Raw genomic sequence first — 57,671 nt, 5'->3', positions numbered from 1 at the left:
TCACGTGGCGGATCCAGAAGCCCTTCGCGACCGGCACCTGCGCTTCGTCGATGTCGGCGGCCAGGTCGATGCGCGGACGCGAGCCGTCGCCCTGCCACCACAGCCCGCCGCGCGCGTGCACGCCGAAGCCCTGGCCCTTCACCGCCAGCGAGGACGTGCCGATGCGCCAGCCCTCTCCTTCGCGCCAGCCGCCGACCGAACCCTGCAGCGTCACCGCATGCGACACGCCGAAACCGCGCGGCCAGTCGAAGCGCATCGGCGAGGCGGGATCGAACTGGAGCGCGAAGCCGTCCGCATCGCCGAGGAATTGCCCGGCCAGTCCGCTCAGGCCGGGCGAATTGCCGACCGCATCGAAACCGAACGCATCGATGCGTGCCTGCGCGCGCAGCGCACCGCCGCGCACGCCGGTGACTTCGACCTCCCGCAGCGATGCGCGCGGACGGGTGTTGTGCAGCCACACGCGCAGGCCCGGCGCGAGACGGTCGCTGAGCGAGGCGGCGGTGAGCAGCGGGCCGGCGTCGATGCGGTCGGCCAGCAGCGCGTAGCGCGTGCCGCCGGCAACGACGAGGCCGTCGAGCTTCTGCGCGTCCTTGCCGGTTTCGATGCGCAGGGTCTTCGCGTCCACGCGCCAGCCGCCGTCGATCGTGCGCCAGCGCGCGAGCGCCGCCACGCGCGCGAACTGCACGCGCGGGACCGCGCCGCCGGCGAGCGGCGCGCCGCGCAGGCCGACGCGATCGAGCGCGACGTCGGCGATCACCTGCGTGATGCGGTGGTCGCGCAGGTCGGCCCAGGCTTCGGCGCGGCCTTCGCCGGATTCGCTGCCGACGCCGGCGATCTGCAGCAGCGGCGCCCACGCGGCCAGATCCGCGCGGCGTGCGCCGATATAGGCGCGGCCGTCGCCCTTCACGCGATCGAAGTCGAGCACCGTGTCCAGCGGCGAGGACGCGGCGCCGGGCACGTTCACGCTCGGCCACGCACGCACGCCGGCGCGCACGCGCGGGCCGTCCACGCGCAGGCGCAGGTTGATGCGCGGCACGTGCGCGTCGATGCCCAGGCTCGGCGCGATCACGGTGATCTTGCCGTCGATGACCTGCAGTTCGCCCAGCCCTTCCAGCGCGGCGAACGGATCGGCCTGCTGCGGCTGCGCCTGTCCGGGCAGGCCGCGCACCTGCCAGCGACCGTCGCCGGCGCGTTCGAGGGTCAGGTCGAGCCCGCGCAGGCGCAGTTCGGAAAACGCATGCCCCGGCAGCAGGCCGGCGTAGACGGACACGAGCATTTCCGTGTCGCCGATCGTGAAGGCCCGATCCCCGGCGCCCACGCGCAGGTTGTCCAGGCGCAACAGCGGGCCGCGCCGGGTCCAGGCGGTTTCCACGCGATCGAACGCGACCGGTCGCCCGGCGCGCTCGCTCAGCCAGGCGGCGACGCGCTGCGGATTGCTCTCGGCCAGCGGCAACACCTGGCTGGCCACGGCCAGCACCAGCGCGATGAGCACCAGCGACAGCGCGACCAGATAGCCCAGTCCACGACGGGCCATGCGCATGCGGCGACGCAGCGGGGTGGGCATGGGATCAGCGGCTTTCCAGATGGCGCGGGATGCGGGTGCGAGGGCGGGAACCGGGGAACGCCCCGGCCGCGCGATCCGGCGATGCGGACGCGCACGGGCGGCGGGACATCGCACGGCGGGACGGATGGCGCCCGCCATTGTCCGACCGGCCGCGCCAACGCAGCGTTACTGGACCGTCCTCTCCCGCCTCGCCGTTCCCGTTCCGCTCAGAGCAGCACGACATCGAACTGCTCCTGCGCGTACTGGTCGTCCGCCTGGAAGCGGATCGACTTGCCCAGGAATTCCTCCAGCTCGGCCACCGCCGCCGACTCCTCGTCGGTGATGCGCGCGACCACCTTGGACGACGCGATCACCATCAGCCGCTGCGCGTCGAACTGGCGCACCTGGCGGACGATGTCGCGGAAGATCTCGTACGTCACCGTTTCCGGCGTCTTCAGCGTGCCGCGACCGCCGCATTCGTGGCATGGCTCGCACAGCTGGCGCTCCAGGCTCTCGGTGGTGCGCTTGCGCGTCATCTCCACCAGGCCCAGCGGCGAGAAGTCGTACACCGTGGTCTTGGCGTGGTCGCGCGCGAGCGACTTCTCCAGCTGACGCAGCACCTGCCGCTTGTGCTCGGCGTCGGTCATGTCGATGAAGTCGATGATGATGATGCCGCCGAGGTTGCGCAGGCGCAGCTGGCGCGCGACCGACTGCGCGGCTTCGAGGTTGGTGCGGTACACCGTCTCCTCGAGGTTGCGCTGGCCGAGGAACGAACCGGTGTTGATGTCCACCGTCGTCATCGCCTCGGTCTGGTCGATGACCAGGTAGCCGCCGGATTTCAGCGGCACTTCTTTGTCGAGGGCACGCTGGATTTCGTCCTCGACACCGTACAGGTCGAAGATCGGCCGCGCGCCGGTGTAGTGCTCGATCTTCTCGTCCAGCCCCGGCATGTACTGCGCGGCGAACACGCGCAGGCGCTCGCAGGTCTCGCGCGAATCCACGCGCACCTTCTCCACGTCCTTGCGCATCAGGTCGCGCACCGCGCGCAGCGGGAGGTTGAGATCCTCGTACACGCGCTCGCCGACTTTCGCGCTGCGGGCGCGTTCTTCGATCAGCCCCCACACGCGGCCCAGGTACGCGACGTCCTCGGCGAGCTGCTCCTCCGGCTGGCCCTCGGCGTTGGTGCGCACGATGTAGCCGTGGGTTTCCCCCGAGGGCGAGAGCGAGGTGATGTGGTTCTTCAGGCGCGCGCGCTCGGCTTCGTCCTCGATGCGCGCCGACACGCCGACCACGCGCGTGCGCGGCAGAAGCACAAGGTACCGCGAGGGAATGCTCAGCTGCGTGGTGAGCCGCGCGCCCTTGCTGCCGATGGGGTCCTTCACCACCTGCACGACGATTTCCTGGCCTTCGCGCAGCAGTTCGGCGATGGGCCGCGTCGGCGCGGGCGGCAGCGGGGCTTCCTCGCCGGCGTTCTCGCCTTCGGCGACGGGCACGGGCTTGACGATGTCGGCCGCGTGCAGGAACGCCGCGCGTTCCAGCCCGATGTCGACGAACGCCGCCTGCATGCCGGGCATGACGCGCTGCACCTTGCCCTTGTAGATGTTGCCCACCACGCCGCGACGCCAGCCGCGTTCGATGTGCAGCTCCTGCAGCATGCCGTTCTCGACGACGGCGACGCGCGTCTCGCGCGGGGTGACGTTGACGAGGATCTCTTCGCTCACTCGATGACCCCGAATTCGCGCAGCAGCGTGGCCGTCTCGTACAGCGGCAGGCCCATCACACCCGAATAGCTGCCCGACAGCCGCACGGTGAAGGCTTCGGCCAGGCCCTGGATCGCATACGCGCCGGCACGCCCGTGCGGCTCGCCGCTGGCGACGTAGGCGTCGATCCGTGCCGGCGTGAGTTCGGCGAAGGTGACCTCCGAACGCGACACGGCGTGCAGTTCGCGCGAGGCCGAGACCACGTACACGGCCGAGACGACCTCGTGCGTGCGGCCGGACAACCGGCGCAGCATCGATGCGGCATCGGCGTCGTCGACGGGTTTTCCGAAGACCTCGCCGTCGAGCACGACCTCGGTGTCGGAGCCGAGCACGACGGCCGACGGGTTGGACATCACCCGCAGCAGGCCGGCGCCTGCCTTTTCGCGCGCGACGCGGCGCACGTAGTCCTCGGCGGGCTCGCCGGGCTGCGGATGTTCGGGGATGTCGATGTCGAGCAGGCCGAATTCGGCACCCGGCCGGCCGGACAGGAGCCGGCCCAGCAGTTCACGACGACGAGGGGATTTGGAGGCGAGATACAGCATCGGCGAAGCATAACCCGCGCTGACTGGGGCACAGGGTGGGGCATCATCTGCAACCCCGACGAAGCTCACGAATCGTTCACCGGATCGTCCAGACCCTAGGGTCCGTCACGCAGACGGCCCTTCCAACCCAAGGAGTTGTCATGCCCCAGCTGTCCCGCCTCTCCCTGCGTCCGCTCGTCCTTGCCGCCGTCCTCGCCCTCGGAGCCGTCCCCGCCGTGAGCCCCGCCCAGACCACGCCCTACGTCGCCACCGAAGGCACGCTGCTCAACGTGTCCGCCCAGGCCGAGGCCCGCCGCGCGCCCGACATCGCCACGCTGTCCACCGGCGTGGTCACGCAGGCCGCCGACGCCAACGCCGCCATGCGCGCCAACGCCGAGCAGATGGCGAAGGTCATCGCGGCGATCAAGGCCGCCGGCATCGCCGAGCGCGACGTGCAGACCAGCGGCGTCAACCTCAACCCGCAGTACAAGTACGGCGAGAACCAGCCGCCGACGATCACCGGCTACCAGGCGATCAACAACGTCAACATCACCGTGCGCGACATCGCCAAGCTCGGGAAGATCATGGATGCGCTGGTCGCCACCGGCGCCAACCAGATCAACGGCCCGACCTTCGACCTGGACGACGCCAAGAAGGAAGCCGCCTACGACGAAGCCCGCCGTGCGGCGGTCGAAAAGGCCCAGGCCCGCGCCGAAATGTACGCCAAGACGCTGGGCAGGAAGGTGCGCCGCATCGTCAGCATCAGCGAGGGCGGCAGCTTCGCCCCGCCGCGTCCGATGCCGATGATGGCGATGAAGGCGATGGATCGCGCCGAGTCCACGCCGATCTCACCCGGCGAAAACGTCCTTTCGGTCAATCTCGACGTCGTGTTCGAACTCGGAAACTGACGATGTCCCCGCTGCGAAGAAACGCGTCCGGAAAAAACGCTCCGCCCGCTGCCGATCCGAAATCCGGCCGCAATCCCGGCTACGCCGAGACCGAGCCGCGCGATCGCGACGACGCGCATTACCCGAAGCGTCGCGAGAAGCCGAACCCGGATGAGGGCGGCGGCAACGACGACCTGAGCGAGCGACCGACGCCGGACTGAGCGGCACACATCGCGCCTCACGAATGGACCCGCCTCGGCGGGTCCATTTTTTTTGCGTCGATACACACGCGGAACCCCGACGGACGCCTCCGCGCGTTCGACGCCATGGCACACCCCAGGAGGTTCCGCCATGGCACACGCGATCCACCTTCCTTCCGCTGCCCATGAGTCCATCGACGGCGGACGCATCGCCGCGAACACCGGCACGCTGCTGATCAACGGCGCGTTGCTGCTCGCGCTGCTGGTGCCGCTCTCGCAGCGCGCGCCCGACGCGCCCGCCACACCGCACGAAGCGATCACGATCATCCAGTTGCCGAAGATCCGTCCGGTCGATCCGCCACCGCCGGAACGCGTCGAGATCACGCGCAGGCCACCGACGCCGGTGACGCGCCCCTCGCCGCAGACGCGGCCCGTCGTCGCGCAACTCGAACAACCGGTGGTCGATGCGCAGCCGGGCGACATGGCGATCGAGGCGCCCGCGAACGTTGTCGATGAAGGACCCGCCACGATCGAACCTGCGACGACTTCGCCCATCGCGCAACTGCAGGCATTGCGCGCACCGCCGCCGCCCTATCCCGCCGAAGCGATGCGCGCTGGCCTGAGCGGCACGGTCGAGCTGGAAATCCTCGTCGGCACCGACGGCCGTGCACTCGATGTGCGCATCGTGCGCAGCAGCGGCCATCGCATGCTCGACCAGGCGGCACGTCGCACCGTGTTGTCGAAGTGGACCTTCGTGCCGGCGATGCGGGACGGACGTGCGGTGGAGGCACTGGGGCGGCTGCCGGTGGTGTTCACGCTGTAGAAACTGCATCGGAAAGGCCGCAGAACCGCTGTCAGAAAATCCTTACTCATGAATCTTTCTCGCTGATCTTTTCTTATTTCGCAGCATTCCGACGACTTTCAGACTGCGCGACCGGACGTCGGCACGACGTCCATCGCGCACGCCTGGCTTCCCGTGTTGGGGCGTGCACCTCTCGTCCTAACTCACCAGGAAGTGTCAATGAAGCTTCATCCCCTGAGGCAGCGGCCTCTCGCTCTCGCGTTGCATCTGGCCATCGCTGTCGGCGCACCTTCCGTCGCTTATGCGGAACAACTGATCGTTATTGGCGACCCGGCCGCCAATGCCGACGGCAAGACGTTCGATACCGGGATCGAGGCCGAGGACGCTGGCGTCGCGGTGCTCGCATTGTCCGGCGGCAAGATCACCGGCAGCGATGTCGTCGCGCGCTCCGGTGGCGAGAACACCGCTACCGTCGTGGTGGCAGATGATGGAAGCACCATCGAACTGAGCGACTCCCAAATCGTCGCGAGCGGCCCATCCAGCTTTGGTGCGATCGCTGCAGATGGCGGATCGCTGAAGCTTCGCGACACCAGGGTCACGACCACCAACACCGGTACGGCGTCCATTGTGGCGCTGGGCGGCAGCGTGCTGGTCGAAGGCGGCACGGTACGCAGCTCGCAGGGAACCGCTCTTGTGGCGTCGGGAGCCGGCAGCCTGATCACGACCCAGGACACGACAATCGTGGGCAGCGGCAACGGACAGGCGGTCGTGTCGAGCGTCGACTCAGGCCGCGTCACGATCAACGGGGGCTCCATCGAGTCGAACGGCAGCAACTACGCCGCGGTCCTGCACGCCACAGGCGAAGGCAGCCGCATCGATGCGAACGGCGTCGCCATCGAGGCGTTCGGGAGCGGTACGCTCGAGGCGCCCAACGCCGTCGCCGTCGCCGTCGCCCAGTCCGGTGGACAGGTGGCGCTCGAGGGCGCCAACGCGCACACCTATGGCAGCTACGCGAATGGCCTGTGGTCTGAAGGCGGCGGCAGCCGGATCACGGCGTCCGGAACCACGATCGCGACCGAGGGCGCAAGCGCGGTCGGCGTCCTTGCGCGTGACGAAGGCACCGTCGTACTCGATGACGCGACCCTTTCCACCAGTAACGCCGATGCGGACGGTCTCCGGGCGTTCGAGGGCGGTAGCATCGAGGCTGGCGGAACCACCGTTTCGACCTCGGGAGAAACCGCGTACGGCGTGTATGCCACGCAATCCGGCAAGGTCGACTTCCAGGATGGGAGCATTGCCACCACCGGCGACCATTCCGACGGCGTCCACTCGACGGACTCGGCGCAGGTGACCTTGACCGGGACGAAGATCACGACTTCGGGCGTACTCGCAGACGCCGTGCAGGTCGGCGGGAAGGCGGTCGTGAACGGCACGGACCTGACGCTCGAGACGAGCAAGGACGACGCCTATGGCGTGTACGTTTACGACGCGGGCTCGGCAACCCTCGACAACACCAACATCGCGACGCAGGGTGAGCTCGCATACGGCATCGGTGCTGTCGACCCTGACAGCCGCGTCGCGATCACCGGCGGCAGCATCACTACCGCAGGAAAGACAGCCAACGGCCTGGACGCCTACCTCGGCGCCACGGTGACGGCGAAGGATGTCACCGTCACCACGCATGGCGAGCAATCGATGGCGGTCTCGGCCTTTGGTGCTGGAAGCCGCATCGACGTCGACGGCGCCACCATCGTCACCGATGGCCCGCTGGCAGACGGTGCGACCGCGAACACCGGCGGCGAAGTGCGCATCCGCAACAGCAGTGTGACCACCAACGGCGAAGCGGCGGATGGTCTCAGCGCAGTTCGTCAGAACAGCCTGGTGGAAGGCGATAACGTGAACGTGAAGGTGTCGGGCGCCGATGCGGCCGGCGCCACCGCCGTGTCGGGAGGCACCGTCCGCGTAAGCAATGGTTCGCGCATCGAGAGCACCGGCAGCACGCCCTACAGCCACGCTGCCATGGCCATCACCACCGCGGCCAACGCACCCGGCGCCACGTTCGAAGCAACCGATTCCACGCTCGTCAGTGCCCATGGCGCCGGTGTCGCGATCAACGGCGGCGCCACCGCGCGGCTGACGAACACGACCGTCGAGGCGGGTCGCAACGCCCTCGGCTACGAAGCTCCGCCGGCACCGCTCGATGCCCCCGCCACCATCACCGTCGATGGCGGCCGCCTGCATTCGGCCGAAGCCACGATCGGCGTGGTGTCGGGCAAGGGCTCGGTGACGCTCTCCAACGGCGTGAAGATCACCAGCGACAACGGCGTGCTCGCGCAGGTCAACCCGGATGCGGCCCTCACCCTGAACATGGACAACGTACGGACGGCAGGCGATCTGATCGCCGGTCCGTCCGCAACGCTGGACTTCAATCTGTCGAACGGCTCGGCGCTCACGGGCACGGCGACGAACGCGGGCCACGCCACCATCGATTCGACGAGCCTGTGGACGCTGACCGGCAACTCGGTGGTCGCTTCCATGCGCAATGGCGGCACCATCGGGTTCGCCGCACCGGCAGGCGCCGGCTTCAAGACGCTGGAAGTCACCGGCGATTACGTGGGCGACGGCGGTCGCCTGGTGCTGAACACCGTCCTCGGCGGAGACGCGTCCGCCACCGACAAGCTCATCGTCCACGGCGATACCGAAGGGGCCACTGCCGTCACCGTCAATAACGTGGGCGGCGCCGGCGCGCAGACGTCGAATGGCATCCAGGTCGTGCAGGTCGATGGTGCATCGAACGGCACCTTTGCGCTCGCGAAGCGTGCGACCGCCGGCGCGTACGAGTACCTGCTCTACAAGGGCGGTGTCGCGACGCCGACCGACGGCGACTGGTACCTGCGCTCCGAGGTGCAGGTCGTTCCGACTCCGGTGGTCCCGACGCCGGTAACGCCCGATCCGACCGATACCAACGATCCGGCTCCCGGTCCCGCGCCGGTCGCCCCCGTCGTCCCGACCGCCCCGCTCTACCGCCCCGAATCCGCCGCCTACCTCGCCAACCAGGCCGCGGCCGTGGGCATGTTCGAGCACTCCATGCACGATCGCATGGGCGAGCCGAACCTCGGCGCGCCTGGCGACGACGGGCGCACGTCGGCGGCGTGGGTGCGCGTGGTGCGCAACCAGATGGACGGCGTCACGGGCGAAGGCCAGCTCGATGCCGGCACCGATACCTCGGTGCTGCAGATCGGCGGCGAGATCGCACGCGGGACCGGTGACCGCCGCTTCCATGTCGGCCTGATGGGCGGCACCGGTCGCGCGAACACCGACGTGACGTCGAACCCGCTGCCCTGGCGCGCCAAGGGCAAGGTCGTCGGCTACAACCTGGGCCTGTACGGCACGTGGTTCGCGAACGCGAATACGACCACCGGCTTGTACCTCGACGGCTGGCTGCAGTACGGCCGCTACGACAACAAGGTGCAGGGCGATTACCTCGCGTCGGAGCGTTACGACTCGTCGACCTGGGCGGGCTCGATCGAAGCCGGTTACGCGTTCGCGCTGAACGACGGCGGCAGCACGCGCTTCTTCGTGGAGCCGCAGGCGCAGGCGATCTTCACCGACTACACCATGTCGCAGCACCGCGAGGAGAACGGCACGCTGATCGACGACGTGGATGCCGGTGGCCTGACCACGCGTTTGGGCGTGCGGTTCTACGGGCATGCGGCCAGTGCGCAGCGCAACCTCGTGCAGCCGTTCGTCACGTTGAACTGGTGGCACGACGACGACCGCAACCGCATGGCGTTCAACACCACCACGCTCGAACTGCAACTGCCGCGCGACCGCTACGAAGCCAAGCTCGGCCTGCAGACGCAGCTCGGCAGCGGCTGGACGGGTTGGGGCAACCTCGGCCTCGCGTACGGCGCAGGCGACTACCACGATGTCACCGGCCAGCTTGGGCTGAACTATCGCTGGTAAGCCGTCGCGTCATCGCGGCATCGAAGCCACCCCGAGCGATCGGGGTGGCTTTTTTTGTCGGGCTTCAACGCATCACGCATGCGCTCCCATCGCGAACGTCCGCTTCACTCCGCCATGCAGGCGAAGCCGGAGGCCCGGCGGGATTCGCTTCAGGACCGAAGCGGCATCACGCCCGGTGATACGGATGATTGGCCAGCAACGCCGCCGCGCGATACAGCTGCTCCGCGGCGACCAGCCGCACCAGCATGTGCGGAAGCGTGAGCGGGCCGAGCGACCAGGACTCGTCGCCGCGCGCGATCACGTCCGGTGCGTGGCCTTCGGGTCCGCCGATGAGGAACGCCAGGTCGCGCCCCTGCGCGCGCCAGTGTTCGAGGCGCTGCGCCAGCTGTTCGGACGACCACGGCTTGCCGCGTCCGTCGAGCGTCACCACCAGCGCGTTCTTCGGCAGCGCGGCGATCACGCGCGCGCCTTCGTCCTGCATGGCGCGTGCGGCATCGCGACCCTTTCCGCGCAGGCCGGGTTCGACCTCGACCAGTTCCAGCGGCAGCCAGTGCGACAGGCGCTTCTGGTACTCGCCGAAACCTTCGGCGACCCAGCGCGGCGCGCGTTCGCCCACGGCGATGAGCTTGGCTTTCATCGTTTCGCTTCCATCGGTGAGATGGTAACCGCGCACGGTCACGATCCGGCGCGCTGACGCGCAGGTGTCATCGAACGGCCATGCCGCGCTCCCAGCATTCGGGCTTCCCCCAGCCCCGCAGGAGACGCAGATGGACGCATTCGGTTCCTCCCGCCGCCAGGTCCTCAAAGGCAGTGCCGCCGCGATGGCGGTCGGCGCCATCGGCAGCCTTGGCGCGCTCTACACGCGCCAGGCGCTCGCCGGTGGCGATCCGAACCGCCTGGCCCCGATCCCCAGCCGCTACGGCCCGCTCGCGCCGGTCGCCGATCGCAGCACGGGCCTGCCGCTGCTGCAGTTGCCGCGCGGCTTCAGCTATCGCTCCTTCGGCTGGTCGGGCGACGTGATGAGCGACGGCCAGCCCTGCCCCGACCGCCACGACGGCATGGCCGTGGTCGCCGTGCGCAAGCCCGGCCGCGGCAGGTTCGATCGTCATCCGGGCCGTGGCCACGGGCACGAGCTCGTGCTCATCCGCAATCACGAGCGCGGCGGCGCCACGCCGATCAACGCGCCGGGCATGTACGACACCGGCGACATCGGCGGCGGCCAGCGCGCGGGCGGCGGCACCACCACGCTGATCCATCGCAACGGCGACTGGCACAGCATCGAGGCCAGCCTCGGCGGCACGCTGGTCAACTGCGCCGGCGGCCCGACGCCGTGGGGCACGTGGCTGAGCTGCGAGGAGATCAAGACCGACGACGCGTCCAGCACCGGCCGCAAGCACGGTCACGTGTTCGAAGTGCATGCCGACGCGGAACGCACCAGCGGGCGTCCGCTGGTCGGACTGGGACGCTTCAGCCATGAGGCGGTCGCGGTCGATCCGCGCACCGGCATCGTCTACCTGACCGAGGACGACCGGAACAAGGCCGGCCTGTACCGCTTCATCCCGAACGATCGCGCCGGCCGCTACGGCTCGCTCGAACACGGCGGTCGCCTGCAGGCCGCGCGCGTGCGCGGCAGGCGCAACGCGGACCTCACGGTGGCGAAGATCGGCGACGAATACGCGCTGGAATGGATCGACATCGCCGATCCCGACCTCGACACCATCGCGGCTCCGGCGGGCTTTCCCGACATCTCCGCGGGCGAAACGCTCAGCGGCCCGTTCGCCCAGGCGTGGGCCGATGGCGCGCTGCGCATGAGCCGCGGCGAAGGCATCTGGCACAGCTACGGGAAGATGTTCATCGTCGACACCAGCACCGGCGTGGACGATCAGGGCCGCCGTGGCCGCGGCAACGGCGCGGTGTGGGTGCTCGACCTGCTCACGCAGCGCATCCGCGCGTTGTTCGTCAGCGGCAACCAGTTGGCCGCGCACAATCCCGACAACATCACCGTGAGCGCGCGCGGCGGCGTGCTGCTGTGCGAGGACGGCGGCGAGAGCCCGGACGAATACGGCCCGGGCGCGCGCCTGATCGGGCTGACGCGACGCGGCGAGTCGTTCTACTTCTGCAAGAACAACATCGAGCTGACGTCCACGCAGATCGCCAACGCGGACAAGACGATCGCCGAAGGCGACTACCGCGAAAGCGAGTTCTGCGGCGCGTGCTGGGATCCGTGGAGCCGGACGCTGTTCGTGAACATCCAGACGCCGGGAATCACGTTCGCGATCACGGGGCCGTGGGAGCGTGGGCATCTGTGAGGCGGTTGGAGCGGCCTGCAGGGGCGGGCCGCTCTTCTCCATGCCGGTGACGCGCGCCGCTTTGGCGTTGCGGTCTTCGCCTGCGTGCTGCTTCGAGAAGTGAAGTTGCGCGGGCTGATGGGAGCGCGTGGCGCTACGGGCACTCCGCTCCCGATAAAACAGCCACCATCATTCCAGCGAAAACTGCAAGACAGGTTGTTGTGGTCGTTGCCCTTGTAGCCCGGGTAAGCGAAGCGCACCCGGGAGCGCGGTCGCCTCCCTCCCCGGGTGCGCTTCGCTTACCCGGGCTACAAGAGAGCATCGTCGTCCGAGAACATCGTCGCCGCGACGACACCGTCATCGACGGTGAAATTGGTCACCGATGAGGGAGTGCCCGCGCGTTACTCAAACATCCACCAGAACGCAGACGGCGCCCGAAGGCGCCGTCCAGAATCCGCATCGTTTCAACCGCGACCAAACGCGGCCGACGTAAGAGAGGCAGCGAACTAGAACCGCTCTTCCGCGTCCGTTTCGACCTCATCGTCCTCATCCGCTTCCGGCGGCTGGTCGCCCACCGTCCACAGGCGCTCCAGGGCGTAGAACTCGCGCACGCGCGGCAGCATGACGTGGACGACCACGTCGCCCAGGTCGACCAGCACCCATTCGGCCTCGCGCTCGCCTTCCACGCCCAGCGGCTGGACGTCGAGGTTCTTGGCGAACTTGACGACTTCGTCGGCGATCGACTTCACGTGACGGGTCGAGGTGCCCGAAGCGATGACCATGTAGTCGGTGACGCTGCTCTTGCCGCGTACGTCGATTTCGGTGACGTCGCGCGCCTTGAGTTCCTCCACGGCCGCATGCACGGTTTTCAGCAGGACATCCACCGGCGGCGGCGGGTTGGGCAGGCGGGTCTTGATGACTTGCGCTTCGGTACTCAAGGGGCGGGGACTCTCTGGGGGATTGCGGTGCCCGGGGATTATAACGAAGCCGGCGTGACGCCCCGGACGCCGTACAGGCCGTGGCGGCGGATGTATTCGGCGACGGCCGGTGCGACGCCGTCCTCCCACGATTCTCCGGCGGCGATGCGCCGGCGCAGCTCCGTGGAAGACTCCGGGCGTTCACGCTGCAGCGGGAAAATCGCCAGCCCGCCCGCCGCGCTGCTGTTCAGGTCGGCCGGAGCGCGACGTCGTGGCCCGATCTCCGCCTCCACCTCCGGGGCCAGCGCCGCCACCGCGACCGGCTCCAGGTGCGATCCCGGACGCGCCACCGCCAGTACGTGCGCCAGCTGGAACAGCTCGCGCCACCGGTGCCAGGTGTGCAGTTGCAGCAGCGAATCGCCGCCGATCATCCACACCAGCGGCACGTCGCGGCCGGCTTCGGCGCGCAGTTCGCGCAACGTGTCGACGGTATAGGACGGGCCTGCGCGATGCAGTTCGCGGCGATCGACCTTGAGCCCGGGCTCGCCCGCGATGGCAAGGTCGAGCATGCGCGCACGCGTGTCGGCGTCGGCATGCGTGGCGTCCTTGTGCGGCGGATCGGCGGCCGGCACGAAGAACACCTGCGCCTGCAGCGCATCGCGCACTTCGCGCGCAACCGACAGATGTCCCGCGTGCACCGGGTCGAAGGTGCCGCCGTAATGGATGCGCAGTGCCATGCGCCGCCCGCGCGTCAGCCGGCGAGCAGCCGCGTCGCGCGCGGTTCGGCGACGGCGAGCAGCAGGCGTTCCAGCGCCAGCCACGCGTCCGCCGGTTCTTCGCCGTAGCGCACGCGCCCCTTGGCGATGCGGTCCACGCGCCCGGCTTCGGCGACGAACGCGTCCCAGCGCGGCGACGCATGGCGCGCCAGCGCGCGCTTGTACATCGGCTGCTTGGAATCCCAGATCCGCTGCGCCTTGAACTCGGCCGAAAGATTGCCGCCGCGCGCCTGCACGCGCGCCAGCGAGGCGGCGCGCTGCAGTTCCATCACGATCATGCCGAGCAGGCCCGGCACGGCTTCGCCTTCGGCGCGCAATCCGGCGAGCATGCGCGAGACCTGGGCGCCCTGCCCGTTCATCGCCGCATCGACCAGGCGGAACACGTCGAACCGCGCCGCATCGGCGACGAGTTCGGCCATGCGGTCGCGATCGAGCGATTGCCCATCGGACAGCAAGGCGAGCTTGTCGATTTCCTGCGCGGCGGCGAGCAGGTTGCCTTCCACGCGCTCGGCCAGGCTCTGCACGGCATCGAAGTCCGCACGCAGTCCGCGCGCGCGCAGGCGACGCTCGATCCAGTCGGGCAGTTCATGCGGCTTGATCTGCCACGCGATGGCGATCTGGCCGATCCGGCCGATCGCCTCGCTCCACTTGCCGCCGTGCTGCTTGCTCCACTCGCCGGCGGTGATGAGCAGGGTCACGTCGGACGGCGGGTCGGCGCAGAAATCGGCGATCACCTCGGCGCCTTCCTTGCCCGGCTTGCCGCTGGGCAGGCGCAGCTCGACCAGGCGCCGGCTGGCGAACAGGCTCGGGGCGCGGAAGCTGGCGGACATCGCGTTCCAGTCCGGTTCGCGCTGGTTGCCTTCGGCCTCGAACACTTCGCGTTCGGCGATGCCGGCACGACGCGCCGCGGCGCGCACGGCGTCGGCCGCTTCGAGCACGCGCAGCGGTTCGGGGCCGGCGATCAGGTAGGCCGGATGCAACGATGCGGGCTCGGGCCGATCCAGGCCGAGCTGGGCGACGAGTTGCTCCGGACGCAGTTCCATCAGGGCGTGGTGGTGTCCGAGGTCGGCGGCGGCGTCAGCTCGGCCGGCGTTGCGGTCGGGTCGTCGGGCGCTGCTTCCGCTCCCGGCGCGACAGCCTGATCGGCCTGGGTGGCGGCCTGCTCGGTGGCGCGACGCGCGACCGCGTCGAGGCGGCGCAGCACCGAGGCGACCATCTCGCGGCGCATCTCGCCCTGCAGGATCTCGCGCTCGCCTTCGGTGCCGATGGCCTGCACCGGGTTGGACACGTAATCGCGTGCCAGTTCGATGGTCTGGCGCGGCACGATCGCGCTCCCATCGGGTCGACGCAGTTCGAAGGTGACCGCGTAGCGCAGCGAGTACTCCTGCGCGCGGCCGAGTTCGTCGAGGCTGATCGGGCGGTCGCCCCAGCGCTCGGCGATCAGGTCGAGCACGGTGGCATCGGTCGTTTCCTCGGTGGCCGGCACGGCGCCGGCGCGGGTCAGCGCCTGCGCGAGCGACTCGGCGAGCGGGCTGTAGCGATCGACGGACACGACGCGGACCGGGCCGAGGTCCGGCGGCAGAACGAGCGCGCTGCGCAGATGGAAGCCGCAGGCCGTCAGGGTCAGCGCGAGGGCGACGGGGATGGCGCGCTTGAGCAGGGTGCGAAGGGTCATGCGGGAAGTCTGGAGGACGCCGCCAGCGCGGGCAAGCCGCGGAGGGGCGGTTTCATTCATTCACATGGGCACGACAGACACATGGGTCGGACAGAGCGCACGCGACCCGGCCGATGCGCTGAGCGCATCCCGCGTGGACAGCAACGGCCGCCCTTGTAGCCCGGGTAAGCGAAGCGCACCCGGGTGAGCGTGACAGCCCCCGGGTGCGCTTCGCTTACCCGGGCTACAAAAGCAGCGGTGCACGTGCGGTACGGGCCTGGATCCCGGCCTTCGCCGGGATGACGGTGAGGGGATGACGGTGAGGGGATGACGGTGAGGGGATGACGGTGAGGGGGAGACGGTGAGGGGGAGACGGCGCCTCGCCGCACGCGGTCAGCCCGCGACGACGTTGACGATCTTCCCAGGCACCACGATCACCTTCCGTACCGACAGCCCTTCCATGAACTTGGCGACGTTCGGCTCGGCGAGCGCCAGGCGTTCGATTTCCGCCTTGTCCAGGTTCACCGGCACCTCGATCGTGCCGCGCAGCTTGCCGTTGACCTGCACCGCCAGCGTCACCGCGTCGCGCGTGAGCGCGGCGGGATCGGCAACCGGGAACGGCACGTCCTCCAGCAGCGTTTCCGCGTGACCCAGCGCCTGCCACAACGCGTGGCAGACGTGCGGCGTCACCGGGTTGAGCAGCAGCACCATCGCCTGCAGCGCTTCGTGGCGCACGGCGCGGCCGGCGTCACTCATGTCGTCGAACTTCGACACGTGGTTGAGCAGTTCCATCAGCGCGGCGATTGCGGTGTTGAAGCTGTGGCGACGGCCGTAGTCGTCGCCGACCTTCTGGATCGTCTCGTGCAGCTGGCGGCGCAGCGTCTTCTGCGCGGCATCGAGTTGCGCGCCGCCGGCGAGCAGCGTCGGGACATCGGGATGGTCCGGCTGCGACACGTGCGTGACCACTTCGCGCCAGAAGCGGCGCAGGAAGCGCGCCATGCCTTCGACACCGGCTTCGTTCCACTCCAGCGACTGTTCCGGCGGCGCGGCGAACATCGAGAACAGGCGCACCGTGTCGGCGCCGTACTTGCCGACCATCAGCTGCGGATCGACGCCGTTGTTCTTCGACTTCGACATCTTTTCCGTGCCGCCGATGACGACGGGCTTGCCGTCGGCCTTCAGCGTCGCGCCGGTGATGCGGCCGCGTTCGTCGCGGATCACTTCCACGTCGGCGGGGTTGATCCAGTCCTTCGAGCCGTCTTCGTGATCGCGATAGAAGGTTTCGGCGATGACCATGCCCTGCGTCAGCAGGTTCGTCGCCGGCTCATCGCTGTTCACCAGGCCCTGGTCGCGCATGAGCTTGTGGTAGAAGCGGAAATACAGCAGGTGCAGGATCGCGTGCTCGATGCCGCCGATGTACTGGTCCACCGGGGTCCAGTACTTCGCGCGTTCATCGACCTGCTGCTGTGCGCCCGGCGAGGTGTAGCGCGCGTAGTACCAGCTGGACTCCATGAAGGTGTCGAAGGTGTCGGTTTCGCGCTCGGCCGCGCCGCCGCACTGCGGGCAGGTGGTCTTGCGCCATTCGGGGTCCGACTTGATCGGCGAGGTGACGCCGGAGAATGCGACGTCTTCCGGCAGCACGACCGGCAGCTGGTCTTCCGGCACGGGGACGTCGCCGCACTTGGTGCACAGGATGACGGGAATCGGGCAGCCCCAGTAACGCTGGCGGCTCACGCCCCAGTCGCGCAGGCGGTAGTTCACGCGACGCTGGCCGCGACCGTCGGCTTCGAAACGCGTGGCGAACGCGTCCAGCGCCTGCTGGAAATCCATGCCGTCGAATTCGCCCGAATTCACCAGCCAGCCGCGTTCGGTGTACGCGCCCTCTTCCTGGATGCGACGTTCGAATTCCTTCACGACCTGCACCGCGGCCGTCGTGCCATACACGTCCGCCGAGGCGCCTTCGCCGAGCGCGCTGCTCATCGCGTCCTCGTGCTTGGCGAGGTCGCCGGCGATCTCGTTCACCGCGTCGCGCACTTCCGGCGGCACGATCACCATGCGCACCGGCAGCGAATACTTGCGCGCGAATTCCCAGTCGCGTTCGTCATGGCCCGGCACCGCCATCACCGCGCCGGTGCCGTAGTTCATCAGCACGAAGTTGGCGACGTAGACCGGCATCTTCTCGCCGGTGATCGGGTGGATCGCGCTCAGGCCGGTGTAGCGGCCGCGCTTTTCCTGCGTTTCCAGTTCGGCTTCGGTAACGCCGCCCTTCTTCAGGTCGTCGAGGAACGCGGCGAGTTCGGCATCCTTTTCAGCCGCCAGGCGCGCGAGCGGATGCTCGCCGGCGATGGACACGAACGTCACGCCCATCAGCGTGTCCGGGCGCGTGGTGAACACGTGCAGCGGATCAAACGCGTTGCCGTCGCCATCCACGACATCGAAGCGGATTTTCAGGCCTTCGCTGCGGCCGATCCAGTTGCGCTGCATCGTCTTGACCGCATCCGGCCAGCCGGGCAGCGCGTCCAGGCCGTCGAGCAGTTCCTGCGCGTAGTCGGTGATCTTGAGGAACCACTGCGGGATCTCGCGCTTTTCCACCAGCGCGCCGGTGCGCCAGCCGCGGCCGTCGATCACCTGCTCGTTGGCGAGCACGGTCTGGTCGACCGGATCCCAGTTCACGACCGAATTCTTGCGGTACGCCAGGCCCTGCTTCATCAGGCGCACGAACATGCGCTGCTCGTGCACGTAGTACGACGGCTGGCAGGTGGCGAACTCGCGCGACCAGTCGATCGCGTAGCCCATCTGCTGCAGCTGCGCCTTCATGTGCGCAATGTTCGCGTAGGTCCATTTGGCCGGCGCGGTCCTGTTCTTGATCGCGGCGTTCTCGGCCGGCAGGCCGAAGGCGTCCCAGCCCATCGGCTGCAGGACGTTGTGGCCCGTCATGCGCTTGTAGCGGCTGATGACGTCGCCGATGGTGTAGTTGCGCACGTGGCCCATGTGCAGCGCGCCCGACGGATACGGCAGCATCGAGAGGCAGTAGTACTTGGGCTTGTCCGAGGCCTCGTTCACCTCGAAGGCGCGCGTGCCCTCCCAGAAGCGTTGCGCATCGCCCTCGATGGCCTGCGGGTCGTAGGGGCGGGTTTCGTTTGCGGCTTCGGCGGACACGGCGTTCGGAAGGCGGGGGAAAGAACCGCCAAGCCTACCGCAGCGCAGCAACGCCCGCCACGCGAGGCCCGCGCGGCCTGCGATCCGCGCCGGAAGCTGCGCCGCAGGTCTCCTTCGCGCCCGCGCCCGTGTGCTTCAATCGACGATTCCAGGGGATCGAAACCACACGGGGAGTCGTACGTGCTCAAGCCGCTCAGCCTTGCCTTGCTTGCCGCCATCGCCAGCATTCCAACCCAAGCAGAGGCCCAGACCGCCGCGCCCGTGAAGGACGCCGCGCAGGCGCTCCAGTGCGGCCAGGTCTTCGACGCCCGTTCCGGCAAACTCACCGGGCCGCAGACGCTGCTGGTGCGCAACGGCAAGATCGAACAGGTGATCGGCGGCGCCAGTGCGGACGTCGCCGGCGCCACGCGCGTGGACCTGAGCGGCCACACCTGCATGCCCGGCTGGACCGACCTGCACGTGCACCTGGGCAGCCAGTCGAGCCCACAAAGCTATTCCGAAGGTTTCCGCCTCGACGATGTCGATTACGCCTTCCGTTCGGTCGATTACGCGAAGAAGACGCTGATGGCCGGCTTCACCAGCGTGCGCGACCTCGGCGGCGAAGTCAGCCCGCACCTGCGCGATGCGATCAACCAGGGCCTCGTCTCCGGTCCGCGCATCTGGGCGGCCGGCAAGTCCATCGCCACCACCGGCGGCCACGCCGATCCGACCAATGGCTACAACGACGCGCTCTCGCACCTGATCGGCCCACCCGGCCCGACCGAAGGCGTCATCAACTCCATCGACGACGCGCGCCAGGCCGTGCGCCAGCGCTACAAGGAAGGCAGCGACGTCATCAAGATCACCGCCACCGGCGGCGTGCTGTCATACGCGAAATCCGGCGACGCGCCGCAGTTCACGGTGGAAGAAGTCAAGGCGATCGTCGACACCGCGAAGGACTACGGCTACCGCGTCGCCGCGCACGCGCACGGCGAAGAAGGCATGAAGCGCGCGGTGCTCGGCGGCGTGACGTCGATCGAGCACGGCACCTACATGAGCGACGACGTGATGAAGCTCATGAAGCAGCACGGCACCTGGTACGTGCCGACGATCTATGCCGGCCGCTTCGTCGCCGACAAGGCGAAGATCGACGGCTACTTCCCCGATGTCGTGCGCCCGAAGGCGCAGCGCATCGGCGCGCTGATCCAGGAAACCGCCGGCAAGGCCTACAGGAACGGCGTGAAGATCGCCTTCGGCACCGACATGGGCGTGGGCCCGCACGGCGACAACGCGCGCGAGTTCATCTACATGGTCGAGGCGGGAATCCCCGCTCCGGTGGCCTTCCAGGCCGCGACGATCCGTGCCGCCGAGGTGCTCGGCGCCGACGACCAGGGCGTGATCGAAGCGGGCAAGCGCGCCGACATCGTCGCGGTGCCGGGCAATCCGCTGGAGGACATCCAGCAGGTGATGAAGGTCGATTTCGTGATGAAGGACGGCACGGTGTACCGCGCACCGGAGGCCTGATGCGTCATGCCCTTGTAGCCCGGGCAAGCGAGGCGCACCCGGGAGCCGCCGGCAAGGGCCTCCCGGGTGCGGCTACGCCTTACCCGGGCTACAAAGGCGCCGTGCGGATCGCGATCACGCGATGCGGATGATTCCGCCGCAACGCGAAGCGACCACCACGCACGCCAGCCATGCCAGCAGCACCACGCGCTGCGCGATCGGCCCGGCGATTACCGGGAAGACGTTCAACAACACCGCGATCGCGCCTGCGACGACGAACGCGATCGCCCCATTCCGCCATGCCCGGTCCCGCAGCAGGCCGAGCCCCAGCATCAGCGCACCGGCTGCGAACGCCAGCCACCACAGCAGCCACATCGTGGCGTGACGCTGGCTGATCGGGCCATCCAGGTCCGACGGATCCAGCCGCCACACGCCCTGCGCCGCGAACGCCAGCGCCGAGAGCGCCAGCATCCAGCAGCCGATGCCCGCCCACCGCTCGGCCCCCACCGGCAACCGCCCGCGCACGCGCACGAACACCCACGCCGCCAGCAGCCCCGGCACCACGAAGCCCAGCACGTTGAATGGCGCCGCACCGGGAACGCCGGCCGCTCCCAGCAATCCGAGCGGATGCAGCGCGTGCGAGAACTCCAGCAGCGCCGCGCCGAAACCCAGCGCCGCGAGCACGCAGCATGCGGCGGCCAGCCAGCCGGCATGGCGATCGAACGCGGCGAGGCGCGACGGGAACGGACGGTTCATGCCGGCATGCTAGCGTGACGACCCGCTCCGCGCCCGCTTGGCAGGCGCGCGCGCCGCCCCCATCTCCCCAGCATCGCCGAACAAGCCCCGCGAGCCATCCGAATGACGATTTCCGACGCCACCGCCAACGCCCACGTCTTCGACGCCACGGCCGACAACTTCGAGACCGAAGTCCTGCAGAAATCGCTGCAGACGCCGGTGCTGGTGGACTTCTGGGCCGAATGGTGCGGGCCGTGCAAGACGCTGGGCCCGATCCTGGAGAAGCTCGCCGCCGACTACCACGGCGCGTTCCGCCTGGCGAAGGTCGACGTGGACAAGGAGCCGCAGCTGGCCGGCGCCTTCCAGGTCCGCTCGATCCCGACCGTGTTCCTGGTGAAGGACGGGCAGCTGGTGGACGGTTTCCCCGGTGCGCTGCCCGAGGGCCAGCTGCGTGAATTCCTGACGCATCACGGCATCCAGCCGGCCGAAGCCATCGAAGAGGTGCCGGAAGCCGCTACCGCGCCGCTCGATCCGCACGCCGAGGTCGTGCGCCTGCGCCACGAATCCGAAGCCGCGCCGGACAACGCCGAACTGCGCCTGGACCTCGCCCTCGCCCTGCTGCGCATCGGCGCGGCGCAGGAAGCCGAGCAACTGCTCGACGCGCTTCCGGCGAACCTCGCCACCGACGACCGCTCGGTCCGCGCCCGCTCGCGGCTGGGCTTCGCGGCGCTGCTGAAGGATGCGCCGCCGGCGGAGGTGCTCGAGGCGGCCATCGCCAGCAACCCGGACGACCTGCGCGCCCGTCACCTGCTCGGCGCGCTGAAGCTGGTGGATGGCGACGCCGAAGCGGGGCTGGAGCAGTTCCTGGAGATGCTTCGCCGCGACAAGACCTACGAGGACGGCCTGCCGCGCAAGACGCTGATCGACGCCTTCCGCGTGGTCGAGGACGAGGACCTGGTGGGGCGGTATCGGCGGAAGATGTCGTCGTTGTTGTTCTGATTTTCGGGATTCGGCATTGATGCTCTTGTAGCCCGGGCAAGCGAAGCGCACCCGGGGACGTCGCGCCGCTCCTCCGGGTGCGCTTCGCTTACCCGGGCCACCAGGGCTCGCCACCACGTCGTATCCGGCGTCTACGTCGCTCTCTCCCCCCCCAACCCTCCCCTGCATTCGCAGGAGAGGGAGCGCCGGCCTGGATCAATACGCATCCGTATGGCAGGCTGTGCATCCCTCACGCACGCCCCACCGCATGAAAGCCAGCGTCCTGCGCCGCGGCCTGAACCTCTGGCCGCCGTTCCTCTTCAGCGGCATCCACGTCACCACGATTTCCGACGACTACCGCCACGCGCACGTCGAACTGCGCATGCGGCCCTGGAACCGCAACTACGTCGGCACGCACTTCGGCGGCAGCCTGTTCGCGATGACCGATCCGTTCTGGATGCTCCTGGCGATGCAGTCGCTGGGTCGCGAGTACTGGGTGTGGGACAAGGCCGGCGCGATCGAGTTCGTCAAGCCCGGCCGCGGCACGGTGCACGCCGACTTCCGCCTGGGCGGGGACGTCCTCGACGAACTTCGCGCCGCGACCGCCAACGGCGGGAAGGCGCTGCGCTGGTTCGACACCGATGTCACCGACGCGCAGGGCGAGGTCGTCGCGCGCGTGCGCAAGCAGCTGTACGTGCGTCGAAAGCCGGCGCATCGCGACAACGGCAACGGCGATTGAGCGTGGCCGATGGCCGTGAACACGGCCCAAAACAAGCCAATTCCGGCAAAAACTGACACAACGCGTCATCACGCTGAACCAACGATTGTGCGCACATCGTTGTTGTGATGGGCACGTCGTGAGCTTTCCCCTCTCACGGCGTATGCTCCTGCTTCGCGACAGGGGGCCGCGATGTCCGGTTCTGCAAGCAACAACGACAACGCATCGCCATTGCCGGAGATCGCCGGTTATCGCCTGCACAAGGTGATCAACCACGGCGGCATGTCGACCGTGTACCTGGGTCACCAGCTTGCGCTCGCGCGCGAGGTGGCGATCAAGGTCATGCTGCCTGTCGCACTCGCGGACGAAGTCAGCCGTCGCCGCTTCGAGAACGAAGTGCGCACGATCGCGCGCCTGGAACACCCCAACATCGTCGGCATCTTCGAAGTCGGCCGCACCTTCGACGGCCTGCCCTACTACGCGATGCCGTACCTGCCGCGCGGCCACCTCGGCCAGCGCGACCTGAGCCGCGACGAGCCGCGCGCGATCGAGATCGCGCTGACGCTGCTGTCGGCGCTGGAATACGCCCACGCGCGCGGCGTCGTGCATCGCGACGTGAAGGCCGAGAACGTGCTGTTCGACGAAAGCGAACGCGTGCTGCTGGCCGACTTCGGCATCGCGCTGCGCCGCGGCTTCGGTCCGCGCGTGACCACGGCCGGACTGGCGGTGGGCAGCACCGCGTACATGGCACCCGAACAGGCGCGCGGCGAGGACGTCGACGGCCGCGCCGATCTTTACAGCATGGGCGTGCTGCTGTGGGAAATGCTCACCGGGCGCCTGCCGTTCGAAGCCGCCGACGCGCTGTCGATGGCGGTGATGCACGCGCAGGATCCGATCCCGAAGCTGCCGCACCCTCTGCGCCACTGGCAGCGCTTCATGAATCGCGCGTTGTCGAAGCAGGCGGCCCACCGCTTCCAGGACGCCGCGCAGATGGCCGACGCGATCCGCGCGGTGCAGCAGCGCAAGCCGTGGACGCCCGCGCTGGAAGCCGTGCGGCGCCTGCGCCCCGCACAGCGCTGGGCGATGCCGGTGTGGGCGAGCGTCGGCGTGACCGCGGTGACGCTGGTGGTGCTCGCCTTCAGTTTCAATCGCGACGATGACGGCACGCCCGCGCCCGTGCCGGCCGTGCCGATGGCGACCGCGCCGGAAGCGACGCCGTCGGTCGATCCGACCGCCGCGATGTTGCAGCCGCTGCCCGAGGCGCCGCTGCAGCACGCGCTGGAAGACGCGCGCCAGCAGATCGCACGTGGCCGCCTGACCGAACCGCAGGACGCCAACGCCTTCGACAGCGTGCTGCTCGCCTGGCACACCGACAGCACGCATCCGGACGTCGCCAAGGCCATCGACCAGCTCACCGGCGCGTTCTCCGAGCACATCGTGCGCGCGGTGAAGGACGGCAAGGACGAACGCGCACGCGACCTGCATTCGCGCGCGATCGCGCTCGGCCAGCAGACCGGCACCGCGAATTCGCCCGCGCAGCAGAAACTGCGCGAGGCCACCGGCGACGCGGTGGAAGCGCGCCTGCAGCTGGCCGTGAAGCGCCGCGACGGCGCCGACGTGCAGCGCCTTACCGCGCTGGCCGATCAGCTGGACCTGCCGCGCAACAAGTTCGACGCCCGCCTTCTCGCGCAGGCCAAGGCGATGCCGAAGGGCCTCGCGCGCGGCGCGACGCTCGACACCACTTCGCAGAGCAGCGCGAAGGTCAGCGTCGCGCTGACGCCACGCCCGGTGAGCCGTCGCGAGTACGCGCGCTTCGCCGCCGCCAATGGCCGCGAGCCGGCGCTGTGCCGCGAACGCGCCTCGCTGCTGCGCGTGCTCGATCCGCGCGACTGGCAGCAGCCCGGCTTCAAGCAGGCCGACAACGACCCGGTGGTGTGCATCTCGCTGGAGGATGCGCAGGCGTACGCGCGGTGGTACAGCGCGCAGACCGGCCGCCGCTATCGCCTGCCCAGCGCCGAGGAAATCGGCCAGTCGCCTGTCGAGATCGACGGTCGCACGGTGTCGCTGTGGCTGCGCGACTGCGGCCAGAACTGCCAGCAGCGGCAGGTCGCCGGCAGCTCGTGGCGCAACCGCGAGGACCAGCGCACGCTGGCCGCTTCGCGCGGCTACGACGACGTGGGCTTCCGCCTCGTCCGCGAGCGCTGAGGTCCATCGCGCTTCCACGGCGCATGGCCCGCGATTGCGCGCCCGTTCGGTTCTACAATCCGCGCCATGCCCAATGCCCCCGAATCGCCCGCCGCCGTGCCACGGTCCGCGGCGCCCAAGCCGAGCCTGCAGAAGCTCTTCCTCACCGGCCTCCTGACCCTGTTGCCGATCTGGCTGACGTGGGTCGTGGTCAAGTTCGTGTTCGTGCTGCTGTCCGACATCAGCGCGCCGCTGATCGGCCCGGTGCTGCAGAACCTGGCGGACAGCTATCGCCAGTTGGGCTGGCTCGACGAACCATGGGTGCGCACCGTGCTGGCGTTGCTGGCGACGGTCGCCGTGATCCTGTTCTCCGGCATGATGGCGCGCCGCGTGATCGGCCAGCGCCTGCTGCGCTGGTTCGAGGCGTTGATCCAGCGCATTCCGCTGGCGAGCATCGTGTATTCCAGCGCGCGGCAGCTCCTCGACATCCTGCAGACCAAGCCCGACGGCACGCAGCGCGTGGTGCTGGTGGATTTTCCGCACAGGGAGATGAAGTCCATCGGCTTCGTCACGCGCGTGATCCGCGAACACGGCACCGGCCGCGAACTCGCTGCCGTGTACGTGCCGACCACGCCGAATCCGACGTCGGGCTACCTGGAAATCGTGCCGGTGGAGAAGATCACGCCGACCGACTGGAGCGTCGACCAGGCGATGAGCTTCATCATTTCTGGCGGCGCGGTGTCGCCGGAGAGCATTCCGTTCTCGCCGCCGGTCGGAGACGACCGTCCGTGATCCGCCATTCCTGATCCGCACCACCGCGTCCGCGCCGAAGGGGAGAAGCGCACCGTGAACGAAGCCGCGTCGCCGTCCATCGCCTCCATGCCCGCTCGCACCATCGACGACCGCGCGCTGCGGTTGTTCATCGTGCTCAGCGCGTTCTTCTGCGTGAACGCGGTACTGGCGGAGTTCATCGGCGTGAAGATCTTCGCGCTTGAGGAAACCCTCGGCATCGCGCCGCTGCACTGGAACCTGTTCGGCCAGACCGGTTCGCTGAGCTTCACCGCGGGTACGCTGCTGTGGCCGGTGGTGTTCCTGATGACCGACGTCATCAACGAATTCTTCGGCCGGCGCGGCGTGCGGATGATCTCGTGGCTCGCCGCCGTGCTGATCGTGTACGGCTTCCTGTTCGCCTTCGCGGCCATCGCGATCGCACCGGCGGACTGGTGGGTGAAGGCCGCGCAGGCGCAGGGCGTGGCCGATTACCAGGCGGCGTTCGCGGCGGTGTTCGGCCAGGGCATGTGGACGATCGCCGGCTCGCTGGTCGCCTTCATCATCGGGCAGCTGATCGACGTCGCGGTGTTCCACCGCATCCGCAGCGTCACCGGCGAGAAGCACGTGTGGCTGCGCGCGACCGGTTCGACCGCCGTTTCGCAGCTGGTGGACAGCTTCGTCGTGCTCTACATCGCCTTCGTGCTGGGACCGCAGAAGTGGCCGACCTCGCTGTTCCTCGCGGTGAGCACGGTGAACTACGCGTACAAGATGCTCGCGGCGATCGCGTTGATCCCGCTGATCTACCTGGTGCGCGCGGGCATCACGCATTACCTCGGGGAAGCGCGTGCGCGGGAGCTGCGCGAACAGGCCGCGGCCTGAGGGTCACGGCGTCGCGCACAGGCCCAGCATGCCGCGCACGCGTTCGCGATAGCGCGTGCCGGTGCCCACGCGCAGGCCGCCGTGCAGGCGCAGCAGGTAGCGGCCGCCGCCGAGCACCTCGACGTCTCGGATCGCCTGCAGGCGCACCAACCGCGAGCGGTGCACGCGCACGAAACTGCGCGGGTCCAGGCGCGTTTCCAGCGCGGTGAGCGTTTCGCGCAGGCGATAACGCTGCGGACCGACGCACAGTTCGACGTAGTTCGATTGCGCCAGCACGCAGTCGATCTCGTCCACGTTCAGCATCTGCAGGCGCGCGCCCACCGGCACCGCGATGCGTTCGACGCATTGCGCGGGCCGCTCCGTCGGCGTTCCCGCGAACGCCTGCACGCGCGAGCCGTCGATCCCGCTCGGCAACGCATCGCCCAGCGCGCGCCGCACCCGTGCCAGCGCCGCGCGCAGGCGTTCGGCAGAGAAAGGTTTGAGCAGGTAATCCGCGGCGTCCGCGTCGAAGGCGCGCAGCGCGTGTTCGGCGTGCGCGGTGACGAACACCACGCGGGGCCGCACGTCCGCCGGCAGCGCCTCGATCACGCCGAATCCGTGCAGGGCCGGCATGCGCACGTCGAGGAATGCGACATCCGGTCGCAGCCGGCGGATCGACGCGACCGCCGCGTCGCCATCGGCGCATTCGGCGACGACGTCCACGTCGGTCATCTGGCCGAGCAGCCGGCACAGCCGCGCGCGCGACATCGCTTCGTCGTCGGCCACGATGGCGCGCAGGCGTGCGGTCATGGCGCGACACCCGCCGTGCGATAGGGAAGATCCAGCCGAACCAGCGTTCCGCCGGCGACCAGCGCGACGATCTCCAGCAGATGGTCGGCGCCGTACAGGCAGGCCAGCCGCGCACGCGTGTTGCGCAGACCGATGCCCGCGCCGTGCGGCGTCGGATGCGCACCGCCGTCGTCGCGGACTTCGAGGATCAGGCGATCGGCGTTGCGCTCGGCGCGCACCGACAGCGCGCCCGGCGTGGTGCGCGTGGCGATCGCGTGCCGGATCGCGTTCTCGACCAGCGGCTGCAGCACCAGGTGCGGCACGCGTGCATCGAGCGAGGCCGAATCGATGCCCCATTCGATCCGCAGCCGTTCGCCCAGGCGAAGTTTCTCGATGCCGAGGTAGTGATCGAGCGCGACCAGCTCCTCGCGCAGTGCGACTTCCTGTTGCTGCGACGCGCCCAGGCTGTGGCGCAGCAACGCGCCGAGGTCGACCAGCATCCGGTCGGCGACTTCGGCGTCGCGGTGGATCATCTCGGCGATCGAATTGAGCGCGTTGAACAGGAAATGGGGGTTGAGCTGCGCCGACAGCGCTTCCAGCCGCGCCTGCGCGAGGCGCGATTCCAGCTCGATCGCCTGCCGTTCGCGATGCCGCGCGCGCTCGGCGTACACCAGCGCGTGCGCGATGCCGACGATCATCCACGACATCAACAGGTTGTTGAGCGCGCTGGTCGCCAGCACCGCGCCGAACGACGGCAGCGTCGCGTACCAGCCGATGAAGCCGTTCAGCGCGACCACCGCCAGCGCACGCGCGACGATCACCAGCGCGACCGCCAGCGCATGCACGAACAGCGCCTTCGCGATGCGTCCGCGCGCGCCCGGCCATTCGATCGGCCAGCGCCGGACGCACCAGAACAGGCCGAACGTGATCGGAATCCACAACCACGCGCTCGCCAGTTCGAGCCGCAGGACCTGCGCCACATCGAGCGCCTGCCCCGTCGCCTCGCGCATGTTCAGCACCTGGCCGGACCACACCAGGGCGTTCAAAGTCCACCAGGCCGTCACCAGCAACACGAGCAGGGGCGATCGGATGCGCATGGACAGCGAAGCTAGACCCGCGCGGGGGCGCTTGCAATCGCAGGCGGCGCGTTCGTCCCGCGATCCGGCGGATTCGTCCCGCATGTGCGCATCGCATCGCGCGGACGCGGCACAGTCGCCCCGCCATCCCCGACGAAGGAGTCCGTCATGCCGCAACGCACACCGCATTCGCGCACGTCCGCCCTGGTCTTCGCCCTGCTCGCCTGCATCGCCCTCCCCGTTCACGCGGGCGACGGCGGGGATCGCTGCCCGCCCGTTCGCAAGTACGCCGAAGGGACGATTTCCACCGATCGCTGGGAATGGCGGCTGAGCTTCGCCCCGAACCGGCTGCGCGCATACTGGTCCACGACCGCCGGCTGGTGGCCGGGCACCCGCGAGCAGGCGACGATCCTCACCGCGCGATGGTCGCCATGGGGCTGGGGCGAACCGGAAGTCGCCCCGTTCTCCGGCATCCACAGCGACATGGACCCGCACGTCTCGCCGGACGGACGCACGATCGTGTTCTCCTCCGAACGCCCGTCGCCCGACAACAGCGGCGGCCGGATGGACCTGTGGAAGGTCGAACGCACGCGTCGCGGCTGGAGCGAGCCGATGTACCTGGGCGCGGCGGTGAACAGCGCGGGCGATGAGCTGTACGCCAGCACCGATCGTCACGGCAACCTGTACTTCGGCAGCGACCGCAGCGGCGAATGGAACATCTATCGCGCGCGCCGCCTCGCCAACGGCCTCCATGCGCCGGCGGAGCCGCTCGGCGACGGCGTCAACAGCGCCGAGCGCTGGGAGTTCAATCCGGAGATCTCGCCCGACGGACGCACGCTGGTGTTCACGCGTCTGGATTTCCCCGGCGACCCGCTGCCGGACCTGGGCTACGGTTTCGGCGATCTGCACGTCAGCCGCCTGCGCGACGGAACGTTCACGCCGGCGCGGAACCTCGGCCCCTGCGTGAACACCGAATGGGACGAGTTCCATCCGACCGTGCTGTGGGACCGGGGCCTGCTGTTCTATGCCCGCGACATCGGCCAGCCGAGCGATTTCTACGTCACGCCACTGCGCCTGCCAAAGCTGGACGACTGACGCCCCGCGCATGACCTTCGGCCCATGCCGCCCCCGGGTGGGCGGGCGACCCTTCGGGGTCGCCCGTCAACCCGGATTTTTCCCATGCCGCACCCTGCGCGTCCGATCCTCCACCTTCCGCTCGCCATTGCCCTGGTCCTCGGCGCCGCCACCGCCCTGCCCTCCGCTGCGTTCGCGCAGGCGCCCGTCGCCGCTGATGCAGTCCAGGATGCGAAAGCCGCGCGCCTGAACCGGATGTACGAGCAGTACTGGGAAGAGCTGCTCAAGCTCAATCCGCTGCAGGCGACGTTCCAGGGCGACAACCGCTACAACGACCAGCTGCCGAACACGCTTTCGGCGCAGTACCGCCAGCGGATGCACGAGTTCAACACGCGCTGGCTCAAGCAGGTGAAGGACGTCGGCAGCGACGGCCTGAGCGGGCAGGATCTGCTGAGCTACGAGATCTTCGTGCGCGATCGCGAAGATTCGCTGGAAGCGGAGAAATTCCCGACCTGGCAGCAGCCGATCAACCAGTTCTACAACTTCGCCTCGACGTTCGTGCAGCTGGGCTCGGGCACCGGCGCACAGCCGTTCAAGACCGTCGCCGATTACGACAACTGGCTCAAGCGCGCCGCGCAGGCGCCGGCGATCTTCGACCAGGCCATCGCCAATTCGCGCGAAGGCATGGACAACGGCGTCGTGCAGCCGCGCGCGCTGATGGTGAAGGTGATCCCGCAGCTGGACGCGCTGATCAAGGACAAGGCCGAGGACACGCTGTTCTGGGGGCCGATCAAGAACTTCCCGGCCGGCTTCAGCGATGCGGACAAGCAACGCCTCACCACGCGGTACCGGCAGGTGATCGAAACGCAGTTGATGCCGTCGTATCGCGAACTCCGCGATTTCGTCGCCAACGAATACCTGCCGAAGACGCGCACGACGTCGGGCCTGGACGCGCTGCCGAACGGCGCGGCGTGGTATGCGTTCAACGCGCGCAATTCGACGACCACCGACCTGACGCCGGCGCAGATCCACCAGATCGGACTGGACGAGGTGAAGCGCATCCACGGCCAGATCGAGGGCGTGATGAAGCAGGTCGGTTTCAAGGGCTCGATGCAGGACTTCTTCAAGTTCATGCAGACCGACCCGCGTTTCTCCTTCGCCGACGAGCCCGCGCTGCTGGCGCACTACCGTGGGCTGGAAGAGAAGATCAACCGCAGGATCCCCGAGCAGTTCTCGCTGATCCCGAAGGCGGCGTTCGAGATCCGTCCGGTGGAACCGTTCCGCGCGCAGTCCGCCGCGGGCGGTTCGTACATGCGTCCGAGCCAGGACGGTTCGCGCCCGGGCATCTTCTACGTCAACACCTACGACCTGCCGACGCGCAAGACGTGGGACGCCGAAGACCTGTACCTGCATGAAGCGATTCCGGGCCATCACTTCCAGCTCGCGCTGCAGCAGGAGCTGACGGGCCTGCCGAAGTTCCGCCGCTTCGGCAGCGAGATCGCCTTCAGCGAAGGCTGGGGCCTGTACGCCGAATCGCTCGGCAAGGACCTGGGCGTGTATACCGATCCGTACAACTACTTCGGTTACCTGCAGAACGAGCTGTGGCGCGCGATCCGCCTGGTCGTCGACACCGGCCTGCACAGCAAGGGCTGGACGCGCGAACAGGTCATCAAGTACATGCTCGACAACTCGGCCGAGAGCGAAACGCAGTCCACCGCCGAAGCCGAGCGCTACATGGCGATTCCGGGCCAGGCGCTGGCATACAAGATGGGCGAGCTGAAGATCAAGCAGGTGCGCGCGAAGGCCGAGAAGGCATTGGGCCCGAAGTTCGACGTGCGCGAATTCCATGCCGAAGTGCTGAAGGACGGGTCGGTGCCGCTGGAGATCCTGGAGCGCAAGATCGATCGTTGGATCGGGGAGAAGCAAGGCTGAGGTTCGTCCACTTCGTCGCGCTTTTGTAGCCCGGACAAGGCCGAAGGCCGCATCCGGGGCGCTTCCCCGGTGCGCTTCGCTTACCCGGGCTACAGGGGCCTGAAGGCAATGCGATCTTTGCTCCCATCGCCCGCCCGCCGTACGCTCCGCCACGTGCCCGCTCCATCGGCCAGACGCACACCATCCACCAGGAGAACCGCATGAAGCTCCGCCCGCTGTTGCTCGCCCTCGCCGTCTCCGCCGCGGTCGCCGGCTGCTCCAAGCCCGCCACCGACACCGCCGCGACCGACAAGCCCGCCGCCACGCAGACCGCGCAGGCCAGGGCCGACCAGCTGAACAAGCTCTACGCCGATTTCTGGGAGGCGTACCTGAAGCACAACCCGGTGCTGGCGACCTACACCGGCGACACGCGCTACAACGCCGAACTGCCCGACTTCGGTTCGCAGCAGTATCGCGACGAGTCGAAGAAGTTCCTGCAGGACTGGCTGGCGAAGGCCGAGGCCATCGGCTCCGAAGGCCTGGCCGGGCAGGACCTGCTGAACTACGAGATCTTCACCAAGGACGCGAAGGACCAGATCGAATCCTTCCAGTTCCCGGGCTGGATGGTGCCGGTGAACCAGATGGACAGCACCGCGAGCCTCGCCGTGCAGTTCGGTTCGGGCAGCGGCGCGCAGCCGTTCAAGACCGTGCAGGACTACGACAACTGGCTCAAGCGCGGCGCGCGCATCCCGGTGCTGTTCGACACCGAGATCGCCAACATGAAGCAGGGCATCGCCGCTGGCGTCGTGCAGCCGCGCGTGCTGATGGAGAAGGTCGTCCCGCAGCTGGACGCGCTGATCAAGGACAAGCCCGAGGACACGCTGTTCTGGGGCCCGATCACCAACATGCCCAAGGAGTTCAGCGACGCCGACAAAAAGCGTCTGACGGACGCCTACCGCACGATGATCGCCGACCAGCTGATGCCCGCGTACAGGAAGCTGCGCGCCTTCATCAACGACGAATACCTGGCCAAGACGCGCGACACCTTCGGCCTGGACAAGCTGCCCAACGGCCAGGCGTGGTACGCCTTCAACGCCAAGCAGAGCACCACCACCGACCTCACGCCGGCGCAGATCCACCAGATCGGCCTGGACGAAGTCGCGCGCATCCATGGCGAGATGCAGAAGGTGATGACGGACGTGGGCTTCAAGGGCTCGCTGCAGGACTTCTTCAAGTACGTGCAGACCGACAAGAAGTTCGAGTTCAAGAGCCAGGAAGAACTGCTCAAGTACTACCGCGGCCTGGAAGCGAAGATCAACGAGAAGATCCCGACGCAGTTCTCGCTGATTCCGAAGTCGCCGTTCGAAATCCGTCCGGTGGAACCGTTCCGCGAGAAGTCCGCGGCCGGCGGCCAGTACTACCCGCCGAGCGAGGACGGCACGCGCCCGGGCATCTTCTACGTGAACACCTACGACCTGCCCTCGCGCAAGATCTGGGACGCGGAAGACCTGTACCTGCATGAAGCCATTCCGGGCCATCACTTCCAGATCGCCACGCAGATCGAGCTGAAGGACCTGCCGGCATTCCGTCGCTGGAGCATCCAGAGCGCGTTCGCCGAAGGCTGGGGCCTGTACGCCGAATCGCTCGGCAAGGACCTGGGCGTGTACACCGATCCGTACTCGTACTTCGGCTACCTGCAGAACGAGCTGTGGCGCGCGATCCGCCTGGTCACCGACACCGGCCTGCACAGCAAGGGCTGGACGCGCGATCAGGTCATTTCGTACATGAAGGAAAACTCGGCCGTCAGCGACACCACGGCCGTGGCCGAAGCCGAGCGTTACATCGCGTGGCCCGGCCAGGCGCTGGCGTACAAGATCGGCGAGTTGAAGATCAAGGAACTGCGCGCGAAGGCTGAGAAGGAACTGGGCGGCAAGTTCGACGTGCGCGAGTTCCACGCCGAAGTGCTGAAGGACGGCGCCGTACCGCTGGCGGTGCTGGAGCAGAAGATCGATCGCTGGATCGCGTCGAAGAAGGGCTGAGTTCGAATCCTCGACGCAGCATCGAAAGGCCGGGTCCTTGCGGACCCGGCCTTTCCTTTTGCCGAGCTTCATTTCGTGTGCGCGACGGCGTTGACCTCACGACTGGGCTTCCCGCGCGTGGCGTTGCTCGCGACGGCGCATCACGCCCACGTCGTCGTTGGTCGATGTCGGCAGTAGACCCGTTGTGCAACGCTTGCGATGCGCGTTCGCGGTGCGGCGCAGGCCGTCGACCGGGGACGTTTCTTGTCGGAGTCGTTCGGTGAAGCTCGCACGGGTTTTGTCCCTTCTCTACATGCTTGCCATCGGATGCGAGGCATTCGAACAGAGCGTGCGCAAGGAGAGCATCGAAGCTGCGGAATGCGTCCGGCACGGAGGTGCAGCGGAACGAGCGGGGCCGATCCGCACGGCCCCCGCGCGCAGGGTCTGAGCTGAACGCGCCCGGGGACGACGACCCCCTTCCGGGTTGTCTCGGAAGCCGCGCGCCCTATATTCGGAAGGTCTCTGCGCCTGGGCGGCTGCCCGCATCGGGTGCCCCGCCGGATCGCCGATCCGGCCCCGCACTTCCGAAGCCGCCATGTCCGCCGTCCTGCGCATCGCCACCGCCGCCGCCCTGATGCTCTCCGCCCCCGCGGTGGTGCAGGCGGACCGACCTGCCCGGTCGCGCGCCGTCGCCGTATCGACGCCTTCGCACGCGTCCTCCGTGCCTGATGCCGGAGGACGCTGGCTGGCGCGCCTCGCTCCCGCGGCAAACCCACAGGTGCTCGGCATGGCCGTCGCGGCGATGGAGTGCGCGCAGGCCAGCGGTGTCGGTACGGATGCGAAGCGCCTGGCCGTCATCGATTACAGCCGGCCGTCGCTGATGCCACGGCTGTGGGTGTTCGATCTTGCCGCGGGCCGGCTGCTGTACGAGGAAGTCGTCGCGCATGGGCAGGGTTCCGGCGAGAACATGGCGACGCGGTTCTCCAATCGCGATGGCAGCCATCAGTCGAGCCTGGGCCTGTTCGTCACGGCCGATACCTACGTCGGCAGGAACGGCTACTCGCTGCGCATGCGTGGGCTGGAGCCCGGCGTGAACGATGCCGCCGAAGCGCGCGCGATCGTCATGCACGGCGCGCCTTACGTCGATCCGTCGCAGGGCCAGCGCATGGGTCGTCTGGGACGAAGCTGGGGATGCCCGGCGGTACGAAGCGCGGTCGCGCGGCCGATGATCGACCTGCTCAAGGACGGCCAGTTCGTTTTCTCGTACTACCCCGACCAGGCGTGGCTGTCGCGTTCGGCGCTGCTCAAGTGCCCGGCGGCTCGCAAGGCACTCGCACACGACCCCGCTGCGGGAACGTCCGCTTCTGGGTGATCGACCGGCTGCCGTTGGCGCCGGTTGGTTGATGGCGCGTTCCGATCAAACGAACGCGCCCGACTGCGCAGACGAGCGGGCCGACCGGCCTGCGTCGGCTCAACTCGCCGAACGCAGGCTCTGGCGGTTGGCGAGCCACGCCGGATCCTTCTGGCTGTGAAGCGTCGCGCTCCACTGGCGGCTCGCCTGATCCCACAACTGCACCAGCGCCTGGTCGAGGCGCGCGCCCGAACGCGCCGCCGCTTCGCAATGCACGCACGCATCACGCGGTGCGCCATTGCGCAGTGCGGCCTGCGCCAGCAGCCCGCGCGAACGGGCGTCGTTGCCCGCGAGTTCTTCAAGGCGACGATACAACGCAGGATCGACCGCAGCCGACGACTGGCCCAGCCGCGCCTGCATCACGCAGCGCAGCGCCGCCAGCGAGAACGCGGGGTGCTGCAGCAGTCCGGACGCCATCGACTCGGCACGCGCGTATTCGTCGCCGGCCTGCGCCGTCGGCAGGGATGCGGCACGTTCGAGCAGCAACTCGGCGGCTTCGATCCGCAACTGCGGGGCATCGCCGCGTTCGACCAGCGGCAGGAGGCCGGCGATCGCATCGCCCAGCGCGGCAGGACGCGACACCGCGTTGGACTGCGCGGCACGACGCCGCAGCATCCGCGAGCGCGCCATCGCGACGTGCGTGTTGCCGGGCAACAGGTCGTCCAGGCGTTTCAGGATCGCCTCGCCTTCATCGAAGCGCGAGCGCGCGGCGTCGCCGCGCAGGTGCGCGGTTTCCAGCGCCAGCAGTTCCAGCCAGCTGAGCAGCAGTTCCGGTGCCGCATCGGGACCGGTCAGCACGTCGCGATAGGTTTCGCGGAACGTGCGCAGGTGCAGCGTGCGCGTCGCGCCTTCGGCGAGTTCGGCGTGCGCGAGTTCGTTCTCGACCTTCGCCGCGTACCACGCCGGTCGGTCCTGCTCGCTGGCGGCATCCACGCCGGCGGCGAGCACGGCGTCGGCATCCAGGCGCACCTTCGATGCCTGCGTGTTCGACAACAAGCGCGCCTGCGCCTGCAATGCCTGTTGCAGCTTCCACGCCGCCATCGAAGCAGGATCGCGAGCGACGCGGGCGGCATCGCGCAGCACGTGCACGGCTTCGGCCATGCGCTTTGCGCGCGACGCGGTGTCTTCGTCGGTTGCGGCAAGGGCACGTTCGAACAGTGCATCGCCCAGCGTCGTGCCGCGCAGCGGATCGGCCTGCCCGCCTTCCATGGCCGCACGGCGCAGCGCGGCGATGGCGAGATCCAGCGTGGCGCGTTGTGCCGCGCCGCGTTCGCCCGCCGCCTGCAGCAGGCGGCAGCTACCCGCGCGGTACCAGATGTCTTCCTGCGAGGGATCGCGTTCGAGCAGGCGTTCCATGGCCTCGGCCGCGTTGGCGTAGGCTTTCGGACCACCGTCCGCGCGCGCGATCTGCCACCAGCACAGCGCCGCCAGCACCCAGACCTCGACCGGCGGGCGCGCGGAGTGCATCGCCTCGTCCAGGTGCGTCAGCGCTTCGGCGTACGCACCGGCTTCGACGAGCTTGCGGGCGTGTGCGATCGCGTCATGCCTGCTCGCGACCGGGGGCTGTTCCCGGCGCGGTTCGGTCGTCGCGACCGGTACCGGTTCGCTGGCAGGCGCGGCGGTGCGCGTTTCGACGGAAGGCGCGCTCGCCATGTTCGGGGAGAGCCCCATTTCGGCGGGATGCAGCATCGCCACACCGGTCGGCTGCATGACCACCGGCGGCGACGATGCATTGGTGACCGTCGCTTCGCGGTGGGTGCCGGCGATCGCGCCCAGTGCGGCGATGGCGGCTTCGGCCGGAAGCAGCGGCGCGCCGGCGTTCGGCAGGATTTCGGCGTGAGGCGGGGGCGACTCGGCGTTGGACGACCCTTCGGTCACCACGTGTCGCGGCATCGGCAACACGGACGTTCCCGTGGCGCCACGATCGTCGTGGGGCGTCGCTGCGATCGGCACCACGGGTTCGACCGGGAACACCGGCGCCATCGCAGCGCCTTCGCTCGTGACCTGCGCTTCCGCAAGTGTTTCCGCCTCTCCGGAGGCATTCACGGGCACGCCATCGCCGTGGAACTGCGGCGCCATCGCCAGCGACGCCGGATCGGCCCCGTGCGGCAGGAACGCTGCAGGACTCAATCCGATGTCACGGCCCGCTCCGAAGCCGGATTCGAATTCGGACTCGGGAACGAACAACAGCCCATCCCCGACCTCATCGCCGAGCTGGTAACGATGCGCGAAACCGCCGTCCATCGTCACCGGCGCCTCCCACGGCGCGCGATGCAGGGCGTGCGTGGGCGCGTAGATCTCGTACGCGGAGAACATGCGAACCTGCGGCTTCTCGCTGGCGCGCAGGCGCTGGGGCGATGCCGGCGGCAGCGGCCCGACCGGTTCGGCTCGATGCGTGTTCATCTTGATGACCCTCTGCGGTCGGCGCTTGCGCCGGCCCACGGTGAATAACAGCAGCAGCACTGCGGCGATGCCGGCCAGCCACCATGCGGCGCGCGCGTCGATCTCCTCCTTGGTGGGACGCCCGGATCCGATCGCGCCCGCGCCGAAGACCGACGCCGCGACCGGCCGGGGCAACGCCCGTTGCCCGGCGGATGGCACCTGGACTTCCTGGACTTCGGCGACCGGTGGCCGCTCGGCTCTGCCCGACGCGAAGGATCCCGCTTCGGCTCCCATCGCTTCGTCCCGCCCGGCGACGGCCGCCGACGAGCGGTCCATCTCATCGCCAGCGACGCCAGCGACGCCCGCAGTGTCCACGGCATCCGCGGCACCCGGCGGCGCCGCCGACGCGCCTGCGCCCACGGCGGTATTCGCGGACCGCGCATCCGGTGCGCCAACAGGGACGCCCCGCTTCGACGCGACGCCATCGCCGACGCCGCCGCGTCCACGCGCAGCACCGGACGAGCGCAAACCGTCGGTGTGATCGACCTGCGTTGAGGCAACCGACGTCGGGGCGGCAACGCCCGGCGCATGCGGCACCCGGGACTTCGCAACCAGCTGCGGCGCTGCATCGGCCGGCGACACGCCCGGCAGCGGCATCGGCCAGCGCGCGCACGCGGCGAGCAGCACGACCGCCACGGCCGACAACCGCCAGCGGAGGATGCGTCCGCGCGCGGCACCGGTCGCGCGCCTGCTCTCCCGGTTCATGATGCCCGCCCGTCCCGACGCCGCGCGCGAGATCAGAGCTCGATCAGCCGGTCGAAGGCGACTCCACCTTCCTGCGGCGTCGCGATCACGTTCTGGTACACGCGGCCGGGGAAGATGTTGTTGGCATTGCCGACCTGGTTGTTGCGCGAGTACAGGTACGGCAGGTGCGACCAGACGCGATAGCCCAGGTCCTTCACGCGACGCACTTCCTCTTCCGCGACGTCCTGTTCGCCCATGCGGAAGTACAGGTTCGGACGCAGGCGACGGATGGTGCCGGCGGCGCCCTCCAGCACCGGCATCGTTTCGCCGGGGTAGTTGATCTTGACCAGGTGCAGCGCTTCCAGGTCGAGGTCGTCGAGCGTGCGCACCGGCACGCGCTCCTTGCGCTCGGTCGCGCTTTCCAGACCCGGCAGCACCGACCCGAGTTCGACCATGCCGCTGCTGCGGCCCAGCCACATCGGATGCGTGTGCACGTTCTGCAGGCCGTTGAGGGCCACGTTGGCGCACAGCTGCTGCATCACCATGCGGCGCGGTTCGATCACGTGCACCTTGCCGCGATCGCCCACGGCGCGCGCGAACCATAGCGCGTGCGCGCCGTATTCGCTGCCGAATTCGAGCACGTGCTGGTCGTCGGCGACGATTTCGCTGAGCTGGTCGAGTTCCTGTTCGATCCACTCCCCGTACTGCGCGAGCGAGCGCGAGGCAGGGCAGCGACCGGGCACGGAATTCATGACGCCGTAGCGGGTCTTCCACAACTGTGGGACCACCTCGGCCGGATTGTGCAGGTTGTTCATGATGATGCGCCTCGATTGAAAGCCACTGGAAGACAGAGCCCACAAGCCCTGCGTCATGTGTGGAATCTTGGCGGCCGGTCTCGTCCCGCAGAATGAGAACCGTCTGAAAAAACCTCACTCGCCCGATGGCGGGGCGGCTTCTCTTCAGGCTAGGCTGGATCGGACCCTGAGAATGGATTCCGCAATGACCCGCCTCCTGTTGACGCTGTCGCTGTCGTTGCTGTGCGGCATCGCCGATGCCGCGGTCCCCGTCTGGGGAGCCCGCCAATCCAGTCCGGCGAATACGCCGCCGTCGCAGCTCAAGCCCGGGGAGTGGATCTGGGGCGGGGACAACCGCGCGGGACCTCTGGCGGTGATCGTGAGCCTGACCGAGCAACGCGCCGTAGTCTATCGCAACGGTCTGCCCATCGGCGTCACGACCGTCAGCACGGGGCGCAAGGGCTACGAGACGCCGACCGGCGTCTTCACGATCCTGCAGAAGGACAAGGACCACCGCTCCAACAAGTACAACGCCGCGCCCATGCCCTACATGCAGCGGCTCACCTGGGATGGCGTGGCGCTTCACGCGGGCGGCCTGCCCGGATATCCCGAGTCTCACGGCTGCGTGCACCTTCCGTCGGAATTCGCGCGCCTGCTGTTCGATTCGTCGAACATGGGCATGGTCGTGGTGGTCTCGCAGGAAGGCAGATCGCCGGAGGACATGACGCATCCGGGCGCGCTGATCCCGATCGATCCCCACACTGGCGCCGAAGCCGCGATCCCACCGCTGGAGGCCGGGCAGAAGTACCGCTGGCGGCCGGAACTTTCGACCGAAGGGCCGGTGTCGATCCTGCTCAGCGCGGCGGACGGGGAGATCATCGTGTTCCGCAACGGCATCGAGATCGGCCGCTCGCGCGTGCTGGTGCGCAATCCCGGCCAGCCGCTGGGCACGCGCGCCTACATCGTCAAGGACGGTTTCATCGACGGCGACAATCCGCTGCTGCCCGGCACGCGGATGCCTAACTGGAGCACCATCGGCATTCCCGGCAGCGGGCCGGACGCCGGTCGCCTGCTCGGGCCGGAGACGATCGACCGCGTGGTGATCCCGCACGATTTCGTCGCCGCCGTGCTGCCGCTGCTGACGCCGGGCGTCGTCATGCTGGTCACCGACGCGCGCGTGCGCCCGGAGACGACCGGCGGCGCGCCCGTGCAGGTGCTCGATTCCGATCCTCCGCAGACCTGATTCCGGGAACCGCCATGAACGATCCGTTCGTCCAGATGCTCGACGGCTACCGCGACGCGGTGTTCGCGCGGGATGTCGATGCGTTCGCCGCGTTGTACGACCAGGATGTCCACGTGTTCGACATGTGGGGCGAGTGGTCGCTGCGGGGCATCGCGGCATGGCGACGCATGGCGGAAGGCTGGTTCGGATCGCTGGGCGACGAACGCGTGCGGGTGACGTTCGACGACGTCGAATCCATCGTCGGCGACGCGATGACCTGTGGGCATGCGACGGTGACCTACAGCGCACAGTCGGCCGATGGCGCGATCCTGCGCTCGCTGTCGAACCGGATGACCGTCGTCCTGCAACAGCACGGCGATGGATGGAAGGTCGTGCACGAGCACACCTCGGCGCCGATCGAACACGCCACGCTGAAGGCCGTGCTGAACTGGCCCGCCTGAAAAGACGAAAGCCCCGGCTGGGCCGGGGCTTCGTTCTGGAGCTGATGTCGACGCAGGTGCCGAACCGTGCGATGTCGAACGTCAGCCGTTGGCGACGCCGCTGCGCGAACCGCGACCCTGACCGCCGCCGCGATGCTGCTTCGGACCGGCATGCGCGTGGCGCTGCGCCGGCTTGCCGTGCGGACGGTTCGTGGGACGGCGGGCCGGTGCCTTCTGGCGCGGATTCGGCAGCGGCGCGTTGAGCTGGATCGGACGGCTCGGCGCGAAGCCTTCCACTTCCACCATCTCCACGTCGGCCTTCAACATGCGCTGCACCTGGCGCAACAGGCCGCCCTCTTCCGGCGCGACCAGCGACAGTGCTTCGCCGCTGGCGCCGTTACGGCCCGTGCGGCCGATGCGGTGCACGTAGTCCTCGGCGACCATCGGCAGCTCGAAGTTGATCACCAGCGGCAGGTTCGGAATGTCGAGGCCGCGAGCGGCGACGTCGGTGGCGACCAGCACGCGGGCCTTGCCGGCCTTGAACGCGTTGAGCGCCTTCTGCCGCTGCGCCTGGCTCTTGTTGCCGTGGATGGCGACCGCGGCGAGGCCGGCTTCTTCCAGTTGTTCGGCCAGGCGGTTGCAGCCGTGCTTGGTGCGGCCGAACACGATCGCCTGGTCCGTATGGCGCGAGCTCAGCACGCTCACCAGCAGATCGCGCTTGCGACCGGCATCGACCACGTGCACGCGATGGCTGATGGTCTGCGCGATGGTGTTCTGCGCGGCCACCTGCACCTGCTTCGGCTCGCGCATGAATTCCACCGCCAGCGCCTTGAGCTGCGCTTCGAAGGTGGCCGAGAACATCATCGTCTGGCGATCGCGCGGCAACTTGCCGAGGATGCGCTTCATCGCCGGCAGGAAGCCCATGTCGAGCATGCGGTCGGCTTCGTCGAGCACCAGCAGCTCGACGGCGTCGAGCTTCGCGGTGCCGCGATCGAGATGGTCGATCAGGCGGCCCGGCGTGGCGACAAGCACGTCGATGCCACGGCGGAACATCTCGACCTGCGGGCCCATGCCGGCGCCGCCGAAGATGACGCTGACGTTCATGCGCAGGTGCTTCGCGTACGAACGCAGGTTGTCGCCGACCTGCACGGCCAGTTCGCGCGTGGGCACGAGCACCAGCGCGCGCGGGCGGCGGTAACCGTTCGGCGCGGTCTGCTTCGAAAGGCGGTGCAGCAGCGGCAGGCCGAACGCGGCGGTCTTGCCGGTGCCGGTCTGGGCGCCGCCCAGCAGGTCGTGGCCGGCCAGCGCCAGCGGGATGGCCTGCGCCTGGATCGGGGTCGGGGTGGTGTAGTTCTGCTCCGCCAGGGCGCGCAGCAGCGCGGGCGAAAGCCCGAGAGTTTCGAACGTCATGCGGGTGTTGCTCCTTGTCGCGCGCCATCGCGTCGCACCGCCACGAAAAGGCGGCGACGAAGTCATGTCGCGTGATGGCCCCGGCGTTCCCTCGAACCGCGCCGGCGGCGATCTGATTGGACGGCGACCGGACGATCCGGGCCGTGTCTGCGCTACGAAAGACGTGCGGGATAGAAGCCGTTGGCTCGGACCGGACTGCGGTCCACGGCGGGCATACCTGGGAAACGTACCCTTGCGGGGAGGCAGCCGTGCGCTGAACGGGGCGGACTCTACGCGAAACCGTCCGTTCTTGCCAGCCGTGTAGGCTTTGTCGGCCGGTGCGGTTCATGCGATTGGGGACGGAAATGGCGGATGCGGGATCGAACGATCTGGTCAAGGTGGTCGCGCTGCTCGGCGCGGCGGTGGTGGCGGTGCCGGTGTTCAGGCGCTTGGGCCTGGGATCGGTGCTGGGCTATCTGGCCGCCGGCCTGGCGATCGGGCCGTTCGGGCTGGGCTGGTTCTCCGACCCGCAGGCGATCCTGCATGTGGCCGAACTGGGCGTGGTGATGTTCCTGTTCGTGATCGGCCTGGAAATGCGCCCCTCGCACCTGTGGAGCCTGCGCCGGCAGATCTTCGGCCTGGGCACGCTGCAGATCGCCGCCTGCACCGCGGCGCTGACCGGCGTCGGCCTGCTGTTCGCCTACGAGCCGATCGTCGCATTCATCGGTGCGATGGGTTTCGTGCTGACCTCCACCGCGATCGTCATGCAGCTGCTGTCCGAACGCGGGGACATCGCCCTGCCCCACGGCCAGAAGATCGTCTCGGTGCTGCTGTTCGAGGACCTGCTGATCGTGCCGCTGCTGGTGCTGGTGGCGCTGCTCGCGCCGGGCGAGGCGAGCAGCACCGCGTCACGCTGGGCGTCGATCGGCATCGCCGCCGGCGTGCTGGTCGCGCTGGTCGCCGCGGGCATCTGGTTGCTCAATCCCCTCTTCCGCCTGCTCGCCGCCGCGCGGGCGCGCGAGGTGATGACCGCCGCCGCGTTGCTGGTCGTGCTCGGATCGGCACTGCTGATGCAGCTGGGCGGATTGTCGATGGCGATGGGCGCGTTCCTCGCGGGTGTGCTGCTGTCCGAATCGACGTTCCGACATCAACTCGAAGCCGACGTCGAACCGTTCCGCGGCCTGCTGCTCGGCCTGTTCTTCCTCGGCGTGGGCATGGCATTGGACCTGTCGGTGGTGGCCGCGAACTGGCTGCCGATCCTCGGTGCGGTGCTGGCGATGATGCTGGTCAAGGCGCTGTGCATCTACGCCGTCGCGCGCCTGACCGAGTCCAGCCACCGCGAAGCGCTCGACCGCGCCACCCTGATGGCGCAGGGCGGCGAATTCGCCTTCGTGCTGTATTCCACGGCCGCCGCGAGCGGCGTGATCGCCGCCGCGCAGAACGCCAACCTCACCGCGATCGTCGTGCTGTCGATGGCGCTGACGCCGCTGGTGGTGTTGTCGGTGCGTCCGTGGCTCAAGCGCGCGATGGAAAAAACCGACGACCTCGACGTCGCCGAAGGCCTGTCCGGCAACGTGCTGATGATCGGCTTCGGCCGCTTCGGCCAGGTCGTGAGCCAGTCGCTGCTCGCGCGCGGCGTGGACGTGACGATCATCGACAACGACGTGGAAATGATCCGCAGCGCCGGCACGTTCGGCTTCAAGATCTACTACGGCGACGGCACGCGGCTGGACGTGCTGCGCGCGTCCGGCGCGCACGATGCGCAGGTGATCGCCGTGTGCATCGACAACAAGCACGCCGCCAACCGCATCGTCGAACTGGCGAAGTCCGAGTTCGCGCAGGCGAAGCTGCTGGTGCGTTCGTTCGATCGCGAGCATTCGCTGGAGCTGATCAACGCCGGCGTCGACGTGCAGGTGCGCGAGACCTTCGAATCGGCGATGAAGTTCGGCCACCACGCGCTGTGCCAGCTCGGCGTGCCGAAGGACGAGGCGCTGGAGATCGTCGAGGACGTCCGCCGTCGCGATGCCGAACGCGTGCAGCTGGAGTTGTCCGAAGGCCTGACGGCGGGGACGCGGCTGCTCATCGGCAACCTCGCGCCGGGCCCGACGCCGACGCCGTTCACGCGACCGCGCCATGCGGCTACGCCGTTGTCGGCGGAAACGGCCGAAGCGACGCAGGGCGGGAACGAGTGAGGAGGAGTGAGAAACGAGCAGGAGCCAGGCGGCCTTTACTACCCTCTCGCTCCTCTCCGCTCGTTTCCCGCGTCTAGGCATCCAGCACAAGCCCAGGCCGCGCCAGCACCGCCTGCACGCCGAAGCTTTCGCCGATCTCGCCGGCCAGCGCCTCGCGTGCGCGATCCTCGCCGTGCACCAGCGCGAGGGGTGGATGCGCGGCGCCATCGCTGCCGCCGATCGCGCCGTACCACGCCATCAGGCCGCGCTGGTCGGTATGCGCCGACAGGCCGCCCACGGTGTGGCGCTGCGCGTTCACGCGCACGTCGTGGCCGTGGATGCGCACCCACTTCGCACCGTCGACCAGGCGCCGCCCGAGCGTGCCTTCGGCCTGGTAGCCGACGAACACCACGTGCGTCTGCTTCCGGTCCAGCCGATGACGGAAGTGGTGCAGGATGCGCCCCGCATTCGCCATGCCCGAGCCGGCGATCACTATCGCGCCGCGTTCGATGCGGTTGATCGCCATCGATTCCTCGCGCGTCTGCGTGAAATGCAGGTTCGGCAGGCGGAACGGATTGGGCTTGTCGCGCCAGACCCGTTGCGCGTCCTCGTCGAACAGGTCGGCGTGGCGGTCGTAGATCGACACCACTTTCGCCGCCATCGGGCTGTCGAGGAAGATGCGCCAGCGCGACAGGTGCCATTCGTCCCAATGCCGCGCGAACCAGTACAGCAGTTCCTGGCTGCGGCCCACCGCGAAGGCGGGAATCAGCACGTTGCCGCCGCCGCGCCATGCGGCATCGAGAATCTCGCCGAGTTCGCGGATCGTCTCGGCGCGATCGCGATGCAGGCGATCGCCATACGTCGATTCCATCATCACAAGGTCGGCGCGGTCGATGCTGGCCGGATCGCGCAGGATCGGCGTCCCCTTCGGCCCGAGGTCGCCGGAGAACACCAGCTTTCGGTCATCGGCCCACAGCTCCACGCTGGACGAACCCAGGATGTGGCCCGCTTCGCGGAACGCGATCTCCACGCCCGGCAGGATCGCCGTGCGTGTGTCGTAGGGCAGCGGACGCACGAGGTCGAGCGCCGCCGTCACGTCCTCGCGCGTGAACAGCGGCTGCGCCTCCGGCTCGCCCGCGCGGCGGTAGCGGTTGTGGCGTTCGGCATCGCTTTCCGAGATCGACGCGGCATCCATCAGCATCACCGGCATCAGGTCGGCGGTGGCCTGCTGCGCGTAGATCGGCGAACGGAATCCGCGTCGGACCAGCAGCGGCACGCGGCCGATGTGGTCGATGTGCGCGTGGCTGACGACGAGCGCGTCGAGCGATGCGGGCTCGAACGGGAACGGATCGGTGTTGCGGCGTTCGGCTTCCGGACTGCCCTGGATCATCCCGCAATCGAGCAGCACGCGACGACCCGCCGCCTCGACTTCATGCAGGGAACCGGTGACTTCGCCGGCCGCACCGTGGAAATGGACGCGCATGGGATTCCTCCTCGTGCGCGCACGCTAGCAGGAAGCCGGGGACGTGGGGAGTGGAGGCGGCGCAGAAACGAGTGGAGAGGAGCGAGAAACGCGTCGATGAGGCAATACTCGTTTCTCGTTCCTGTCTCTTCCCGTTCCTGCCTTCCAGCTCCGCTTACCGCGGCGGAACGACCCGTTCCTCGCGCACCACCGTGCCATCCGGGCGCACGTCGCGATAGACGACGCTTTCGCCCGCGCGGCCGTAATCGCGCGGCGTGTCGCGCCATGCGGCGAGCAGGTCGACGTTCTGCTTCTCGATGACTTCCAGGCTGCGCGCGATGCGTCGCAGCAGGCCCTTGATGCCGAACACCGCGAACGGCACCAGGATCCACAGGATCGACAGGATCAGGCCGAAGGCGAAGATGCAGAACCACAGGAACGTATTGGCGCCATAGGCGGCATTGGCGACGGTGCTGTCCATCGTGCGCTCCGAGTTGGATGACGACGGAAGTCTTGGCGAGCCGGCGTGATTCCGATGTGGAGTTTCGCGTGATACGCGCGTGACGGCGCGTCATCCGCCCAGGTTGGTGAAACTTGCGTTGCCCAGGCCGGTGCCGATCGTGAGCACGCCCCACCGCTCCGCGTTGCGCATGCGCGGGCGTTCGCTCAAACCCTGCACGACCGCATCGTTGTGCATCGCCACCGTGATCGCGCGCCCCGCAACGCGATCGAGCCGCCTGGCCAGTTCGTCCGGCAGGTGGAATGGCGCCTCCCAGTCGCCCGGCAGGTTCTGCGCGCCCTGCGGGATGCTGCCGTCCGCCTCGATCAGCCCCGGACACGCGATGCCGACGAACGGCGCCAGCCGCAGCCCGAGCGTGCGCGAGAACGCCGACAATCCGTTGAGCATCGCCGACAGGCGCGCGATCGCTTCGCCGCGTTCGGGGTCGTCCTCGGCGTGGCGCCACTGCATGCTTTCGATCACGCGCGCCTTCGCGCCGTCGTCGGACGCATCCCGGCGCGGCTCGACGATGCCGCAGCGGATGTTGGTGCCGCCGACATCCACCGCGAGGAACGCATCGAAACGGCGGAAACGCGCCGGCAGCAGCTGCGTCCAGCCGATCAGGCCGGCTTCGTCGGGATCGTGGCTGATCACGTGCAGCTCCACGCCGCTGCGCGCGCTCCGCAGCATGCGCTGCGCGCGACGGATCGCGAGCTGGCCGAACTGGCTTTTGGGCAGGCCGCCGCCGAGCACGATGCGCTTCACGTCCTGCCACGACGGCTGCGCTCGGAAGCACTGCACGACGTGCACGAGCCTGCGCGAGAACTCCTCCACTGCAAGGTGCGTCACGTGCGAGGCGTCTGCGTCGCCTCCCACCAGCACCAGGTCGATGTCCTTCTTCGACAGCTCGTCGCTGCGCGCGCGGCCGAACGGATCCTTGCCGGTCGCGTGCACCTTGCGCACGGTGTCGAGCACCTGCCGGAACGCGGTCTGGCTCGCGCGATCGCCGAGGAACCCCTCGCCGTCGGGATCGGGAATCGCGAGGTTGTAGCTGTCGATCGTCAGGCCCGTGATGCGCGAAACGCCGTGCGGACCGCTCGTGTTCGAGCGGCGGGATGCGGGGCGTTTGCGAGCGGATTTGTCGGCCATGCGCCATTTTCCGGCGCGCGACGGTTACGCCACGTCAAAGCAGGCGCTTTCGTAGCCCGGGTAAGCACAGCGCACCCGGGGTGACTTGACGGAAGCGTTCCCCGGGTGCGGCTTCGCCTTGCCCGGGCTACCAAGGCGGATTTCAGCCGACTGCCGCCAACGCCTGCCTGACTTCTTCCGCATTCGAAGGCCGCACGACGCGCGCGACCTCCTCGCCGTCGCGCAGCACGACCAGCGTCGGCCAGAGTTTGATGCGATAGGAGCGACCGAGCGGACGACCGGGGCCGTCCTCGACCTTCACATGGCGCACGTCGTCGCGCGGCGCCAGCACCGCTTCGATCGCCGGCTGCGCGCCGGTGCAGAAGCCGCACCAGTTCGTGCCGAATTCCAGCACCGAGATGCCCGCCCACGCGTCCACGTCGGCGCGGGCGGGTTCATCGGCAGTGTAGGTACGCGCGTAAGCCATCGGCGCAAAGCAGACGCGATGCGGCGTTACTTCGCCGTGACGCCCGATGGCTCCGCCGCGAGCGGACGCACGTACTGCACGAGGCTCACCAGCAGCTTGCCGGGCTCTTCCCACGGCACCATGTGCGAGGCGTGTTCGAACCACACGCCCTGCTTGTACGGCGCCTTCACCTGCCTGAGCCACGCGTCGGTCGGCTCGGACGGCGTGGTGTAGTCGTGGCGGCCCATGAACATCAGCACCGGGATCGGGAATTCGCGCACGCCCGACATGTCCACCTCGAGGAACTCCGGCAGGATGCGCCCCAGCGTGAACACGTTGCCGCCGTCCACGGCGCAGCGTTCGGCGTCGGTGTATTCGGGCGACAGCAGCGGCGCGCGGTAGAAGTACGTGGATTCGTCGCGATACGCGGTGAGTCCACCGTAATGCTGCGCCCACTTGCGCGCGGCGATGATGCGTTCGCGCGTGATCGGCGTGTTGCCGGGATACGGCGCGATCGCTTCCATCTCGCGCACCGCCTCGGCGTTGCCCTTCGCCTTCGCCGTCGCCATCGCGAAATCGAAGCTGATGCGCTCGTTCTCGCGCACGTTGATGACCTGACCGATGCCGATGTACGCGTGGAAGAGATCCGGCCGCTTGAGCGCCGCCTGCATCGCGATGATCGTGCCCCAGCTGTGGCCCATCAGGATCAGCTTGCGCTTGCCGTAGCGCGTGCGGACGTCTTCGGCCATCGCGATGACGTCGTCGACGAAGTTGGGAATGTGGATGGTGTCGGCGACCTTCGCTGCATCGTTGGCGACGAAGGTCCTGCCGGCGCCGCGCTGGTCGTACGTCACCATCGTGAAGTACTCCTCCAGAGGACGCTGGAACTGCCACAGCGTCGGCGTCAGCGGCGAGGCCGGCCCGCCGTGCACGAACAGGACGACCGGATTGGCGCGATCCTGGCCGCGCACGTTCACCCACTGGTCGATGCCGTTGAGGTGGACCTTGTAGGACTCCTGCACGCCGTTCGGTGTCTCGATGCGGCCCAGGTCCGCGATGATCTTCCGTGCCGGCTCGTAGGCGGCGGTGTCCTTGCAGGTCTGTGCGTTCGCGGCGAAGGCGCTCACGGCCAGCAGCAGTGTCATGAGAAATTTGTTCATGCGGTCCCCTTTTTGATCGGCGGAGCCTGGCGATCGCTCCGACCTTGCGCAAGGGATACGCCCAGCGCCCGGGCGGTTGCAGCGCGGGCCCGTGCGCCGCGAGGCCGCGCCGCGCGGCCCCCGCGCCCGACTTTGCCGTTCCGGGCCAACCGGTCCCGAACGGGAGTTGCTGCCGGCCCCGTCAACGTGACCTTCGACACCCTCGGGTTGGGACAATCGGGTCTAATGTCGCCCGATGCCCCGTCCGGGGTTGTCCCAACTCCCATACGCCTTCCGGCTGGAGCCCTTACGTGAGCCTCAAGAAACCCCAAGTCCTCGTCCTGTCCCTGGCCGTCGCCGCCGCGCTGACCGCGTGCGGCAAGAAGGAAGACGCCGCGCCGGCCGCCGACGCCGCCAAGCCGGCCGAAACCGCGTACAAGCTCGACGAGAGCAAGCTCCCGGGCGTGAACCGCTTCACCGTCGCCGACCTGGACACCTCCAAGAACGCGTGCGACGACTTCGGCGGCTACGTCAACGGCAAGTGGCTGGCGGCCAACGCGATCCCGGGCGACCGCACCTCGTGGGGCGCGTTCGAGATGCTCGATGAGCGCTCCACCGCCATCCAGCGCCAGCTCGCCGAGCAGGCCGCCGCCGACACCGGCGCCAAGGGCGTGGAGAAGATCGTCGGCGACTTCTGGGCCACCGGCATGGACGCGGCGAAGATCAACGAACAGGGCATCAAGCCGATCCAGGGCAAGCTCGACGCGATCGCCGCGCTCGACACCCCGGAGAAGATCGCCGACTACATCCGCACCAGCGCCGCCAAGGGCGAGAACTACCTGTTCGGCTTCGGCGCCGAAGCGGACTTCAAGGACTCCAGGAACAACATCGCCTACGCCTCGCAGGGCGGCCTGGGCCTGCCGGACAAGGAGTACTACACGAAGGCCGACAACAAGGAGAAGCTCGATGCCTACCAGGCGCACGTCGCCAAGGTGCTCGAACTGTCGGGCGTGCCGGCCACCGATGCCGCCAGGCAGGCGCAGGACGTGATCGCGTTCGAAACCCGCCTGGCGAAGGTGTCCAAGTCGAGCGAGGAACTCTCGCGCGACGTCTCGCTGTACTACCACCCGGTCAGCCCGGCCGACGCCGACAAGCTCGCGCCGAACTTCCCGTGGACGAAGTTCTTCGAATCGCAGGGCGTCGCGGTGCCGGCGATGTTCTCGCTGTCGATCCCCGAATTCCACGCCGAAGTCAGCAAGATGCTGGCCGAAGTGCCGGCCCGGCAGTGGCAGAGCTACCTGCGCTTCCACACCGTGGACAGCGCCTCGCCGTTCCTGTCGGACGCCTTCGTGCAGGAGAACTTCAATTTCTACAACAAGACCCTGCGCGGCCAGTCCGAGCTGAAGGAGCGCGGCAAGCGCGTGCTCGACACGATCGAGAGCGAAGCCGGCGAAGCGATGGGCCAGATGTACGTGAAGGTCGCCTTCCCGGCCGAATCGAAGGCGCGCATGGAGGAGCTGGTGAAGAACCTCTCCGCCTCACTCAAGACGCGCATCGAGAACCTCGCCTGGATGTCCGACGACACCAAGAAGAAGGCGATGGAGAAGTGGGCCGCCTTCACGCCGAAGATCGGCTACCCGGACAAGTGGCGCGACTGGACCGGCCTTGAGACCAGCCGCGACAGCTACATCGGCAACGTGCTGGCCGCCAACGAGTTCAACTACAAGTGGAACCTGGGCAAGATCGGCAAGCCGGTCGACCGCACCGAATGGGGCATGCCGCCGCAGATGGTGAACGCCTACTACAACCCGCTGCAGAACGAGATCGTCTTCCCGGCCGCCATCCTGCAGCCGCCGTTCTTCGATCCGAACGCCGACGACGCCACCAACTACGGCGGCATCGGTGCGGTCATCGGCCACGAGATGACGCACGGCTACGACGACCAGGGCAGCCGCTTCGGTGCCTCGGGCAACTTCGAGAACTGGTGGACCGACGCCGACGCGAAGGGCTTCACCGGCCGCACCGACAAGCTGGTGCAGCAGTTCAACGGCTACGAGGCGCAGCCGGGCGCGCACGTCAACGGCAAGCTGACGCTGGGCGAGAACATCGCCGACCTCGGCGGCCTGGCGACCGCCTACGACGCGATGAAGAAGGCGACCGAAGGCAAGGAAGACCCGAAGACCGACGGCCTGACCCGCGACCAGCGCTTCTTCCTCAACTGGGGCACCGTGTGGCGCCGCAACTTCAAGCCGGAAGAACTGCAGGTCCGCCTGAAGACCGACCCGCACGCGCCGGCCAACTTCCGCGCGATCGGTGCGCCGTCGAACATGCCGGCGTTCGCCGCGGCGTTCGAGTGCAAGCCGGGCCAGCCGATGGTGCGCGAAGGCGACAAGCAGGTGGTGATCTGGTAATCCGCTAGCGACACCGCAGGACACGGCCGCTCTCGTCGTCGGCCGCCGAAGGCCCGGGTTTCCCCGGGCCTTCTTTCTTTGGCCCTGGCCCATCGCCGTGAGCGCGGATCCTCACGTGGGCGTTGCTAGACTCCGGCCACCCTGCCCCCCAGGTCCGGAGCCGCCATGAACCGTGCCGTCATGAACCTGCGTCCGCTCGCCTGTGCGCTGATCGCCTGCCTGATCGCCGTGCCCCATGCCGAGGCGCAGAAGAAGCGCGCCCGATCCAAGGCGCCGGCCGCCCCGACCGCGTGCAGCGATTTCTACGCCAGTGCCAACGCCGACTGGCTGCGCGCCAACACGACGCCGCCCGCGTCGGGTTCGACGTCCGCGCTGGAGCAGCTCACCGCGCGCTCGCGCCAGCAGCAGCTCGACCTGCTCGATGCAGCATCCAGGTCGCCGCAGAACAACGTGCAGAAACTGCTTGGCGATTTCTGGGCGAGCGGCCTGGACGAAGCGGCGGTCGAGCGCGATGGCGCGCAGCCGATCGCGCCACTGATCTCGCGCATCGACGCGATAAAGAATGCGAAGGACATCCCGCCGTCGATCGCCGCGTTGCACCAGGTGGGCATCCCGGTGGTGTTCAACTTCGGCGCGGACGTGGACCTGCAGGATTTCGACCGCCATATCGGCTATTTCGCGCAGGGCGGCCTGGGCCTGCCCGATCCGGCGTACTACACGCGCAACGATGCGGATACGCAGGCGCTGATGGGGCGTTATCGCAATTACATCGAGAAGATCCTCGCGCTGACCGGCACGCCGGAAGCGCAGATCAAGACCGATGCGCAGGCGGTGCTCGACCTGGAAACGCGCATTGCGCGTGCGTCAAAACCGCTGGTGGACCTGCGCGATCCGCGCGCGAACTACGCGCCGGTCGAGACGAAGACGCTCGCCAAGCAGTACAAACGCCTGCAGCTGGGCGATTTCCTCAAGGTGCAGGCCGTCGCCGACGATCGCGTTTCGATGGCGAACCCGCAGTTGTTCGCGCAGCTCGACACGCTCATCGGCGGCCTCAAGCCCGCGCAGTGGAAGGCGTACCTGCGCTGGCGCGTGGGCGATGCGATGGCGCCGTATCTGGCGAAGTCCTTCCGCGACGCGGAGTTCGAATTCCGTGGCCGTGTGCTGCGCGGCCTTGCCGCGCCGCCGTCGCGGCCGCAGCAGGTGCTGGATGCGATCACGCTGGCGGCCGGCCCGATGGTCGGCCACGAGTACGCCGCGCGCCATTACTCGCCCGCGACCGACAAACGCGCCGAGGACATCGCCGCGCAGGTGCGCGACGCGCTGGGACAGGCGCTCGATCGCGATACGCGTTTCAGCGCGGCGGCGAAGGCGGAAGCCAAGGCGAAGCTGGAGAAGGTCAAGATCGAGGTCGGCACGCCGAACCGCGATCTCGACTACACCGTGCAGCCGATGGGTCGCGGCAGCTTCGGCAGCAACATGCTGATCGCCTCGACGTGGCGCCATCGCGAGGAAATGAAACGCATCGGCCGCGGCAACGCCGACCGCCGCTGGGACGTGCTGCCGCAGGATCCGTCGCTGGCCTACGACATCACGCAGAACCGCCTGATCGTCACCGCCGCGATGCTGCAGCCGCCGGTGTTCGATACGACGAAGGATGCGGCGTGGCTGTACGGTTCGTACGGCGCGCTGGTCGGGCACGAACTCAGCCACGGCTTCGACAATCGCGGGCGTTACGTCGATGCGAAGCAGGAACTGCGCGACTGGTGGACGCCGACCGAAACAACCGCGTGGGACGGGCTGAGCCGGCGCGTCGCGACGCAGTATTCCGCCTTCGACTATCCGGAACTGAAAGGCGTGAAGGTCAACGGTTCGCAGACGGCGGACGAGAACATCGCCGATCTCGCCGGCGTCGAACTGGCGTGGTCCGCCTTCCGCGCGGCCGAACCGGCTGCCGCGAAGCCGGCGCAGCAATCGTTCTACAAGGGCTGGGCCTCGCTGTGGCCGCAGCGCATGACCGAGGACATCGCACGCCAGCGCGCCGCCACGAGCGTGCATGCGCCGGGGCAATGGCGCACCAATGGACCGCTACGGAACCAGGCGTCGTTCGGCGAAGCGAATGCGTGCAAGGCGGGCAATGCGATGCAGCTCGCGGCGGACCAGCAGATACGGCTGTTTCCGTGAGCCTGCGGATCGCGGGCGGTCGATGTTGACGTTGTAGCGCGCGTAAGCGAATCGCACCCGGGACGCGGTCGCCTCTTCAACCCGGGTGCGCTTCGCTTGCCCGGGCTACAAGAGCGGCATCGTCTTTCCGAGCAAATCCGTCATCCCGGTGAAAGCCAGGATGGCGAGCAACAGCAACACCCCCACTCCAATCAAATCACTTCACCACCCGCATCCGCGGCGGCCCGCCCTTGCGCCGGAACGGCGGCTGCCCGCGCCAGTAACGGATCAGCAACCAGCCGAACAGCATGCCGCCCAGATGCGCGAAATGCGCCACGCCCGGCATCGTGTTGGTGACGCCCAGCAGCAGCTCGATCGCGCCGTAGACGATCACCAGCGTGCGCGCCTTCATCGGGATCGGCGGGATCAGCAGCATCACGCGCTGGTTCGGGAACAGCATGCCGTAGGCGAGCAGCAGGCCGAAGATGCCGCCGGACGCACCGACCGTGGGGTACGCCGCCGAGCCCTGCGACACCGTCCACATGCCCACCGCCAGCTGGCACAGCGCCGCGCCGACGATGCACACCAGGTAGTACGTGAGGTAACGGCGGTCGCCCCAGACGTGTTCCAGCGGCGCGCCGAACATCGCCAGCGCGAGCATGTTGAACAACAGGTGCGCGAAACCGCCATGCATGAAGCCGTAGGTGACCAGCTGCCACGGCATGAAGCCGACGCCGTACAGGTCGGCATCGCTGTTCGGCGGCCAGAGCATGAACTGCGCGAGTGCGACGTCACCGATGATCAGCTGCAGCACGAACACGAGTCCGTTCGCGATCAGCAGGGCCTTGGTGACGGGGGGAAGGTTGGAGAACATCGCGACTCCTTCAAGTGCGCTACATGGTAGCCGCCGCGACGGGCGACTGCGTTCGCGCGCGATACACGCACCGCGCCCTGGACCGTCGGGTGACCGGTCAGCGGCCGGCGCCGCGCCGTGCCGCGCCCCTGGCGGGCGGCTTGCGCGCGGCTCCCGCGGACTTCGGCGTGGAAGCGCGGCGCTTGCGCGCGTCGGGCGGCGACATCGGCATGCCCCACATCTGCTCGTCCAGCGTCGCCGCGGCGCGCTGGCCCTTCACGCGGCCGGCTTCCACATGCACGCCTTCGGCGCGCAGCCGCTGGCTCTGTTCGCGGAAGCCGCGCGAGCCCTCCGGGAAGGCGATGCGGCCATCCGAACGCAACACGCGATGCCACGGCAGGCGCGGGTCGTCGTTCTGGCCGAGCAGGCGCGCGACCAGGCGGGCCCGGCCCGGCAGGCCCGCGCGACGGGCGACCTCTCCGTAGCCTGCGACCTCGCCCGCCGGGATCGCCCGGATCGCGGCGAGAATCCGTCCATGTGCGTCGTCGGCAGCGGGCTTGCTCATCGCGGTAGCATACCGGTCTCCCCCGGAAGGAGCCGCCCGTGCGCAACTTCGACTCTATCCGCCGCCATCTGCAGGCCGCGAAATTCCGCCTGACCGACCACGACGTCGATGTGCTGTGCATCGAACTGTCGCTCGAACACGGCACCCGCCACCAGGCGATCTTCCTGTCCGAACTGGACGACGACGACGGCCGCCCCTACCTGCGCGTGAGCACCGCGGTGTCGCCGATCACCGGCCTGGACGCGAAACGGGCGCTCATCTTCAATTGGCAAAGCCGCGTGGGCTACCTCGCGATCGGCGACCTCGACGGCGTGCCGCACCTGCAGCTGTGCGAGAACCGTCCGTACGACGGGCTCGATCCGGCCGAAATCGACCGCCTCGTGCTGGAGATCGGCGGGCTGGGCGACCGGATGGAACGGATGCTGTCGGCGGGTGGTGATCTGTTCTGATTCGGGATTCGGGATACGAAAAGTCGTGGAAACAAGAAGGCCCGCCGATCGGCGGGCCTTTGCTTTTGCTTGTGATCCTGCGAATCACGAATCCCGAATCACGAATCCCGGCTACTCAAGCCCAGCCGAAGAACCGGAACAGCTCGAAGAACGCGTAGGCGATGCCGCCGGCCGCCGGGATCGTGAGGATCCACGCCCAGATCATCTTCTCCACGACCGTCCACTTGATCGCGTTGAAGCGCTTGGCCGTGCCAACGCCCATGATCGCCGAGGAGATGTTGTGCGTGGTCGAGACGGGGATGCCCAGCGTCGAGGCGGCCATGATCACCGAGGCCGCGCTGGTTTCGGCCGCGAAGCCGTTGATCGGATGCAGCTTCACCAGCTTGTGGCCCAGCGTCTTGATGATGCGCCAGCCGCCCGCGGCGGTACCGGCGGCCATCACGATCGCGCAGGTGAGCTTGATCCACAGGTCGATGTCGTTGTTCTCCAGCGCCGCCGGCGAGGGATGCAGGAACGCCAGCCACGACGGCAGGTTGTCCAGCGTGCCGGCCGACTGCGCGCCGACCAGCGCCAACGCGATGATGCCCATGGTCTTCTGCGCGTCGTTCATGCCGTGCGCGAAGCCCATGCCGGCCGCGGAGGCCAACTGCGCCTTGCCGAAGAACGCGTTGACCCAGCGCGGACGCGCCATGCGCGCCAGCACGCCGCCGCTGCGCGCCATGAAGGAGATGATCGCGAACAGGATGCCCATCACCAGGAAGCCCGCCGCGAAGCCCAGCAGCGGCGAGGACACCATCGGCACGATCACCTTCCACAGCACGCCGGCGCTCTTGTAGAGGGGCTCGGTGGGCTTGGACCAGATCACCGAATGGAAGTTGTTGCTCGCCGCGGCCACGGCCGCGCCGCACAGGCCGCCGATCAGCGCGTGCGAGGACGAGGACGGCAGGCCCTTCCACCACGTGATCAGGTTCCACACGATCGCGCCCAGCAGCGCGCACAGGATCAGCTGCGAGGTGACTTCGACCACGCCGGTGTCGAGCAGGCCCGAGGCGATCGTCTTGGCCACCGCGGTGCCCCACAGGGCGCCAAGCAGGTTGGTGGTCGCCGCGAGCATCACCGCCTGCATCGGCGAGAGCACCTTGGTCGCCACCACCGTGGCGATCGAGTTGGCGGTGTCGTGGAAGCCGTTGATGTACTCGAACGCGAGCGCCGCGAACACCACGACCAGGACCAGGGTCAGCATCGGCCCGGCCCCTTACGAGTTCTTCAACACGATTTCGTAGGCGACCACGCCGGCTTCGCGGCAACGGTCGATGGCCTTCTCCAGGATCTCGAAGAACTCCTTGAGCAGGAACATCTGCAGGTTGTCGAGCTGGCCGGAGTAGATGTCGCGGTACAGCTCGAGCATCAGGCGGTCGGCTTCGTTCTCGATCGCCCGCAGCTGGTCGTTGAGCGCCTTCATCGGCTCCAGCTTCAGGTTGCGCAGCTCGTGCACCATCTTCACCACCACCGCCGACGCCTGCTCGAGCATCGCCGCGCGCGGCGCGAAGTCGATGTGTTCCAGGTGGCGCGTGGCCAGGGAATAGCGGTCGGCGAACTTCTCGACCTGCTTGGGAATCTTGTACAGCGCCGAGGCCAGGGCCTCGATGTCCTCGCGCTCGATCGGCGTGATGAAGCTGTTGACCAGCTCGTGGCTGATCTTGTCGGACGCCTCGCGTTCGCGCTGGCGGGCCAGCTTGAAGGCGTCCAGCGCAGGCTGGCGATCGGCGGCCTTGAGCATGGCGTGCAGGGCCTTGGTGCTGTCGTGGGCGGCGACGGCGGCCTCCTCCAGCAGCGTGTAGAACTGGTTGCCTTGGCCGAAGATCGTTTGCAGGGAGAACATGCGGAGGGGGCCTCGTGTTGCCGGAACGCCCGGCTCGGTGGGTCTGCGGGGCGAATTATGACGGTTTGGCGACGAAGTCGCGCGCCCGGTACGGGTTGATTTCGGTCAGGCTGCTACCATCCTGAGGCCTGATCCCCATTTCACCCTGCCTCCACGCAATGGACGACGACCCGGAAAGGCCGCCCGCCCCCGCCTTCGCATGCCCTCACGGCCCCTGCACCCCAGCCTGCCATCCTGACGGACTGAGCGCATGCTGGAACTATTGATCGTCATTGCCCTGATCTTCCTCAACGCCTTCTTCGCGATGTCGGAGATGGCGCTGATGACCTCGCGCAAGATCAAGCTCAAGCAGATGGCCGAGTCCAGCCGCGGCGCGCAGGTCGCGCTGGAGCTGGCCGAGCACCCCGACAACCTGCTGTCCACCGTGCAGGTGGGCATCACGCTGATCGGCGTGCTGACCGGCCTGTTCGGCGGCGAAGCGATCGGCCTGGCGATCGCCAGCTGGCTGGAAGGCGTGCTGCCCAACGCCCGCGAATACGCGCGCGGCATCGGCATCGGCACCGCCGTGGGCCTGATCACCGCCGCGCAGGTCATCTTCGGCGAGCTGATCCCCAAGCGCCTGGCGCTCACCGCGTCCGAACGCATCGCGTGCACGGTGTCGATCCCTCTGTACTGGCTGTCGCGCATCGCGCGGCCGATCGTCGCCATGCTGGGCATGATCAACCGCTTCTTCCTGCGCCTGCTGGGCGTGAAGGACGACGCCCGCAGCGCCATCAGCGAAGAGGAAATCCGCCTGCTGGTGAGCGAAGGCCACGAGCAGGGCGTGATCGACGCCGACGAGCGCAAGATGATGAACCGCGTGCTCGGCCTGGGCGACCGCACCGCCGACAGCCTGATGACCCCGCGCACGCGCATCACCTGGCTGGATGCGGCGGTGGAGTTCGCCGAGAACCTGGCGACCATGCGCGAGACGCCGTTCTCGCGTTATCCGGTCTACCGCGAGAACGACAGCGAGGTGCTGGGCATCCTGGAGGTGA

General features: G+C 68.4%; 45 protein-coding genes and 1 pseudogene (2 of these 46 only partly in view). 22 read left to right on the top strand and 24 right to left on the bottom strand.

Annotated elements, in window-relative coordinates:
• The 3 genes from AC3ANK_RS05205 to AC3ANK_RS05195 all read right to left on the bottom strand — a co-directional run.
• Window positions 1-1,564, bottom strand: partial view of a YhdP family protein gene (locus AC3ANK_RS05205; protein ID WP_484172295.1) — the beginning only. The gene continues 2,297 nt to the left of window position 1, outside the view; only the first 1,564 of its 3,861 coding nucleotides appear in the window; the start codon lies at window positions 1,562-1,564; the stop codon falls past the left edge of the window.
• Between the two features lie 206 nt (window positions 1,565-1,770).
• Complete coding sequence (gene rng / locus AC3ANK_RS05200; RefSeq protein WP_206859655.1) at window positions 1,771-3,264, bottom strand: ribonuclease G; 1,494 nt, start codon at window positions 3,262-3,264, stop codon at window positions 1,771-1,773.
• Complete coding sequence (locus AC3ANK_RS05195; RefSeq protein ID WP_206859656.1) at window positions 3,261-3,845, bottom strand: Maf family protein; 585 nt, start codon at window positions 3,843-3,845, stop codon at window positions 3,261-3,263. The genes rng and AC3ANK_RS05195 overlap by 4 nt, the downstream gene beginning before the upstream one ends.
• 140 nt (window positions 3,846-3,985) lie before the next feature.
• Here AC3ANK_RS05195 and AC3ANK_RS05190 point away from each other — a divergent pair, with 140 nt between their 5' ends.
• The 4 genes from AC3ANK_RS05190 (at window position 3,986) to AC3ANK_RS05175 (ending at window position 9,679) form a co-directional block, all read left to right on the top strand.
• Entirely contained in the window at window positions 3,986-4,732 is a 747-nt protein-coding gene (locus AC3ANK_RS05190; protein ID WP_484172294.1) for an SIMPL domain-containing protein, read from the top strand.
• A gap of 2 nt (window positions 4,733-4,734) precedes the next feature.
• The gene (locus AC3ANK_RS05185; protein ID WP_206859659.1) at window positions 4,735-4,932 is read left to right on the top strand and encodes a hypothetical protein; all 198 of its coding nucleotides are present in this window, start codon (window positions 4,735-4,737) and stop codon (window positions 4,930-4,932) included.
• A gap of 130 nt (window positions 4,933-5,062) precedes the next feature.
• Window positions 5,063-5,734, top strand: a complete 672-nt coding sequence (locus AC3ANK_RS05180; protein WP_206859660.1) for an energy transducer TonB — start codon at window positions 5,063-5,065, stop codon at window positions 5,732-5,734.
• 198 nt (window positions 5,735-5,932) lie between these two features.
• Window positions 5,933-9,679: an autotransporter outer membrane beta-barrel domain-containing protein gene (locus AC3ANK_RS05175; RefSeq protein ID WP_484172293.1), complete on the top strand. Its 3,747-nt coding sequence runs from the start codon at window positions 5,933-5,935 to the stop codon at window positions 9,677-9,679.
• A 166-nt stretch (window positions 9,680-9,845) separates the two neighbouring features.
• Here AC3ANK_RS05175 and rlmH read toward each other — a convergent pair whose 3' ends face one another.
• Entirely contained in the window at window positions 9,846-10,316 is a 471-nt protein-coding gene (gene rlmH / locus AC3ANK_RS05170) for a 23S rRNA (pseudouridine(1915)-N(3))-methyltransferase RlmH (protein ID WP_206859662.1), read from the bottom strand.
• A gap of 130 nt (window positions 10,317-10,446) precedes the next feature.
• Here rlmH and AC3ANK_RS05165 point away from each other — a divergent pair, with 130 nt between their 5' ends.
• A complete protein-coding gene (locus AC3ANK_RS05165) occupies window positions 10,447-11,988 on the top strand; it encodes an alkaline phosphatase PhoX (protein ID WP_484172292.1) in 1,542 nt (513 codons plus the stop codon).
• Between the two features lie 485 nt (window positions 11,989-12,473).
• On the opposite strand, the gene rsfS is transcribed toward AC3ANK_RS05165, so the two are convergent.
• From rsfS to leuS, 5 genes are all read right to left on the bottom strand, one after another.
• Complete coding sequence (rsfS, locus tag AC3ANK_RS05160; protein WP_484172291.1) at window positions 12,474-12,905, bottom strand: ribosome silencing factor; 432 nt, start codon at window positions 12,903-12,905, stop codon at window positions 12,474-12,476.
• A 38-nt stretch (window positions 12,906-12,943) separates the two neighbouring features.
• Window positions 12,944-13,621, bottom strand: coding sequence for a nicotinate-nucleotide adenylyltransferase (gene nadD / locus AC3ANK_RS05155; RefSeq protein ID WP_484172290.1), 678 nt, complete (start codon window positions 13,619-13,621; stop codon window positions 12,944-12,946).
• 14 nt (window positions 13,622-13,635) lie between these two features.
• The gene (gene holA / locus AC3ANK_RS05150) at window positions 13,636-14,703 is read right to left on the bottom strand and encodes a DNA polymerase III subunit delta (protein WP_206859666.1); all 1,068 of its coding nucleotides are present in this window, start codon (window positions 14,701-14,703) and stop codon (window positions 13,636-13,638) included.
• The gene (locus tag AC3ANK_RS05145) at window positions 14,703-15,335 is read right to left on the bottom strand and encodes an LPS-assembly lipoprotein LptE (protein ID WP_206859667.1); all 633 of its coding nucleotides are present in this window, start codon (window positions 15,333-15,335) and stop codon (window positions 14,703-14,705) included. The genes holA and AC3ANK_RS05145 overlap by 1 nt, the downstream gene beginning before the upstream one ends.
• A 372-nt stretch (window positions 15,336-15,707) precedes the next feature.
• Complete coding sequence (gene leuS, locus AC3ANK_RS05140; protein ID WP_484172289.1) at window positions 15,708-18,473, bottom strand: leucine--tRNA ligase; 2,766 nt, start codon at window positions 18,471-18,473, stop codon at window positions 15,708-15,710.
• Between the two features lie 180 nt (window positions 18,474-18,653).
• On the opposite strand from leuS, the gene AC3ANK_RS05135 reads away from it, so the two are divergent.
• Complete coding sequence (locus AC3ANK_RS05135) at window positions 18,654-19,976, top strand: metal-dependent hydrolase family protein (RefSeq protein ID WP_484172288.1); 1,323 nt, start codon at window positions 18,654-18,656, stop codon at window positions 19,974-19,976.
• Between the two features lie 114 nt (window positions 19,977-20,090).
• Here AC3ANK_RS05135 and AC3ANK_RS05130 read toward each other — a convergent pair whose 3' ends face one another.
• A complete protein-coding gene (locus tag AC3ANK_RS05130; protein WP_484172287.1) occupies window positions 20,091-20,711 on the bottom strand; it encodes a DUF998 domain-containing protein in 621 nt (206 codons plus the stop codon).
• Window positions 20,712-20,813: 102 nt separating this feature from the next.
• On the opposite strand from AC3ANK_RS05130, the gene trxA reads away from it, so the two are divergent.
• From trxA to AC3ANK_RS05105, 5 genes are all read left to right on the top strand, one after another.
• Window positions 20,814-21,689: a thioredoxin gene (gene trxA / locus AC3ANK_RS05125; protein ID WP_484172286.1), complete on the top strand. Its 876-nt coding sequence runs from the start codon at window positions 20,814-20,816 to the stop codon at window positions 21,687-21,689.
• Window positions 21,690-21,936: 247 nt separating this feature from the next.
• Window positions 21,937-22,407 (top strand): DUF4442 domain-containing protein, encoded by a 471-nt coding sequence (locus tag AC3ANK_RS05120; RefSeq protein ID WP_206859672.1) that lies wholly within the window; start codon window positions 21,937-21,939, stop codon window positions 22,405-22,407.
• A gap of 171 nt (window positions 22,408-22,578) precedes the next feature.
• A complete protein-coding gene (locus AC3ANK_RS05115) occupies window positions 22,579-24,591 on the top strand; it encodes a serine/threonine-protein kinase (RefSeq protein WP_484172285.1) in 2,013 nt (670 codons plus the stop codon).
• A 66-nt stretch (window positions 24,592-24,657) separates the two neighbouring features.
• Window positions 24,658-25,362 (top strand): DUF502 domain-containing protein, encoded by a 705-nt coding sequence (locus tag AC3ANK_RS05110; RefSeq protein ID WP_484172284.1) that lies wholly within the window; start codon window positions 24,658-24,660, stop codon window positions 25,360-25,362.
• A gap of 87 nt (window positions 25,363-25,449) precedes the next feature.
• Window positions 25,450-26,220 (top strand): queuosine precursor transporter, encoded by a 771-nt coding sequence (locus tag AC3ANK_RS05105; RefSeq protein ID WP_206860387.1) that lies wholly within the window; start codon window positions 25,450-25,452, stop codon window positions 26,218-26,220.
• A gap of 3 nt (window positions 26,221-26,223) precedes the next feature.
• Here AC3ANK_RS05105 and AC3ANK_RS05100 read toward each other — a convergent pair whose 3' ends face one another.
• Both AC3ANK_RS05100 and AC3ANK_RS05095 read right to left on the bottom strand, forming a co-directional pair.
• Window positions 26,224-27,009, bottom strand: a complete 786-nt coding sequence (locus AC3ANK_RS05100) for a LytR/AlgR family response regulator transcription factor (RefSeq protein WP_484172283.1) — start codon at window positions 27,007-27,009, stop codon at window positions 26,224-26,226.
• Complete coding sequence (locus AC3ANK_RS05095) at window positions 27,006-28,085, bottom strand: sensor histidine kinase (protein WP_484172282.1); 1,080 nt, start codon at window positions 28,083-28,085, stop codon at window positions 27,006-27,008. The genes AC3ANK_RS05100 and AC3ANK_RS05095 overlap by 4 nt, the downstream gene beginning before the upstream one ends.
• 147 nt (window positions 28,086-28,232) lie before the next feature.
• Between AC3ANK_RS05095 and AC3ANK_RS05090 the strand changes: the two genes are divergently transcribed.
• From AC3ANK_RS05090 to AC3ANK_RS05075, 4 genes are all read left to right on the top strand, one after another.
• Window positions 28,233-29,159 (top strand): hypothetical protein, encoded by a 927-nt coding sequence (locus AC3ANK_RS05090; RefSeq protein WP_484172281.1) that lies wholly within the window; start codon window positions 28,233-28,235, stop codon window positions 29,157-29,159.
• Between the two features lie 84 nt (window positions 29,160-29,243).
• Window positions 29,244-31,070 carry a DUF885 domain-containing protein gene (locus AC3ANK_RS05085; protein WP_484172280.1) on the top strand — a complete coding sequence of 609 codons (1,827 nt, stop codon included), beginning with the start codon at window positions 29,244-29,246 and terminating at the stop codon, window positions 31,068-31,070.
• A 200-nt stretch (window positions 31,071-31,270) separates the two neighbouring features.
• Window positions 31,271-33,088, top strand: a complete 1,818-nt coding sequence (locus AC3ANK_RS05080) for a DUF885 domain-containing protein (protein WP_484172279.1) — start codon at window positions 31,271-31,273, stop codon at window positions 33,086-33,088.
• 574 nt (window positions 33,089-33,662) lie between these two features.
• Window positions 33,663-34,439 (top strand): murein L,D-transpeptidase catalytic domain family protein, encoded by a 777-nt coding sequence (locus tag AC3ANK_RS05075; protein ID WP_484172278.1) that lies wholly within the window; start codon window positions 33,663-33,665, stop codon window positions 34,437-34,439.
• 99 nt (window positions 34,440-34,538) lie between these two features.
• On the opposite strand, the gene AC3ANK_RS05070 is transcribed toward AC3ANK_RS05075, so the two are convergent.
• On the bottom strand, window positions 34,539-37,625 hold the full coding sequence (locus tag AC3ANK_RS05070; protein ID WP_484172277.1) for a hypothetical protein: 3,087 nt from the start codon (window positions 37,623-37,625) through the stop codon (window positions 34,539-34,541).
• Window positions 37,626-37,657: 32 nt separating this feature from the next.
• Window positions 37,658-38,419 carry an FkbM family methyltransferase gene (locus tag AC3ANK_RS05065; protein ID WP_206859682.1) on the bottom strand — a complete coding sequence of 254 codons (762 nt, stop codon included), beginning with the start codon at window positions 38,417-38,419 and terminating at the stop codon, window positions 37,658-37,660.
• Window positions 38,420-38,603: 184 nt separating this feature from the next.
• On the opposite strand from AC3ANK_RS05065, the gene AC3ANK_RS05060 reads away from it, so the two are divergent.
• Together AC3ANK_RS05060 and AC3ANK_RS05055 are read left to right on the top strand one after the other, a co-directional pair.
• A complete protein-coding gene (locus tag AC3ANK_RS05060) occupies window positions 38,604-39,641 on the top strand; it encodes a L,D-transpeptidase (protein WP_206859683.1) in 1,038 nt (345 codons plus the stop codon).
• 14 nt (window positions 39,642-39,655) lie between these two features.
• Window positions 39,656-40,081 (top strand): YybH family protein, encoded by a 426-nt coding sequence (locus AC3ANK_RS05055; RefSeq protein WP_206859684.1) that lies wholly within the window; start codon window positions 39,656-39,658, stop codon window positions 40,079-40,081.
• Between the two features lie 81 nt (window positions 40,082-40,162).
• Here AC3ANK_RS05055 and AC3ANK_RS05050 read toward each other — a convergent pair whose 3' ends face one another.
• Window positions 40,163-41,470 carry a DEAD/DEAH box helicase gene (locus AC3ANK_RS05050; protein ID WP_206859685.1) on the bottom strand — a complete coding sequence of 436 codons (1,308 nt, stop codon included), beginning with the start codon at window positions 41,468-41,470 and terminating at the stop codon, window positions 40,163-40,165.
• A gap of 344 nt (window positions 41,471-41,814) precedes the next feature.
• On the opposite strand from AC3ANK_RS05050, the gene AC3ANK_RS05045 reads away from it, so the two are divergent.
• Window positions 41,815-43,641: a monovalent cation:proton antiporter-2 (CPA2) family protein gene (locus AC3ANK_RS05045; protein ID WP_484172844.1), complete on the top strand. Its 1,827-nt coding sequence runs from the start codon at window positions 41,815-41,817 to the stop codon at window positions 43,639-43,641.
• Between the two features lie 73 nt (window positions 43,642-43,714).
• On the opposite strand, the gene AC3ANK_RS05040 is transcribed toward AC3ANK_RS05045, so the two are convergent.
• The 5 genes from AC3ANK_RS05040 to AC3ANK_RS05020 all read right to left on the bottom strand — a co-directional run bounded on the left by AC3ANK_RS05040 (window position 43,715) and on the right by AC3ANK_RS05020 (window position 48,335).
• Window positions 43,715-45,103: an MBL fold metallo-hydrolase gene (locus AC3ANK_RS05040; protein ID WP_484172276.1), complete on the bottom strand. Its 1,389-nt coding sequence runs from the start codon at window positions 45,101-45,103 to the stop codon at window positions 43,715-43,717.
• 154 nt (window positions 45,104-45,257) lie between these two features.
• A complete protein-coding gene (locus AC3ANK_RS05035) occupies window positions 45,258-45,563 on the bottom strand; it encodes a hypothetical protein (protein WP_206860441.1) in 306 nt (101 codons plus the stop codon).
• 90 nt (window positions 45,564-45,653) lie between these two features.
• On the bottom strand, window positions 45,654-46,730 hold the full coding sequence (locus AC3ANK_RS05030; protein WP_484172275.1) for an ROK family protein: 1,077 nt from the start codon (window positions 46,728-46,730) through the stop codon (window positions 45,654-45,656).
• Window positions 46,731-46,872: 142 nt separating this feature from the next.
• Window positions 46,873-47,196 carry a thioredoxin family protein gene (locus tag AC3ANK_RS05025; protein ID WP_206859688.1) on the bottom strand — a complete coding sequence of 108 codons (324 nt, stop codon included), beginning with the start codon at window positions 47,194-47,196 and terminating at the stop codon, window positions 46,873-46,875.
• A gap of 26 nt (window positions 47,197-47,222) precedes the next feature.
• Entirely contained in the window at window positions 47,223-48,335 is a 1,113-nt protein-coding gene (locus tag AC3ANK_RS05020; RefSeq protein ID WP_484172274.1) for an alpha/beta fold hydrolase, read from the bottom strand.
• Between the two features lie 290 nt (window positions 48,336-48,625).
• Here AC3ANK_RS05020 and AC3ANK_RS05015 point away from each other — a divergent pair, with 290 nt between their 5' ends.
• Window positions 48,626-50,725: a M13 family metallopeptidase gene (locus tag AC3ANK_RS05015; RefSeq protein ID WP_484172273.1), complete on the top strand. Its 2,100-nt coding sequence runs from the start codon at window positions 48,626-48,628 to the stop codon at window positions 50,723-50,725.
• Window positions 50,726-50,890: 165 nt separating this feature from the next.
• Window positions 50,891-52,906, top strand: coding sequence for a M13 family metallopeptidase (locus AC3ANK_RS05010; protein WP_484172272.1), 2,016 nt, complete (start codon window positions 50,891-50,893; stop codon window positions 52,904-52,906).
• A gap of 196 nt (window positions 52,907-53,102) precedes the next feature.
• Here AC3ANK_RS05010 and AC3ANK_RS05005 read toward each other — a convergent pair whose 3' ends face one another.
• Window positions 53,103-53,759, bottom strand: a complete 657-nt coding sequence (locus AC3ANK_RS05005; protein ID WP_484172271.1) for a rhomboid family intramembrane serine protease — start codon at window positions 53,757-53,759, stop codon at window positions 53,103-53,105.
• A 211-nt stretch (window positions 53,760-53,970) separates the two neighbouring features.
• A pseudogene (locus AC3ANK_RS05000) lies at window positions 53,971-54,303 on the bottom strand (MGMT family protein); the annotation flags it as partial.
• 38 nt (window positions 54,304-54,341) lie between these two features.
• Between AC3ANK_RS05000 and AC3ANK_RS04995 the strand changes: the two are divergent.
• Complete coding sequence (locus AC3ANK_RS04995; RefSeq protein WP_206859694.1) at window positions 54,342-54,752, top strand: hypothetical protein; 411 nt, start codon at window positions 54,342-54,344, stop codon at window positions 54,750-54,752.
• Window positions 54,753-54,867: 115 nt separating this feature from the next.
• Here AC3ANK_RS04995 and AC3ANK_RS04990 read toward each other — a convergent pair whose 3' ends face one another.
• Together AC3ANK_RS04990 and AC3ANK_RS04985 are read right to left on the bottom strand one after the other, a co-directional pair.
• Window positions 54,868-55,995, bottom strand: a complete 1,128-nt coding sequence (locus AC3ANK_RS04990; RefSeq protein WP_206859695.1) for an inorganic phosphate transporter — start codon at window positions 55,993-55,995, stop codon at window positions 54,868-54,870.
• Window positions 55,996-56,007: 12 nt separating this feature from the next.
• On the bottom strand, window positions 56,008-56,634 hold the full coding sequence (locus AC3ANK_RS04985) for a DUF47 domain-containing protein (RefSeq protein WP_206859696.1): 627 nt from the start codon (window positions 56,632-56,634) through the stop codon (window positions 56,008-56,010).
• A 250-nt stretch (window positions 56,635-56,884) separates the two neighbouring features.
• On the opposite strand from AC3ANK_RS04985, the gene AC3ANK_RS04980 reads away from it, so the two are divergent.
• On the top strand, window positions 56,885-57,671 hold the 5' portion of the coding sequence (locus AC3ANK_RS04980; protein WP_484172270.1) for a hemolysin family protein. 554 nt of this gene lie beyond the right edge of the window; the window shows 787 of its 1,341 coding nt (coding positions 1-787); its start codon is at window positions 56,885-56,887; its stop codon lies off the right edge, out of view.

It is taken from the genome of Lysobacter sp. SCRH-1R (assembly GCF_057747855.1).
This window is presented reverse-complemented; position numbering and strand designations above follow the sequence as displayed.

What these genes read in the sequence shown, in the direction of transcription:
- AC3ANK_RS05195 (WP_206859656.1), bottom strand. Translation starts at nt 3,845, where the DNA reads ATGCTGTATCTCGCCTCCAAATCCCCTCGTCGTCGTGAACTGCTGGGC.
- AC3ANK_RS05190 (WP_484172294.1), top strand. Translation starts at nt 3,986, where the DNA reads ATGCCCCAGCTGTCCCGCCTCTCCCTGCGTCCGCTCGTCCTTGCCGCC.
- AC3ANK_RS05185 (WP_206859659.1), top strand. Translation starts at nt 4,735, where the DNA reads ATGTCCCCGCTGCGAAGAAACGCGTCCGGAAAAAACGCTCCGCCCGCT.
- AC3ANK_RS05180 (WP_206859660.1), top strand. Translation starts at nt 5,063, where the DNA reads ATGGCACACGCGATCCACCTTCCTTCCGCTGCCCATGAGTCCATCGAC.
- AC3ANK_RS05175 (WP_484172293.1), top strand. Translation starts at nt 5,933, where the DNA reads ATGAAGCTTCATCCCCTGAGGCAGCGGCCTCTCGCTCTCGCGTTGCAT.
- rlmH (WP_206859662.1), bottom strand. Translation starts at nt 10,316, where the DNA reads ATGAAAGCCAAGCTCATCGCCGTGGGCGAACGCGCGCCGCGCTGGGTC.
- AC3ANK_RS05165 (WP_484172292.1), top strand. Translation starts at nt 10,447, where the DNA reads ATGGACGCATTCGGTTCCTCCCGCCGCCAGGTCCTCAAAGGCAGTGCC.
- nadD (WP_484172290.1), bottom strand. Translation starts at nt 13,621, where the DNA reads ATGGCACTGCGCATCCATTACGGCGGCACCTTCGACCCGGTGCACGCG.
- holA (WP_206859666.1), bottom strand. Translation starts at nt 14,703, where the DNA reads ATGGAACTGCGTCCGGAGCAACTCGTCGCCCAGCTCGGCCTGGATCGG.
- AC3ANK_RS05145 (WP_206859667.1), bottom strand. Translation starts at nt 15,335, where the DNA reads ATGACCCTTCGCACCCTGCTCAAGCGCGCCATCCCCGTCGCCCTCGCG.
- AC3ANK_RS05130 (WP_484172287.1), bottom strand. Translation starts at nt 20,711, where the DNA reads ATGAACCGTCCGTTCCCGTCGCGCCTCGCCGCGTTCGATCGCCATGCC.
- trxA (WP_484172286.1), top strand. Translation starts at nt 20,814, where the DNA reads ATGACGATTTCCGACGCCACCGCCAACGCCCACGTCTTCGACGCCACG.
- AC3ANK_RS05120 (WP_206859672.1), top strand. Translation starts at nt 21,937, where the DNA reads ATGAAAGCCAGCGTCCTGCGCCGCGGCCTGAACCTCTGGCCGCCGTTC.
- AC3ANK_RS05115 (WP_484172285.1), top strand. Translation starts at nt 22,579, where the DNA reads ATGTCCGGTTCTGCAAGCAACAACGACAACGCATCGCCATTGCCGGAG.
- AC3ANK_RS05110 (WP_484172284.1), top strand. Translation starts at nt 24,658, where the DNA reads ATGCCCAATGCCCCCGAATCGCCCGCCGCCGTGCCACGGTCCGCGGCG.
- AC3ANK_RS05105 (WP_206860387.1), top strand. Translation starts at nt 25,450, where the DNA reads ATGCCCGCTCGCACCATCGACGACCGCGCGCTGCGGTTGTTCATCGTG.
- AC3ANK_RS05100 (WP_484172283.1), bottom strand. Translation starts at nt 27,009, where the DNA reads ATGACCGCACGCCTGCGCGCCATCGTGGCCGACGACGAAGCGATGTCG.
- AC3ANK_RS05095 (WP_484172282.1), bottom strand. Translation starts at nt 28,085, where the DNA reads ATGCGCATCCGATCGCCCCTGCTCGTGTTGCTGGTGACGGCCTGGTGG.
- AC3ANK_RS05090 (WP_484172281.1), top strand. Translation starts at nt 28,233, where the DNA reads ATGCCGCAACGCACACCGCATTCGCGCACGTCCGCCCTGGTCTTCGCC.
- AC3ANK_RS05085 (WP_484172280.1), top strand. Translation starts at nt 29,244, where the DNA reads ATGCCGCACCCTGCGCGTCCGATCCTCCACCTTCCGCTCGCCATTGCC.
- AC3ANK_RS05080 (WP_484172279.1), top strand. Translation starts at nt 31,271, where the DNA reads ATGAAGCTCCGCCCGCTGTTGCTCGCCCTCGCCGTCTCCGCCGCGGTC.
- AC3ANK_RS05075 (WP_484172278.1), top strand. Translation starts at nt 33,663, where the DNA reads ATGTCCGCCGTCCTGCGCATCGCCACCGCCGCCGCCCTGATGCTCTCC.
- AC3ANK_RS05070 (WP_484172277.1), bottom strand. Translation starts at nt 37,625, where the DNA reads ATGAACCGGGAGAGCAGGCGCGCGACCGGTGCCGCGCGCGGACGCATC.
- AC3ANK_RS05065 (WP_206859682.1), bottom strand. Translation starts at nt 38,419, where the DNA reads ATGAACAACCTGCACAATCCGGCCGAGGTGGTCCCACAGTTGTGGAAG.
- AC3ANK_RS05060 (WP_206859683.1), top strand. Translation starts at nt 38,604, where the DNA reads ATGACCCGCCTCCTGTTGACGCTGTCGCTGTCGTTGCTGTGCGGCATC.
- AC3ANK_RS05055 (WP_206859684.1), top strand. Translation starts at nt 39,656, where the DNA reads ATGAACGATCCGTTCGTCCAGATGCTCGACGGCTACCGCGACGCGGTG.
- AC3ANK_RS05050 (WP_206859685.1), bottom strand. Translation starts at nt 41,470, where the DNA reads ATGACGTTCGAAACTCTCGGGCTTTCGCCCGCGCTGCTGCGCGCCCTG.
- AC3ANK_RS05045 (WP_484172844.1), top strand. Translation starts at nt 41,815, where the DNA reads ATGGCGGATGCGGGATCGAACGATCTGGTCAAGGTGGTCGCGCTGCTC.
- AC3ANK_RS05040 (WP_484172276.1), bottom strand. Translation starts at nt 45,103, where the DNA reads ATGCGCGTCCATTTCCACGGTGCGGCCGGCGAAGTCACCGGTTCCCTG.
- AC3ANK_RS05035 (WP_206860441.1), bottom strand. Translation starts at nt 45,563, where the DNA reads ATGGACAGCACCGTCGCCAATGCCGCCTATGGCGCCAATACGTTCCTG.
- AC3ANK_RS05030 (WP_484172275.1), bottom strand. Translation starts at nt 46,730, where the DNA reads ATGGCCGACAAATCCGCTCGCAAACGCCCCGCATCCCGCCGCTCGAAC.
- AC3ANK_RS05025 (WP_206859688.1), bottom strand. Translation starts at nt 47,196, where the DNA reads ATGGCTTACGCGCGTACCTACACTGCCGATGAACCCGCCCGCGCCGAC.
- AC3ANK_RS05020 (WP_484172274.1), bottom strand. Translation starts at nt 48,335, where the DNA reads ATGAACAAATTTCTCATGACACTGCTGCTGGCCGTGAGCGCCTTCGCC.
- AC3ANK_RS05010 (WP_484172272.1), top strand. Translation starts at nt 50,891, where the DNA reads ATGAACCGTGCCGTCATGAACCTGCGTCCGCTCGCCTGTGCGCTGATC.
- AC3ANK_RS05005 (WP_484172271.1), bottom strand. Translation starts at nt 53,759, where the DNA reads ATGTTCTCCAACCTTCCCCCCGTCACCAAGGCCCTGCTGATCGCGAAC.
- AC3ANK_RS04990 (WP_206859695.1), bottom strand. Translation starts at nt 55,995, where the DNA reads ATGCTGACCCTGGTCCTGGTCGTGGTGTTCGCGGCGCTCGCGTTCGAG.
- AC3ANK_RS04985 (WP_206859696.1), bottom strand. Translation starts at nt 56,634, where the DNA reads ATGTTCTCCCTGCAAACGATCTTCGGCCAAGGCAACCAGTTCTACACG.